The sequence below is a fragment of the Xylanibacter brevis ATCC 19188 genome (assembly GCF_000621725.1).
Taxonomy (GTDB): domain Bacteria; phylum Bacteroidota; class Bacteroidia; order Bacteroidales; family Bacteroidaceae; genus Prevotella; species Prevotella brevis.
In genome coordinates this window covers 57,672-115,342 of record NZ_JHXM01000013.1, presented here as the reverse complement: position 1 = coordinate 115,342, position 57,671 = coordinate 57,672, and the positions used below count along the sequence as shown (strand labels likewise).

General features: G+C 51.3%; 49 protein-coding genes and 5 tRNA genes (1 of these 54 only partly in view). 26 read left to right on the top strand and 28 right to left on the bottom strand.

Features of this window, described 5'->3' with window-relative positions; genetic code table 11:
* From T433_RS0108870 to T433_RS0108815, 12 genes are all read right to left on the bottom strand, one after another.
* Window positions 1–322, bottom strand: partial view of an HAD family hydrolase gene (locus tag T433_RS0108870; protein ID WP_027455549.1) — the 5' end (the start) only. It extends 329 nt beyond the left edge of the window; only the first 322 of its 651 coding nucleotides appear in the window; its start codon is at window positions 320–322; its stop codon lies beyond the left edge, outside the window.
* A gap of 69 nt (window positions 323–391) precedes the next feature.
* Complete coding sequence (locus tag T433_RS0108865) at window positions 392–955, bottom strand: manganese efflux pump MntP (RefSeq protein ID WP_027455548.1); 564 nt, start codon at window positions 953–955, stop codon at window positions 392–394.
* Window positions 956–957: 2 nt separating this feature from the next.
* Window positions 958–2,397: an NADH-quinone oxidoreductase subunit N gene (locus tag T433_RS0108860; RefSeq protein WP_027450011.1), complete on the bottom strand. Its 1,440-nt coding sequence runs from the start codon at window positions 2,395–2,397 to the stop codon at window positions 958–960.
* A gap of 13 nt (window positions 2,398–2,410) precedes the next feature.
* Window positions 2,411–3,919 (bottom strand): complex I subunit 4 family protein, encoded by a 1,509-nt coding sequence (locus tag T433_RS0108855; protein ID WP_027455547.1) that lies wholly within the window; start codon window positions 3,917–3,919, stop codon window positions 2,411–2,413.
* A gap of 6 nt (window positions 3,920–3,925) precedes the next feature.
* Window positions 3,926–5,914, bottom strand: a complete 1,989-nt coding sequence (gene nuoL, locus T433_RS0108850; RefSeq protein ID WP_027455546.1) for an NADH-quinone oxidoreductase subunit L — start codon at window positions 5,912–5,914, stop codon at window positions 3,926–3,928.
* 6 nt (window positions 5,915–5,920) lie between these two features.
* Window positions 5,921–6,229, bottom strand: a complete 309-nt coding sequence (gene nuoK / locus T433_RS0108845) for an NADH-quinone oxidoreductase subunit NuoK (protein WP_027450014.1) — start codon at window positions 6,227–6,229, stop codon at window positions 5,921–5,923.
* 3 nt (window positions 6,230–6,232) lie between these two features.
* Window positions 6,233–6,751 (bottom strand): NADH-quinone oxidoreductase subunit J family protein, encoded by a 519-nt coding sequence (locus tag T433_RS0108840; RefSeq protein WP_027455545.1) that lies wholly within the window; start codon window positions 6,749–6,751, stop codon window positions 6,233–6,235.
* A gap of 9 nt (window positions 6,752–6,760) precedes the next feature.
* Complete coding sequence (locus T433_RS0108835; RefSeq protein WP_027450016.1) at window positions 6,761–7,306, bottom strand: NuoI/complex I 23 kDa subunit family protein; 546 nt, start codon at window positions 7,304–7,306, stop codon at window positions 6,761–6,763.
* 11 nt (window positions 7,307–7,317) lie between these two features.
* Complete coding sequence (nuoH, locus tag T433_RS0108830; protein WP_027450017.1) at window positions 7,318–8,406, bottom strand: NADH-quinone oxidoreductase subunit NuoH; 1,089 nt, start codon at window positions 8,404–8,406, stop codon at window positions 7,318–7,320.
* 10 nt (window positions 8,407–8,416) lie between these two features.
* A complete protein-coding gene (locus T433_RS0108825) occupies window positions 8,417–9,979 on the bottom strand; it encodes an NADH-quinone oxidoreductase subunit D-related protein (protein WP_027455544.1) in 1,563 nt (520 codons plus the stop codon).
* On the bottom strand, window positions 9,976–10,689 hold the full coding sequence (locus tag T433_RS0108820; protein ID WP_027455543.1) for an NADH-quinone oxidoreductase subunit B: 714 nt from the start codon (window positions 10,687–10,689) through the stop codon (window positions 9,976–9,978). Before T433_RS0108820 ends, T433_RS0108825 begins: the two co-directional genes overlap by 4 nt.
* Complete coding sequence (locus T433_RS0108815; RefSeq protein WP_027455542.1) at window positions 10,680–11,030, bottom strand: NADH-quinone oxidoreductase subunit A; 351 nt, start codon at window positions 11,028–11,030, stop codon at window positions 10,680–10,682. The genes T433_RS0108820 and T433_RS0108815 overlap by 10 nt, the downstream gene beginning before the upstream one ends.
* 263 nt (window positions 11,031–11,293) lie before the next feature.
* Between T433_RS0108815 and T433_RS0108810 the strand changes: the two genes are divergently transcribed.
* From T433_RS0108810 to T433_RS0108800, 3 genes are all read left to right on the top strand, one after another.
* Window positions 11,294–11,380, top strand: a tRNA-Ser gene (locus T433_RS0108810).
* A gap of 10 nt (window positions 11,381–11,390) precedes the next feature.
* Window positions 11,391–11,465: transfer RNA gene (locus tag T433_RS0108805), tRNA-Glu, on the top strand.
* 18 nt (window positions 11,466–11,483) lie between these two features.
* Window positions 11,484–11,555: transfer RNA gene (locus T433_RS0108800), tRNA-Glu, on the top strand.
* Window positions 11,556–11,708: 153 nt separating this feature from the next.
* On the opposite strand, the gene T433_RS0108795 is transcribed toward T433_RS0108800, so the two are convergent.
* The 3 genes from T433_RS0108795 to T433_RS0108785 all read right to left on the bottom strand — a co-directional run bounded on the left by T433_RS0108795 (window position 11,709) and on the right by T433_RS0108785 (window position 14,907).
* On the bottom strand, window positions 11,709–13,454 hold the full coding sequence (locus tag T433_RS0108795; RefSeq protein WP_027455541.1) for a phospho-sugar mutase: 1,746 nt from the start codon (window positions 13,452–13,454) through the stop codon (window positions 11,709–11,711).
* Window positions 13,455–13,544: 90 nt separating this feature from the next.
* A complete protein-coding gene (gene mtgA, locus T433_RS15030) occupies window positions 13,545–14,201 on the bottom strand; it encodes a monofunctional biosynthetic peptidoglycan transglycosylase (protein ID WP_211249747.1) in 657 nt (218 codons plus the stop codon).
* A gap of 31 nt (window positions 14,202–14,232) precedes the next feature.
* Window positions 14,233–14,907, bottom strand: a complete 675-nt coding sequence (locus T433_RS0108785; RefSeq protein ID WP_027455540.1) for a YiaD family glycine zipper/OmpA-like lipoprotein — start codon at window positions 14,905–14,907, stop codon at window positions 14,233–14,235.
* A 141-nt stretch (window positions 14,908–15,048) separates the two neighbouring features.
* Between T433_RS0108785 and proS the strand changes: the two genes are divergently transcribed.
* On the top strand, window positions 15,049–16,530 hold the full coding sequence (proS, locus tag T433_RS0108780) for a proline--tRNA ligase (RefSeq protein WP_027455539.1): 1,482 nt from the start codon (window positions 15,049–15,051) through the stop codon (window positions 16,528–16,530).
* Between the two features lie 52 nt (window positions 16,531–16,582).
* Here the strand turns inward: proS and T433_RS0108775 are convergent, their stop codons facing one another.
* The 5 genes from T433_RS0108775 to menA form a co-directional block, all read right to left on the bottom strand.
* Complete coding sequence (locus T433_RS0108775) at window positions 16,583–17,035, bottom strand: HU family DNA-binding protein (RefSeq protein WP_027455538.1); 453 nt, start codon at window positions 17,033–17,035, stop codon at window positions 16,583–16,585.
* A gap of 258 nt (window positions 17,036–17,293) precedes the next feature.
* Complete coding sequence (locus tag T433_RS0108770; RefSeq protein ID WP_027455537.1) at window positions 17,294–19,249, bottom strand: DUF3987 domain-containing protein; 1,956 nt, start codon at window positions 19,247–19,249, stop codon at window positions 17,294–17,296.
* Between the two features lie 2 nt (window positions 19,250–19,251).
* Window positions 19,252–19,857, bottom strand: coding sequence for a BT4734/BF3469 family protein (locus T433_RS0108765; RefSeq protein WP_081778430.1), 606 nt, complete (start codon window positions 19,855–19,857; stop codon window positions 19,252–19,254).
* A 283-nt stretch (window positions 19,858–20,140) separates the two neighbouring features.
* Entirely contained in the window at window positions 20,141–21,223 is a 1,083-nt protein-coding gene (locus tag T433_RS0108760; protein WP_027455535.1) for a hypothetical protein, read from the bottom strand.
* A 17-nt stretch (window positions 21,224–21,240) separates the two neighbouring features.
* Window positions 21,241–22,170 carry a 1,4-dihydroxy-2-naphthoate octaprenyltransferase gene (gene menA / locus T433_RS0108755; RefSeq protein ID WP_027455534.1) on the bottom strand — a complete coding sequence of 310 codons (930 nt, stop codon included), beginning with the start codon at window positions 22,168–22,170 and terminating at the stop codon, window positions 21,241–21,243.
* 80 nt (window positions 22,171–22,250) lie between these two features.
* Between menA and T433_RS0108750 the strand changes: the two genes are divergently transcribed.
* Window positions 22,251–22,889, top strand: a complete 639-nt coding sequence (locus tag T433_RS0108750) for an HD domain-containing protein (protein WP_027455533.1) — start codon at window positions 22,251–22,253, stop codon at window positions 22,887–22,889.
* 147 nt (window positions 22,890–23,036) lie between these two features.
* Here T433_RS0108750 and T433_RS0108740 read toward each other — a convergent pair whose 3' ends face one another.
* Window positions 23,037–23,933 carry an RluA family pseudouridine synthase gene (locus T433_RS0108740; RefSeq protein WP_027455532.1) on the bottom strand — a complete coding sequence of 299 codons (897 nt, stop codon included), beginning with the start codon at window positions 23,931–23,933 and terminating at the stop codon, window positions 23,037–23,039.
* 157 nt (window positions 23,934–24,090) lie between these two features.
* Between T433_RS0108740 and T433_RS0108735 the strand changes: the two genes are divergently transcribed.
* From T433_RS0108735 to rlmH, 10 genes are all read left to right on the top strand, one after another.
* A complete protein-coding gene (locus tag T433_RS0108735; protein ID WP_027450031.1) occupies window positions 24,091–25,707 on the top strand; it encodes an ABC-F family ATP-binding cassette domain-containing protein in 1,617 nt (538 codons plus the stop codon).
* 56 nt (window positions 25,708–25,763) lie between these two features.
* A complete protein-coding gene (locus tag T433_RS0108730; protein WP_027450032.1) occupies window positions 25,764–26,342 on the top strand; it encodes a nucleotide exchange factor GrpE in 579 nt (192 codons plus the stop codon).
* Between the two features lie 4 nt (window positions 26,343–26,346).
* Window positions 26,347–27,522, top strand: coding sequence for a molecular chaperone DnaJ (dnaJ, locus tag T433_RS0108725; RefSeq protein WP_027455531.1), 1,176 nt, complete (start codon window positions 26,347–26,349; stop codon window positions 27,520–27,522).
* 9 nt (window positions 27,523–27,531) lie between these two features.
* The gene (locus T433_RS0108720; protein WP_027455530.1) at window positions 27,532–28,848 is read left to right on the top strand and encodes a bifunctional folylpolyglutamate synthase/dihydrofolate synthase; all 1,317 of its coding nucleotides are present in this window, start codon (window positions 27,532–27,534) and stop codon (window positions 28,846–28,848) included.
* A gap of 96 nt (window positions 28,849–28,944) precedes the next feature.
* Complete coding sequence (locus T433_RS0108715; RefSeq protein WP_027455529.1) at window positions 28,945–30,036, top strand: aldose epimerase family protein; 1,092 nt, start codon at window positions 28,945–28,947, stop codon at window positions 30,034–30,036.
* A 23-nt stretch (window positions 30,037–30,059) separates the two neighbouring features.
* Window positions 30,060–31,337, top strand: a complete 1,278-nt coding sequence (locus T433_RS0108710) for an MFS transporter (protein ID WP_027455528.1) — start codon at window positions 30,060–30,062, stop codon at window positions 31,335–31,337.
* Between the two features lie 38 nt (window positions 31,338–31,375).
* Window positions 31,376–32,539, top strand: coding sequence for a galactokinase (gene galK, locus T433_RS0108705; protein WP_027450037.1), 1,164 nt, complete (start codon window positions 31,376–31,378; stop codon window positions 32,537–32,539).
* 86 nt (window positions 32,540–32,625) lie between these two features.
* Window positions 32,626–33,933: a GH25 family lysozyme gene (locus T433_RS15025; RefSeq protein WP_162164190.1), complete on the top strand. Its 1,308-nt coding sequence runs from the start codon at window positions 32,626–32,628 to the stop codon at window positions 33,931–33,933.
* A 42-nt stretch (window positions 33,934–33,975) separates the two neighbouring features.
* The gene (locus tag T433_RS0108695) at window positions 33,976–34,275 is read left to right on the top strand and encodes a DUF4491 family protein (RefSeq protein ID WP_027455527.1); all 300 of its coding nucleotides are present in this window, start codon (window positions 33,976–33,978) and stop codon (window positions 34,273–34,275) included.
* The gene (rlmH, locus tag T433_RS0108690; protein WP_027450039.1) at window positions 34,265–34,735 is read left to right on the top strand and encodes a 23S rRNA (pseudouridine(1915)-N(3))-methyltransferase RlmH; all 471 of its coding nucleotides are present in this window, start codon (window positions 34,265–34,267) and stop codon (window positions 34,733–34,735) included. The genes T433_RS0108695 and rlmH overlap by 11 nt, the downstream gene beginning before the upstream one ends.
* 99 nt (window positions 34,736–34,834) lie before the next feature.
* On the opposite strand, the gene T433_RS0108685 is transcribed toward rlmH, so the two are convergent.
* From T433_RS0108685 to T433_RS0108665, 5 genes are all read right to left on the bottom strand, one after another.
* Window positions 34,835–34,921, bottom strand: a tRNA-Ser gene (locus T433_RS0108685).
* A 180-nt stretch (window positions 34,922–35,101) separates the two neighbouring features.
* Complete coding sequence (locus tag T433_RS0108680) at window positions 35,102–36,742, bottom strand: dipeptidase (protein WP_027455526.1); 1,641 nt, start codon at window positions 36,740–36,742, stop codon at window positions 35,102–35,104.
* A 97-nt stretch (window positions 36,743–36,839) separates the two neighbouring features.
* Entirely contained in the window at window positions 36,840–37,715 is an 876-nt protein-coding gene (nadC, locus tag T433_RS0108675) for a carboxylating nicotinate-nucleotide diphosphorylase (protein ID WP_027450041.1), read from the bottom strand.
* A gap of 24 nt (window positions 37,716–37,739) precedes the next feature.
* Window positions 37,740–38,240 (bottom strand): outer membrane beta-barrel protein, encoded by a 501-nt coding sequence (locus T433_RS0108670; RefSeq protein ID WP_027455525.1) that lies wholly within the window; start codon window positions 38,238–38,240, stop codon window positions 37,740–37,742.
* Between the two features lie 7 nt (window positions 38,241–38,247).
* Window positions 38,248–39,717 carry a carbon starvation CstA family protein gene (locus tag T433_RS0108665; RefSeq protein WP_027450043.1) on the bottom strand — a complete coding sequence of 490 codons (1,470 nt, stop codon included), beginning with the start codon at window positions 39,715–39,717 and terminating at the stop codon, window positions 38,248–38,250.
* Between the two features lie 198 nt (window positions 39,718–39,915).
* Here T433_RS0108665 and T433_RS0108660 point away from each other — a divergent pair, with 198 nt between their 5' ends.
* Both T433_RS0108660 and carB read left to right on the top strand, forming a co-directional pair.
* Entirely contained in the window at window positions 39,916–41,466 is a 1,551-nt protein-coding gene (locus T433_RS0108660; protein ID WP_248616505.1) for a glycoside hydrolase family 10-like protein, read from the top strand.
* A 114-nt stretch (window positions 41,467–41,580) separates the two neighbouring features.
* The gene (gene carB / locus T433_RS0108655; protein ID WP_027455523.1) at window positions 41,581–44,814 is read left to right on the top strand and encodes a carbamoyl-phosphate synthase (glutamine-hydrolyzing) large subunit; all 3,234 of its coding nucleotides are present in this window, start codon (window positions 41,581–41,583) and stop codon (window positions 44,812–44,814) included.
* A 540-nt stretch (window positions 44,815–45,354) separates the two neighbouring features.
* On the opposite strand, the gene T433_RS0108650 is transcribed toward carB, so the two are convergent.
* Complete coding sequence (locus T433_RS0108650) at window positions 45,355–45,774, bottom strand: rhodanese-like domain-containing protein (RefSeq protein ID WP_027455522.1); 420 nt, start codon at window positions 45,772–45,774, stop codon at window positions 45,355–45,357.
* Between the two features lie 141 nt (window positions 45,775–45,915).
* Here T433_RS0108650 and T433_RS0108645 point away from each other — a divergent pair, with 141 nt between their 5' ends.
* The 4 genes from T433_RS0108645 to T433_RS0108630 are packed head-to-tail and all read left to right on the top strand — an operon-like array spanning window position 45,916 to window position 51,210.
* The gene (locus tag T433_RS0108645) at window positions 45,916–46,377 is read left to right on the top strand and encodes a low molecular weight protein-tyrosine-phosphatase (RefSeq protein WP_044109547.1); all 462 of its coding nucleotides are present in this window, start codon (window positions 45,916–45,918) and stop codon (window positions 46,375–46,377) included.
* Between the two features lie 48 nt (window positions 46,378–46,425).
* Entirely contained in the window at window positions 46,426–48,642 is a 2,217-nt protein-coding gene (locus T433_RS0108640; protein WP_027450048.1) for a RelA/SpoT family protein, read from the top strand.
* A 13-nt stretch (window positions 48,643–48,655) separates the two neighbouring features.
* Window positions 48,656–49,669 carry a sugar kinase gene (locus T433_RS0108635; RefSeq protein WP_027455520.1) on the top strand — a complete coding sequence of 338 codons (1,014 nt, stop codon included), beginning with the start codon at window positions 48,656–48,658 and terminating at the stop codon, window positions 49,667–49,669.
* A 41-nt stretch (window positions 49,670–49,710) separates the two neighbouring features.
* Entirely contained in the window at window positions 49,711–51,210 is a 1,500-nt protein-coding gene (locus T433_RS0108630) for a DUF4301 family protein (protein ID WP_027450050.1), read from the top strand.
* Between the two features lie 8 nt (window positions 51,211–51,218).
* On the opposite strand, the gene T433_RS0108625 is transcribed toward T433_RS0108630, so the two are convergent.
* Window positions 51,219–51,872: an HAD family hydrolase gene (locus tag T433_RS0108625; RefSeq protein WP_044109545.1), complete on the bottom strand. Its 654-nt coding sequence runs from the start codon at window positions 51,870–51,872 to the stop codon at window positions 51,219–51,221.
* Between the two features lie 440 nt (window positions 51,873–52,312).
* Here T433_RS0108625 and T433_RS0108620 point away from each other — a divergent pair.
* The 5 genes from T433_RS0108620 (at window position 52,313) to T433_RS0108600 (ending at window position 57,650) form a co-directional block, all read left to right on the top strand.
* A tRNA-Tyr gene (locus tag T433_RS0108620) sits at window positions 52,313–52,395 on the top strand.
* Window positions 52,396–52,535: 140 nt separating this feature from the next.
* The gene (gene mltG / locus T433_RS0108615) at window positions 52,536–53,567 is read left to right on the top strand and encodes an endolytic transglycosylase MltG (protein WP_027455518.1); all 1,032 of its coding nucleotides are present in this window, start codon (window positions 52,536–52,538) and stop codon (window positions 53,565–53,567) included.
* 267 nt (window positions 53,568–53,834) lie between these two features.
* Entirely contained in the window at window positions 53,835–55,577 is a 1,743-nt protein-coding gene (locus T433_RS0108610; RefSeq protein WP_027450053.1) for a glutamine--tRNA ligase/YqeY domain fusion protein, read from the top strand.
* 4 nt (window positions 55,578–55,581) lie between these two features.
* Complete coding sequence (locus T433_RS0108605) at window positions 55,582–57,012, top strand: tetratricopeptide repeat protein (RefSeq protein WP_027455517.1); 1,431 nt, start codon at window positions 55,582–55,584, stop codon at window positions 57,010–57,012.
* Window positions 57,009–57,650, top strand: coding sequence for a DedA family protein (locus T433_RS0108600; RefSeq protein WP_027455516.1), 642 nt, complete (start codon window positions 57,009–57,011; stop codon window positions 57,648–57,650). The genes T433_RS0108605 and T433_RS0108600 overlap by 4 nt, the downstream gene beginning before the upstream one ends.
* Window positions 57,651–57,671: the final 21 nt, after the last annotated feature.

Here is a 57,671-nt window from a genome sequence, read left to right as displayed (position 1 = left end):
TAGAACTTGTCACCACGGCTGTCTTTACACCATGAGCACGCAAGTCGGCCACAAAATGTTCGAAGCCTTCTACATACTCGAAAGCCATCTGTGCCTCGAAATCATTGAGGCGTTGAGTAATAACCGCACGCTCTTTCTTCAAGTCCCCACTCCACCAATGCTCGTATATCTGATCCAGTGTCTGACCCTTTATCTCGTGTTCCAATCCTGAATGTTCGGGATGATACAGACGGCACTGTTCTCCCCAGAAAACAGTGTACTGTTTCTCGGTATCAAAAACAACGCCATCAAGGTCAAACAAAGCTGCTTTAATTGCTTTCATCTTAAATTATTTCTTAATCGACTGCAAAATTACAAATAATTAGCGAGATAAAAGCCATATTTGAGAAGATTAACTCAACAACACCTTTACACCAATAGCAATAAGAATAATGCCACCTAACAACTCGGGACGTAAGAAACGGTTTGCTAAATTTCCAAAACGCAAGCCCAATAAATGGCCTACTACGCCAAAAAGGAAAGAGCCAAGACCTATCCAAACCAATGGCACTACTAATGATGTAAGGCTCGTATAGCCCGTTACAGCCAACGAGATGCCAACGGCTAAGGCATCGATACTGGTGGCTACTGCCAGTAGCAACTGGGTGCGAAGCCTGCGGGGATTGAATGTCTGATGCTCCTCAGGCAAGAACGATTCGCGAATCATCTTTCCACCAAGAAAGGCCAATAAGCCAAAGGCAAGCCAATGACCAAAGCTTTCTACATAGCGAGTAAAATGCCCCATCGAAAGCCAGCCAATCAGCGGCATCATAGCTTGGAAGAAGCCGAATAGGAAGCTGATCTGCAAAATCACGCGCCATGACTTGACGCGAAGAATAAAGCCGCTTGCGATGGATACCGTGAAGCAGTCCATCGCAAGCGCTATTGAAAGTAGTATAATATCTAGTAAACTCATCATTACAAAGCTACTGCAGCCTTGTCAATCCACTCATAGATGCATGAGCAAACGCCAAACAACAGGATGCCAATTGTACAGATCGCAAGGCTCCAATTGATAGCTGCACCATTCTTAAAGGTTGGCAGTGGCTCTTCGGTCTTGGTGATATACATTGCTTTTACAATCAGCAGATAGTAGTAGAGCGACACTACCGTATTAATCAAGGCTATAAACACCACAAAGTATGGCCAGAAGGGCGCACTCTCATGACCTCCTACTGCAGCCATGAACACAAAGAACTTTGAGAACATACCTGCAAAAGGAGGAATACCAGCCAATGAGAACAGAGCCAGCGTCATCAGTAGCGACAACTTAGGATTGGTGGCATAGAGTCCATTGTATGCAGCCATATCGGTGCGACCTCCATTACTCTCCTCTACTGCGCTGATAACAGTGAACACAGCCATATTGGCTGCCACATAAACCAGCACGTAGAAGGTCAGGGCGGTCAGGCTCTGTGCAGAGTTGCCAATCACAGCCAACATGATATAACCGGCCTGAGAGATTGACGAGAAGGCCATGAAGCGCTTCAACTCAGTCTGACGGATGGCGAACAGGTTACCCACGGTAATGGTCAGCATGATGACAATCCAAAGCAGAGGCTCCCAATACTCTACCAGACGACCGAACACGTGCATCAAAATGATTGCCAGCGTCAGCGTGGCAGCACCCTTTGATACAACACTCAGATAACCGGTGATTGGGGTTGGTGCACCTTCATAGGTGTCTGCTGTCCAGAAGTGGAACGGAACCAAGGAAATCTTAAAGCCCAAGCCACTGAAGAAGAATACCATACCCATAATAGTGAGTGGTGTCAGCTCAATTGAAGCAGCCATATCGTCGAAGTACAACGTACCCACAGCACCATAGAGGAACGAGATGCCATAGAGCATCACACCGCTCGAGAAGGTTGCTGTGAGGATATACTTGGCTGCAGCCTCGGCCGACTTCTTCTTGTAACGGTCGAAAGCCACCAGACATGCCATAGGCACAGAGGCCATCTCCAGACCCAGGAAAAAGAGCAGGAAATGACCTGCAGACATCATCATGTACATGCCCAACAGCGTAGAAAGCACCAGCATATAGAACTCACCAGAGAGTTTCGTGTTGGAGGCCATCCACTTCTGCGACATAACAACCACGATAAAGGTACCCAGTGTCAGAATGGTCTTCATCACATTAACGATAGGAGAAGACACATACATTCCTCCAAAAGCCGTAGCAGGCTCTGCCAGGAAGCAAGGCACCAGCTGGCACAACAGCAGTGCACCAGTCAGCACGCCAAGCACAAACGTCTTGCGCTCGCTCTTATACAGTGCAAAGTCGGCAAAGAATACCAGCACCAAGGCCAGCATCAGGGTGGCCTCAGGAATCATATTTAAGAATTGTGAATAGTTCATCTTTACTACAGTATTACATTACACCAATTGAACGAAGTATGTTGCCTGCTGCTGGCGAGATCATGTCACTAAACAGGAAGGGGCATACACCCAGACCTGCCACACAGAAGATCAGGCAAACCACTGCAAAACGCTCATCCCATGTAGCATCTGTCAGTTCGAGGTAGTGCTTGTTCTCAACCTCACCATAGAGGATCTTACCTACTACACGCAGGATATAGACTGCTGTCACCACAATAGACATACATGCAATGATAGTAGCAACCATACGGAACGAGGTATCTGGGTCGCCAGCCAAAGGCTTAGCGCCAAACGAACCCACGAAGATGGTCATCTCGGCAATGAAGCCTGAGAAGCCAGGCAGACCCAAGTTGGCCAAACCAGCAATCACATAACCTACAGCCAGGAAAGGCATAATCTTCATCAAACCGGCCAACTCGCGAATGTCACGTGTGTGTGTACGTCCGTAGATCATACCAATCAGCGCAAAGAAGAGGGCTGTCATCAGACCGTGAGACAACATCTGCAGGATAGCACCGGTAACAGCTGTCTGCGACATCATCAGTAGTGCAAAGAGCACCAGTCCACAGTGAGATACTGAAGAATAGGCATTGATGTACTTCAGGTCGGTCTGAACACATGCTGAAAGGGCACCGTAAACCACAGAGATAGTGGTCAAAATCAGGAATATCCATGACAAATCCTGCGCAGCATCAGGCAACAGGTACATGGCGATACGGAAACAGCCATAGCCTCCTAACTTCATCAGCACGCCTGCGTGCAACATGGATACTGCGGTAGGCGCAGAGGCATGACCGTCGGGAGACCATGTGTGGAAGGGGAACAGAGCGCCCAGCACACCGAAACCAATGAAGATGAAGGGGAAGAACACATTCTGAATATCTGGATCGATGTTGTGCATAGCAGCAATCTCGTTGACATTCATTGTGGTATGACCACTGAAGTAGTAAATACCCAGGATGCCAAGGATGAGCAGCGCAGAACCACCCATCAGCATCAAGGTGAGTTTCATAGCTGAGTACTCCTTGCGACCGCTACCCCACACACCAATCAGCAGATACATAGGAATCAGAGCTACCTCGTAGAACATGAACATGGTGAACATGTCTGTGCAGATAAAGAAGCCATACACACCCGTAGAAAGAAGGGTGAACCACAGGAAATACTCCTTGGTCATGGGCTTCAACTGCCAAGAGGCAAAAGTACCGGTGAACACGATGATGCTTGACAAGAGCAGCATAACGACAGAGATGCCGTCCACACCGACGCTATAAGCGATGTTCAGAGGCTCGAACCAAGGTGTCGATGCCACCAGCAACATCTCGTCGGTATTGCCTGCACTACGCTCGCTTACGAAAAAGTAGCAAAGCCATATTGACAGGACCAGCAGAAGTGACGAACCGGTCACCATCACACCACGCACCTGATTGACATTGCGGGCTACCCACAATCCCAAAAGCATCAGGGCTGGAATCAGTACAAATAAACTAAGTATATTCATATCGCTTTAGATGCATAAAAGGATTAATGTTAATGCAACGGTGCCAGTCAGGAACCATACTGCATACTTACGTACGTCACCGCTTTGCCAGCTACGAAGGCTCTCGCCTCCCTCATTGGCACCCCATGCCAGGAAGTTGAACGTACCATCCACAACATGACGGTCGAACCAAGCAATTGGTGTAGAGACACAACGGAAGATAATACGATGAGTCACATACTGCCAAATCTCGTCCTGATAAAAACGCTTATAGGCTGCACGGTGCAACTTGGGGAACGTCTTGTACAGGCGGTCGGCTATAGGCTGACTCTCACCCTTATAAATATAGGTGGCCAGACAAATGCTCAGAATAGCAATCACGGTAGAGGTGGCTGCAATCTGTGTGTTGAAGTGGATGGTGTAGTCGGTACCAGCTGCAGAAACGAAGCTGCCGAACGAACCGCCCCAACCAGCAAAACCAGCGATGGTGGTGTAAACGCCCACACCGACGGTGATCACGCAGAGCACGATCAGAGGCAACGTCATGGTGAGAGGAGCCTCGTGTGGCGTGTGATGCGCATGGGCCTCCTTGTTCTCAGTACCCCAGAAGATGCCATAGTACAGACGGAACATATAGAACGCTGTCATGGCGGCGATACCAGTCATAATCCAACCTACCACGGGGCTGTACTCCATGCAAGCGGTGATAATCTCATCCTTCGAACTGAAGCCTGAGAAGAATGGAATACCGGCGATGGCCAGACAAGAAATCAGGAATGTGATGTGGGTGATAGGCATATACTTACGCAGACCGCCCATCAGCGCCATCTCGTTGCTATGAACAGCATGGATGATGCAACCTGCTCCCAGGAACAAGCAAGCCTTGAACATGGCGTGGGTGAACAGGTGGAACATACCTGCCATGTAACCCAGCTGAGCATGGTTGTCGAGCACTGCACCATGATGACCTGGCAGCGAAACTCCCAGTGCCACCATCATAAAGGCAATCTGAGAAATCGTAGAGAAGGCCAGCACACGCTTGATGTCGCTCTGGGCACAAGCCACAGCAGCTGCATAGAAAGCGGTGATCACGCCCACCCATACCACGATACTCATGGCCTGAGGTGCATATTCAATCCAGAGGGGGAACATACGTGCAATCTGGAACACACCGGCCACAACCATGGTGGCTGCGTGAATCAGGGCAGATACAGGTGTTGGTCCTTCCATGGCGTCTGGCAACCAGATGTGCAGTGGGAACATAGCACTCTTACCAGCACCACCAATAAACATCAATACCAGGGCTGTAGGAATGATGAAACCACCAGCAGCCACGGCCTTAGCAATGTTACCCTCGATGAAGGGAGTTGTGCCCTGCCCCATCACGATATCGCCAGCAAACGAGAAGCTGAACGAATCAGTGAAGTAACCAAAGGTCAGGATACCCACGAGGAAGAACATATCGGCAAAGCGGGTCACGATGAATGCCTTCTTACTGGCAGCAATAGCTGGCTTCAAAGGATAGTAGAAGCCAATGAGCAGGTAAGAAGAAACACCCACCAACTCCCAGAACATATACATCTGGAAGATGTTGGTGGCCAACACAAGACCCAGCATAGACATGGTAAACAGGCTCAGGAATGCGTAGTAGCGCTGAAAGCCTTTCTCGCCATGCATATAGCCAAACGAATAGATGTGAACCATCAACGACACCGTAGAGATAACCACAAGCATCATCACCGAGATAGGATCCAGAAGGATACCCATATCAAAGTGCAGATTACCGAGTGGCAACCAGGTGAAGTTATAAGGTACGATAGTCTGGTAGATACCATTTACACGGTCGGCCGTGAAGTAAGCAAAGGCCGTCCAGTAAGACAGGAGTGTAACCAGCGACAGCGAACAAGTGCCAATCAGTCCGGCAGTCTTGTGCTGCATCTTCATGCCAGCCAGTCCTAACACAAGGAAGGACAGCAGCGGCAGAAGCAGAATCAAATAAGATAATTCGTAGATCATAGCGTTTTATCCTTTCATGTTAGTTATACTTTCCACGCTATCGCTCTTGAAGTTACGATAGACGTTGATAATAATTGCAATTGCCACAGCACTCTCAGCCGCACTGACACCAATCGAGAACAGGGTCATAAAGAAGCCCTCGAACTCGCCAGGGAACAGCAGACGGTTGAATGCAGCAAAGTTGATATCTACGGCATTCAGCACCAGCTCAATAGAAATGAGCATGGCAATCAGGTTGCGACGGGTGACGAAGCCAAACACACCAATAAAGAACAAGAGTGCACTCAGCACAAAATAACATTCTACAGGTACCATAGCTTAATCCTCCTTTTTACGTGAAACAACCAAACCGCCGATGATACATGCCAGCAGGAACACTGAGATAAACTCGAAAGGCAGTACATATTGATACTTATCGCTACCCACCAGTGCATGACCTATCTCTTTCATAGGCACCTCTGTATCGGGCATCATGCCTCCCCACAGAATGAAGTTGTTCTTCAAGAACACCATGACAACGGTGACCAGACTGACCAGCGACACAAGACCGCCCCACAGCATGCGTGAGCACTTGACGCGCTCAACAAGTCCCTGCAGCGTTCTCTTGCTAACCAATTGAATAGCAAACACATATATCATGGTTACGCCACCAGCATAGACAGCTATCTGGGCTGCACCAAGATAAGTATAGTCAAGCAGGAAGTAAAGACCTGCTACGCCAAAGAGCACAAACAACATGAATGTTGCAGCTCGCATGATTCGCTTCGTCATCACGCACAGCAAAGCTGAACCCAAGATGACTACTGCAAGAATGCAAAATACTACTAAATTTGCCATAGTCTTTCTTTACTTCTTTTTCGTGTTAAACTTACCAACCTGCCATTCGGCACCACCATCCTGGATGTTGGGCAGCGAACCGCCCTGATACACTTCCTTGTCCAGGTGGAGCACCAATGCACCTCTGTCGAACGTAGCGTTCTCAAAGTCGTTCGTAAACTCGATAGCATCAAAGTTGCAGGCGTTGGTGCACAACTGACAGAACATACAGTCGCCCAGGTCGTACTGATAGTCGTCGAGCACCTTTTTCTTCTTGCCCGTCTCAGGGTCTTCAGCCATGTGGGCCGTTATCTTGATGGTACCATTAGGGCAAGCCTTCTCACACAGTGTGCAGGCCGTGCATTTGTAGGCACCGTCTTCATTACGTTTAAAGACCAGGCGTCCACGATGACGCTTAGACACGTGGAGCGTTGTCTTACGGTTCTCTGGGTACTGCTCTGTTGACTTGTTGGTCCAGTAGTCCTTGAAGTATTCACCGAGGGTGACCTTCATACCGGTGGCCAACGTCTTGATGCCGTGTCCCAGCTCTCCGAAATATGATTTATTGTTTTCCATTTTGCTACACCTTATTTAATATAAAGACCTAAAGCCACTACGACTGTCATCAGCACCAGGTTGATGAGTGCCATAGGCATCAGATACTTCCACTCCAGCTTCAGTATCTGGTCGATACGCAGACGTGGGAAAGTCCACTTAATCCACATCAGCAGCCATACCAGCAGGAAGGCCTTACCCATGAACCACACGATACCGGGGATGTACTGCATCACCTCGTCGAAGGCCTCTACACCAATCTGGATAGGAGCCCATCCACCCAGGAACACAGTAGCAGCGATACCTGCAATGATAAACAGGTTCAGGAACTCTGCCAGATAGAAGAAGCCGAAGCCCATACCGCTGTATTCGGTGTGGTGACCGGCTGTCAGCTCACTCTCAGCCTCTGCCATGTCGAAGGGGCCACGGTTGGCCTCAGCATTACCAGCAATGAGGAACACCACGAAGGCAATCAGTGCGGGCACATGTCCCTGCACGATGAGCCATCCCCAAGGACCGCTCTGTGCCTCCACGATACCACTCACCTGCATCGTACCTGTCAGGATGACTGCCGTGATCAGACACAGACAGAGTGACATCTCGTAAGAGATCATCTGCACAGCCGAACGCATGGCCGATACCACCGAGTACTTGTTGTTAGAACCCCAACCTGCCAGGAAGATGCCTACCACGCCAATCGAAGAGATGGCTGTGAGCAGGAACACGCCTACGTTGAAGTCCAGGATATGAGCACCGCGGTTCCAGGGCAGGAAGCAGAAAGCACCTACCGAACCGAAGATGACCAGGAAGGGAGCTACGATGTAGAGCAACTTGTCGGCCTTGTCAACGAAGAAAATTTCCTTGATGAGCATCTTCAGTACGTCGGCAACAACCTGCAGCAAGCCCCAAGGACCTACGCGCACCGGACCAATACGGCACTGGAAGTAGGCGCAGACCTTACGCTCCATGAAAATCAGAATCATAGCGATGACCGAGTAGGCACCCAGCACAGCTGCGCCCACGAGCACACACTCAATGAGTATGGCCCAAAAGTCGCCCAGTCCCAACGTCAGCGTCAGCAGGTCGTGGAACCAGGTGGTCACCTGTGAAAAATCGAATATATGTTCCATACTATCTATCAATATCAGGTATAACAATGTCGATGGCAGCGCCAGTGGTCACCAGGTCGGCAATCTTCTGTCCGCGCAGCATCGGATCGAGTGCTCCAACGAGCGAGAGACCCATAGGACGCATCTTCATGCGGTAAGGGCTCTTGTCGCCCTTTGAGTCGAGATAAACACCAAACTCACCGGCAGCACCCTCCACAGAGAAGTACCACTGTCCCTCGGGCACCTTGATGATAGGCTTCTGCTTCACGTAGAAGTCGCCCTCAGGAATATTGTCGATGAGCTGTTCGATGATGTTCAAGCTCTGATACATCTCGTTGATGTGCACCATATAACGACCCATAGAGTCGTTGCTGGTCTCCAGACACTGTTCGAAGTCCACCTTGCCATACATATCGTAGGGGTGGTTCTTGCGCACGTCGTTCTTCCAGCCAGAAGCACGTCCGGCAGGACCTGTCACACCATAGTTGATACAATCCTCTAGCGACATTGGACCCACGTTCTCCAAGCGGTTGTGTGTGATGATGTTATTACCAAACACATCCATATACTCCTGAATCATGGGGCGCAGATACTTAATCAGGTCCTTCACGTTCTTCACGAAGTTAGGATCGATATCGTCTTGCAGACCGCCAATGCGATAGTAGTTCTGAATCAGGCGTCCACCGGTGGTCTCCTCCATCACGTTCAGCACGTGTTCACGGTCGCGCATGCCATAGAGGAAGGCTGTGAGTGCACCCAGGTCCTGAGCACAGCATGAGGTGAACAGCAGGTGGCTGTCCAGTCGCTGCAGCTCGTCCATGATCGTACGGATATAGTGAATACGGTCGGTCAGCTCCACTTCCATGGCCTCTTCGATGACGCCCACCAGAGCGTGGCGCTGCATCATGGCGCAGAGGTAGTTCAGACGGTCGGTCAGGGCCAGTGTCTGTGGGTAGGTCATAGACTCCCACATCTTCTCAATACCACGATGGATATACCCCAAGTGAGGATATACGCGCTTCACGGTCTCACCCTCCAGCACGGTCTGCAGACGCAGCACGCCGTGGGTTGAGGGGTGCTGAGGACCGATGTTCACCACGTAGTCGTCGTTCGTAAACAGGCGGTTCTCCTTCACGTGCAGTTTGCCGTCCTTGTCAAGACTGTACTCCAGTCCGTAGTCGGGCTCCTGGTCGTCCTCCAAGGTGTATTCGTTAGTAGCCTTGAAGTCCTTACGCAGGGGGTAGCCCTGGAAGTCGTTACGCAGGAAGAGGCGACGCATGTCGGGGTGTCCCAGGAACTTAACGCCCAGGAAGTCGAACACCTCGCGCTCCAGCAGGTCAGCACCTTTCCACAGGTTTGTCACCGTGGGAATCACGCTCTCACCATCCACTACCTTGGCAATGGTCTTCACGCTCGTGCGCTCATGCGTGTTCGTATTCTCTAATATATAGACACAGCCCAGGCCTTCCTCGCCAAAGTCTTCGCCGACGATGGTCACCAGGAAGTCGAAGCCCTTCTGGTCTTTCAAGTTCTGCATTTCCTTAGCGAACTTCTCAAAGTCAAATGATAAGAACTCTAATTTCATGCCTGCTCCTCCTTCTTTTCTTTTAATTCTTCTACAAAATCCTGGGGCACATCGGTCACCACGATAGTCTCACGACGATGGTCGCCTAAGCGACGTGCCACGAGCTCCTCATTAGATACGCCCAACTCACGTTCGTCCTTGTTCTGCTTGTGGTTGGCACCGCCAAAGAACTTCTCCACCTTCACCTTACGCTGCAACTGCATCATACCGTAAAGGATAGCCTCTGGACGTGGAGGACAACCTGGGATGAACACATCCACGGGGATGATCTCCTCGATGCCCTTCACTACGTGATAACTGCCTTTGAAGGGACCGCCGCTGATAGCGCAGCCACCTACGGCCACCACATACTTTGGCTCGGCCATCTCGTCGTACAGACGCTTCAGCGCAGGAGCCATCTTATGGGTTATCGTACCAGCACACATGATCAGGTCGGCCTGACGTGGAGAGTTACGCGTCACCTCGAAGCCAAAGCGTGAGAAGTCGTAACGCGAACAACCGCAAGCCATAAACTCGATACCACAGCATGATGTGGCAAAGGTCAGCGACCACAGGGAGTTAGAACGGCCCCAGTTGATCATCTGGTCCAGTGTACCTGTCACCACGTTGACACCGCCCTCATGGAGCTCGTCAACCAGCTTCTCCAGCGACGCGTTGTCTTTGAACTCGTCATAGGGAACAGCCTTGATCTTCGGTTTTCTTACTTCCATTCCAGTGCTCCTTTCCGCCATGCGTATGCCAGGCCTAATACCAATACCAACAGGAAAAAGCCGATAGACAGCAATGCCATCGTACCAAACTCTTTCACCACAACTGCCCATGGATAGAGGAAAATAGTTTCCACATCGAACATGAGGAATAAGATGGCAAACAAATAGTAGCCCACGGTGATGGGAATCCAGCTACTGCCACGCGTAGGAATACCGCACTCAAACGGCTCTCCTTTCACCTTATTATAGGAACGTGGTCCCAATAGCTTTGCCACCACATAGGCGCCTGCCACCAGAGTAATAGCTGTCAAAACGACAGTGATTAACAAAGTGAAATTCATAAAGATATTTTTGTAATAACAATATTGTTCTTTTTCGTTAGCGAGTGCAAAAGTAACAAATAAAACTCAAACAACAACACAATTCAGTAAAAAAGTAAAAATAAAAATAAACGCGCACGCATAAGGAGGGTGACAAAGGGCATAAAACGAAACTTTTTTTGAAAATTATTCGCAGAAAATTTGCAGGTTCAGAAAATTATGCTTACCTTTGCACCCGCATTTGAGCGAGAATGCTTTTCGGAGACCCACAAGGGAACAACCGAGGAAGTTTGGGTGAGTGGCTGAAACCAGCAGTTTGCTAAACTGCCGTACGGGTTCCCGTACCGGGGGTTCGAATCCCCCAGCTTCCGCTCCGAGTCTGGTCGATTCATCTAATGGTTAGGATACAAGATTCTCAATCTTGGCATAGGGGTTCGATTCCCCTATCGACTACCACTTTTTATCAACAACCATGGTCGATTCATCTAATGGTTAGGATACAAGATTCTCAATCTTGGCATAGGGGTTCGATTCCCCTATCGACTACTAAAGACTTCTTTTCGCAAGAAAGGGAGTCTTTTTTTGTTTTGGGACTTTTTCTAGCTTCATTTACTAAAAAGCCCCTAAAGCCATTGACGACCTTAGGGGCTATATGCTTAGAGGGATGAGCTACAATGGTTGCCCTACCCTTTTTGCGTCTTAGAGGTTCAGATCCTTCTTGATGCGCTCTACCTTCTCGTTGGCAGCCTTGGTGCAACGCTCGTAGCAACCGGCACACTTGAAGCTGGGATCCTTGATTTCCAAATAGAACTTAATCTTAGGCTCTGTACCAGAAGGACGCACGCTCACCTTAGTACCATCCTCGCAGAACCACTGCAGCACGTTAGAGGTGTCAGGCATGTCGAGCTTCTCCACGCTGCCGTCGGCCTTCTTAGCCTCCAGCGACTGATAGTCCTTCCACAGACAAACCTTGCTGCCGCCCAACTCCTTGGGAGGATTAGCACGGAAGTCGCTCATCATCTGCTTAATCTCGTCGGCACCGGTCTTACCAGGACGAACCACGTTGATGGTCACCTCACGAGAGAAACCATACTCGGCATAGATGTCCATCAGCAGGTCGTAGAGGGTTTTGCCGTTGTCGCGTGCCCATGCTGCGATCTCGCAGATCAGACAGATAGATGCTGGAGAGTCCTTATCGCGCACCTTGTCGAATGGCAGGAAGCCGAACGACTCTTCACCGCCACCGATGTACTTCTTCTTGCCCTCGTTGACGCGAATCTCGTTGGCAATCCATTTAAAGCCTGTGTAGCAGTCCTTATACTCCACGCCGTTCTTCTTGGCAATCTCAGCAATCACCTCGGTAGTAACGATGGTCTTCACCAGGAACTCGTTGCCCTTCAGCTGACCCAGTTTCTTCTTGTTGGCAATGATATACCAGCAGAACATCATGCAGGTCTGGTTACCGTTCAGAATTTCCCACTCGCCCTTCGCGTTGCGACAAACGATGGCCAGACGGTCGGCATCGGGGTCAGAGGCAATCACCAGGTCGGCATTCAGCTTCGTACCCAGTTTCATACCCAGGGTCATAGCCTCGGCATTCTCGGGGTTAGGCGAAACCACCGTGGGGAAGTTGCCATCGATGACCATCTGCTCGGGCACCACGTGGATGTTCTGGAAGCCCCATGAGCGCAGAGCCATAGGAATGATCACACGACCTGTGCCGTGCATGGGTGAATAGACGATGTTCAGGTCCTTCTGACGCAGGATGACGTTCTGATCTACCATTGCCTCTTTGACAGCCTGGATGTAGTCCCAGTCCATCTCACCGCCGATGGGCACGATGAGGTCCTTGTTACCCTCGAACTTCACGTCCTGGATCTTCACCTTGTTCACCTCGTCGATGATACCCTTATCGTGTGGAGCCAGCACCTGTGCACCGTCGTCCCAGTAGGCCTTGTAGCCGTTGTACTCGCGTGGGTTGTGAGAGGCTGTCACGTTGACACCTGCCTGACATCCCAGCTGACGGATGGCGAAAGAGATCTCGGGTGTAGGACGCAGGCTCTCGAACAGATACACCTTGATGCCATTGGCCGAGAAGATGTCTGCCACGGTCTCTGCGAAGAGGCGACCGTTGTTACGACAGTCGTGACCCACCACCACGGCGCTCTGCTTGCCGGGGAAAGCCTTGTTGATGTAGTTGGCAAAGCCCTGTGTGGCCATGCCTACGATATATTTGTTCATGCGGTTGGTACCTGCACCCATGATGCCGCGCAGGCCGCCCGTACCGAACTCCAGGTTCTGGTAGAACGCATCTATCAAGGCAGACTTATCCTCGGCATCGAGCATAGCCTGTACTTCCTTACGTGTGTCCTCGTCGAAAGCGGGCGACAACCATTCCTTAGCAACTGCCTCGCACTGGGCAATAAGCTGAGCATTATTTTCCATAATTACTATATTTTAGTTGTTGTTGTTAGAATTACATATATATCTGACGGCAAAGATACGAAGATTTCTTCTAACAGCCAAGTCATTCCGTCACTTTTTTCGTCCCAGCGGCTCCACGAACTTCATATTATGCCTGATGGCACGCTGGCGCTTCTTCATGTACTTGCTGGGGTTCTGCGAACTGTACTTACGGGGATTGGGCAGCGTGGCTGCTATCAGCGCACACTGGTTCACGGTGAGGTCTTTGGCGCTACAGCCAAAATGCTCTCTGGCCACGGCTTCTACGCCATAGATGCCATCGCCCGTCTCGATGGAGTTCAGATACACCTCCATGATGCGCTCCTTCGACCAGCACAGCTCTATCAGCACCGTGAAGTAGGTCTCCAGTCCTTTTCTCAGCCACGAGCGTCCGGGCCACAGAAAGACGTTCTTGGCCGTCTGCTGCGAGATGGTCGATGCGCCCAGCTTGTTCTTCTCCGGGTGCTCCATGTTGCGCTTGGCAGCATACTCGATGGCCTTGAAGTCGAAGCCATGATGCTTCAGGAAGTTGGCATCCTCACTGCCCATCACGGCCTGTGACATGTGGGGCGACATCTCCTCCAGCGGCACCCAGTGGTGCTTCAGCTTCAAGTGGTCCTGCTGCGTGAGCCTCAGAACCATCAGCGGGGTGTAGTACACGGGGACAAACCTGAATACTATTACAGCAAGAATCGTGGAGGCAAAGAATGCCACCACGACTCTTATCAATGTTTTTCTTAAGAATTTCAAACCTTCCGGATTACTTCAGTGTTCCTGCCTCGGCAGCCTTGATCATGGCCTCAGAAGCATACATATAGATCTCTACACGACGGTTCTGCTGACGACCTGCAGCTGTTGAGTTGTCGGCAACGGGGTTGGTAGAACCCTGACCGTCAGCTACGCGGATCTGTGAAGCGGCAACGCCCTGTGCGAGCAGGTAGCTCTGCACGGCCTTAGCGCGGTTTACAGACAGAGGATTGTTGACAGCGTCAGAACCAGTGCTGTCGGTGTGGCCATAGATGGCGATATCGCAGTCTGTGTTGTTCTTCAGCAGTGTAGCGCACTGGTTCAGGGCAGCCTTTGAGTTAGCGTTCAGGGCATACTTACCAGTAGCGAACAGGATACCAGAGTCGAAGGTCAGCTTCACGGCCTGCAGACCGTTAGCGTCTGTTACAGACTCTACCTGTGCATTCTTCACAGCCTCAGCCTGAGCCTTTACTTTGTCCATGTGCTTGCCGATGAGGGCACCAGTACCGGCACCTACAGCGGTACCTACAGCAGCACCTACAGCGGTGTTACCAGCAATCTTACCAACTACTGCACCCAGCACTGCACCACCGGCTGCACCAATTGCTGTACCCTTGGCCAGATTGTTACAACCTGCCATCACCATTCCTGCGCAAAGAGTCAGGATAACAACTTTCATTTTCTTCATAACTTTAGATTATTTATTATTAATAAAAATGTTAAACGCTTACGATTTCGGTGCAAAGATAGAAAAAATTCCTAATTCGCAATAACTTATTCTCAATTATTTTGTACCTTTGCACCAAAATTTTTAAAATTTCGAAGAAAAATGGCAAAAGAACTAAAAGAATTAACAAAACGTGCCGACAACTATAGCCAATGGTACAACGACCTTGTGGTCAAGGCCGACCTGGCCGAGCAGTCGGCCGTGCGTGGATGTATGGTCATCAAGCCCTATGGCTATGCCATCTGGGAGAAGATGCAGCACGAGTTGGACCGCATGTTCAAGGAGACTGGTGCGCAGAATGCCTATTTCCCCTTGCTCATCCCTAAGTCGTTTCTCAGCCGCGAAGCCGAGCACGTAGAGGGTTTTGCCAAGGAGTGCGCCGTGGTTACCCACTACCGTCTGAAGGCCACCGAGGACAAGAGTGGCGTGGTGGTTGACCCCGCCGCCAAGCTGGAAGAGGAGCTCATCATCCGCCCCACCAGCGAGACCATCATCTGGAATACCTATAAGAACTGGATTCAGTCTTGGCGCGACCTGCCTCTGATGTGCAACCAGTGGTGCAACGTGATGCGCTGGGAGATGCGCACACGCCCCTTCCTGCGCACCTCTGAGTTCTTGTGGCAAGAGGGCCACACGGCTCATGCCACCCGTGAGGAGGCCGAAGAGGAAGCTAAGAAGATGCTGCACGTCTATGCCAAGTTTGCCGAAGAATGGATGGCCGTGCCCGTGGTACAGGGCGTCAAGAGCGAGACCGAGCGCTTTGCCGGTGCACTCGACACCTACACCATCGAGGCTATGATGCAGGATGGTAAGGCTCTGCAGAGCGGTACCTCGCACTTCCTGGGTCAGAACTTTGCCAAGGCTTTCGACGTGACCTATTTAAATAAGGAGAACAAGCCCGAGTATGTATGGGCTACCTCATGGGGTGTCAGCACCCGTCTGATTGGTGCGCTCATCATGACCCACTCTGACGACAACGGTCTGGTTCTGCCTCCACGCCTGGCTCCTATCCAGGTGGTTATCATCCCCATTGCCAACAAGCCTGAGCAGATGGAGATTGTCAACAAGGAGGTGCAGCCAATCATCGACGAGCTGCGCCAGAAGGGTATCAGCGTGAAGTTCGACGATGCCGACAACAAGCGTCCTGGCTTCAAGTTTGCCGACTACGAGCTGAAGGGTGTGCCCGTGCGCTTGGTACTGGGTGCGCGCGACCTGGAGAACGGCACCATCGAGGTGATGCGCCGCGACACACTCGAAAAGGAGACACGTCCTATCGAGGGCATCGCACAGTATGTTGAGCAACTGCTGGAAGACATCCAGAAGAACATCTTCGAGAAGGCTAAGGCCTATCGCGACAGCCGCATCTACGAGTGTGACAACTACGAGGAGTTCAAGGAGAAGGTAAAGGAGGGCGGTTTCTTCCTCTGCCACTGGGACGGCACTGCCGAGACCGAGGCTAAGATCAAGGAAGAGACTCAGGCCACCATTCGCTGTGTGCCTTTCGGCGTAGAACAGACACCTGGTGTGGACATGGTGAGCGGCAAGCCTTCTAAGGCACGTGTGATCATTGCTCGCAGCTACTAAGCCACATCAAGGCTATGAAAATAAGAAAGGGACTCTCACGAGCCCCTTTTTTTTAGTCTTCATTCTCTGTGGTAGAGGTGCTGACTGGGAAGCGGCGCTTCAACACGCACTTCGACATAAACTTACGACTGGTCAGCTCTTCGTCCTTGGCATTCTCTGGCAGGAAACGAATGTGGATGCCTTTCACAAAGGTGTTGACGTCGTAATCCTCGAGCGTCATGGAACCGGTGCCCTCGAAGGTGGGATAGAAGGTGCCCAGTCCGTCGAGCTTCACGCCAACGCCCTGCATCACCATCTCGCCGAGACACTCCACCATCTCTTCAATCACGCCCTTGATGGTTGAGGTCTTGTAGGTGCCGTTGTGCGAGGCAATGTGCTGGGCAAAGCCCTTCAGGTTGAGGGTGTTGTTGATCACGGGTTGTGCATACCATTTGCCAAACATTTTTGAGTTCTTGACCAGGTTCTGCTTCACGTCGTACTGCATAGCAATTCTCTTGTTTGCCATAGTTTTTAAATGTGTTTTTAATGGTTAATAAAATAGATTTTTTATCTCGCATCTTATGTTCTTTAAGATGCTACAAAGATACAAAATAATTTTCAAATAACCAAATATTTACACAACTTTTTCTAAAGAAATATTTTAAGTTTTTCAAGCCCAAGTTTTGAATACCGGAAAAGCGAGGTTTTGGCTACGGGAAAGCGTCGCTTTGGTTACGGAAAAGTGGGGGTAGGGTTACGGGAAAAGCACCCCACCCCCGCCTGCCTACAGTTTGCGATAGTGACCCTGCGACACACGCTCCACCACGCCACACTCGGTGATGAAACTACCCACGTAGCGCTCGGCCGTGCGACTGGATATGTTCAGTGCGGCCGCCACTTCGACATACTGCTTGTGGGTGAACTCGCCAGGCAGTGAGGTCAGCAACTGATACTCCTGCGCACCCATGGCGCGCCCGTTGGTGCCCATGGGCGTGCGGTCGTGGGGCAACAGGCGGCTATAGACATAGGCCGTATGGTTAATCAGACACGAAGCGATGGCAATGGCCGTCTGATAGTCGGCCTCACAGCACACCAGCGGTTCCTGGCGCTCATAGTGCTCCGTGAGCCGCCCCTCGTGGCGCAGCACGGTGAGCACCATGGCGATGCGATAGGTCACCAGTCCCAGTCGCTTGACGAAGGCCTCGAGGTCGTCGCCATAGAGCCCTATCTGCTCGTCGTAGAGCGGACGGAAGTAGCGGTTGAAAGCACCCTTCTGTTCGGCATTGAGCGTGAACACCAGTGGGTGGTCGGCAAACGAGGCCAGCTCGTCATAGATGCGCTTAAACCTGCTGCCGAAGCCCTTCATTCGGTCGTAGAGCGTCTCTTCGCAGTCCTCGAACACGTCGCGCCAGCCGCGGCCCTTTTTCAGCAGGTAGAACACGAAGCGGTTGGCCAGTCCGTTCTCCACCTTTTGGGGCGAGAGCAACGTGGGCAACTGCCCAGGTGTGCAGGTGATGAAAGCCGACAGGCGTGGTTCGGCTATATAGACATGCTCGTCGTCCTTGCGCCGGCTGTAGTCGATGACCTCGTGGTGGAAGGCCTTGCGCAGCCCACTGCTATAGTCGCCATAGTCCTGCTTGATGGCCGTGGCCATGGTGTCGGCCTCGGTCTCGAACACGGCGCCCCACCCCTCGTTGGCGGCCAGGTCCTGATAGAAAGCCGTGGCCGAGGCGTTGACCGAGATCAACGGTGTGCGGTAGGGCGGTTCCTCGGGTTCGGTGGCGTTCTGGCGCTCGCGCTTGTTCAGTGCGTCATACTGCGCCTTGCGCTGGCGATAGTCGCGTCGCAGCGCCTCGCTTTGGTTTCTCACCTGGTTCACCACAGGCGACACCACCGACAGGCAGGCCGGCAGCACACCCTTGTCCGAACCCGAGGGGGCCACCACGAAGGCATAGAAGGGCGGGTACACCCTGCGACGGTCGTACACGCCGAAGACATTGGGTGTGAAGCCCGACATCAGGTTGAGCGTACAAAGCAACATCTTGTCGCGATCTTCAGCCGTTTCCTGCATGCGCACCAGGTCGGCCAAAAACGAAGGCAGCGCCTCCATGTCCAGCCCGTCGCTGAAGGTCTGCCTGAACGGCAACTCTTCCGCCAGTTTCGCCATTCCGCCAAGCTCCTGCGAAACGACGTTTTGCATGGCAATACCTCCAATAGTTCCATACATACCACACTTATTATCAGTTGTTTTCATTCGCTCGTTGCCATTTTGCTTTAACGCGTCCCATTGTTCCGCATAGGTGTGGCGAAGTGGCGAAACTGACGGAAACTGGCGGCTCACTGCGCTGAGATCTACCCCCGCCTGCTGCGCCATCTGGAAGAAGCTGGCGATGGTGGTTCGGCCGTCATGTTTCCTCAGGCATTCCTGCCACTTGCGTTCACACGCCTCGGCATCATACTTGGTGCTCTGTGCCGAGAGCTGATGAAACAACTCGCCACCCTCGCTGCCCAGCCCGTCGGCCAGCGCAAAGCCCAGGCGCAGCCAGTCGTCGTACGTATCTGCCACGTTGGCTCCGCGCTCCAGCAAGAGCTGGCCCACGGCCTTCACCTTGGCCACCGCGTCGGTGGGGGTCATGCTGCTCTGGGGAGTGGCAGCCACTGCTGCGGCAGCTACACTGTCAGTGTTTGCACCCGAGGCCGCTGCCCATGCCAGGGGATCAAAAGTAGATAGATTTTCCATGATTAAAAATGTTTGATTAAGTCAGTTCGTAAATACGCCTCGGGGTCGTGAGGCAGAAAACAAGCGCGCGACACGTTGGCACACGCGGCATCCACCTGCTTCTCGGTGAGGTGGTAGGAGGCCATCAGGTAGTTGCGCAGCGCCTTGAACCACGTCTTGTGGTCGCAGCGCTCCAGGTCGATATGCACAAACCACTTCAGCCCGTCGCCCGAGGGCGAGCGGAAGAGCAGCAGCGTCTCCATCTGCTTGTCGTCCACCAACAGCCGAAACAGTTCCTCGCAGCGCTCGCCCAGCCCGTCGAGGTCTATGCACATCAGTCCCGAGTGGCGTAACAGCGACTGGTCGTTGCAATAGGCAAACACGCCCGAGGGCGTCACATAGTCGAAGTGCTCGGCCTTATACTTTCGCGCCTCGTCGTGGTCGTCAAAGTGGCGCAGCGCCTCAGTCTCGAGCCGTGCCCATCCATTTCTGACGTAGTCATAGACCTCAAACAGCGTCATCGCCTTTGCTTCCGGTCTTTTGTTTGTGATCGGCTTCCTAAAGAAGCTCATCCGTGCCTCGGCAGCATTCCATGTGCTCCGAGGCGTTTGAAAAGAAGTTTCCATCATACAATACCTAGATTTTGGTGTATGAGGTTTACTCTTCTCGCACCAACGGACTTCGGCATAGAAGAACTTTCACCTTGTCCGTCCCCATGGCCCGTGCTCGGTTAGCGCCACAGGTGTCGAATTCTGGGCGCAAAGATAGAAAAACGCCTCAAAATACGAAAAGACATAAAATTTGTTAAAGAAAAGAGGCACTTTTAGCCAAAAAAAGACACCTAAAAGCACAAAAAAAGACCTGACTCCACAAAAGAACCAAGCCTACATAGGGGAAAAGACGGGAAAGGGGCTACATCTCGCAGATCACTCGGGCCATGTCGTTGAGCGCCAGGCACTGGTCGCGGCGGATGGTGAGGCGCTCGTTGTGGTGGGCCCATGGAGCAAGCAGGAGCAGTTGACCGCGGGCACAGGCCTCCATGCGCTGTCCTCCGGGCTTCGCGAGGTCTGTGAAGCCATTCTCCTGAAGCACTATCAGCGGCAGGCCAGCCTCAAAGGCAGCACGCATCACGGCCTTCTCGCCCCGAGAGATGCAGGGCGACACCAGCACAGCCCCTGCGCGAGCCTGCTCCAGCCACCACGCCTGCTTCTGGGCTATCTCCTCGTCGGTGAGGCGGCGCGAACACTGCACCTGCAGGCGCACAGGGCGCTGCAGCAGGAAGCGGTTGCCGATGGCGGAGTACTGCTGGTCGCCCACCACCAGTCCGCGCTGCACGCGGAAGAGGTCGGGTCGCTCGCGCTTCATCAGCAGTCGTCGGGGGTTATCGCGGAGGTAGTCGAGCCAGCGTTGTAGCTGCCCCTCGCGCAGCAGCAGCTTGTCGTTATAGCCGCGACTGAAGAGGAGCCCATGCGTGCGGTCCTCGCCGCGGCGGTCTTTCTTTGGCGGTAGGTTTTGTTGCGTTGGTGGTTCTGTTTGTTGCGTTGGTGGTTTTGTTTGTTGCGTTGTCAACGCAACAGACGGGACGCCAAGGATGAGCTCGCGGTAGTGCTGGTTGCACTTCTGCTTGAAGCCGCGGAGGGCCATGCCTAGCGGCTGCTCCATCTGGCTCCGCACGAAGAGCACCACATGGAGGTGGTCGGGCATCATCTGCAGCGCCACCACCGATATTTCTGGATGATGGGCGGACGTGGCCATACACTCGTCATAGACGCGCTGCCCCAACGGCGAGAGCACCATCCGCGGCGCATCGCCGCTGTCGGCAGGCGCCTCGCTCCTGCCCGTCACCACACCCAAAAGCGGACGACGGCCCTCCACCGTCATCGTCACCATATAGATCATACGGCCGGTGTAATCGTGCCCCACACAGCGGCGCTGCATGGAGGGCTTCTTAGGCCCCGCAAAGGCCTTCTGACTCTCGTAAACTTCGTGCTTCATGGTACGGGGGGAAAGGCCTATCCCAGCAGGATGCCCAAGCTGACTAGCAGGCCATAGATAAAGATGTTGCGAGCCGTCAAACCGAGCACTGCATTGAGCTCACGACCTTGCCATATCTCCTTCATCTTCAGATAGGCCAGGTAGTGAAGAAACAGATAGACGAACGAGAGGTCGTAGGCCATGCGGTGGTTGGTGCTTGTGTAGAGCATGCCCAACAAACAGGCTATCACGCCTACACCCAAATAGAGCCGCAAGGCTGCCTTAGCCCCAATGCGCACCACCAGCGTGTTCTTGCCCGCGAGGCGGTCGGTGTCGCGGTCGCGGAAGTTATTGACCAGCAGCAGCGCATCAATCACCAAGCCACAGGCCACCGAGTCTACGATGACCTCAGGGGTGAAGGTATGGAGCTGGATGTAATAGGTGATGCTGACGGGCACAATGCCAAAGAACACCAGCACCAGCACATCGCCCAGACCAAGGTACGACAGGTGGGTGGTATAGAGGAAACAGAACACCACGCAGAGCGCGCCAATGAGAATCATCTCGAGGCCTCCGTAGAACACCAATGGCAGTCCTACAAGACAGCCCACAATAGTGGTCATGGCAATGGCATGACGCATGCGACCGATGCTCACCCACCCCTGCGTACAGGCACGTTCAGGCCCCAGACGAGTCTCGCGATCGTCGGTACCCTTGGCATAGTCTATGTAGTCGTTGATAAAGTTGGCATCTATCTGCATGATAAAGGCAAACAACAGACAGAGCACAGCTGCCGTCCAGCTGAACACGCTGCCGTCATACTGCTGGGCATCACTCCATGCCAGCGAGAGACCAATCATCACAGGCACGGCTGCACCTGTCAACGTCTTCGGACGGGCAGCCAGCAGCCAGGCCATGGGGGAATCTTTCTGCACTTTCTGCCTTTTCTTCCATTTCTTCCATTCCATTTTTTTGGCTATTTTCTCGTTAAACGCTTGCAAAAGTAGATAATTATTCGTATATTTGCAAACATAAACCCCAAAATATTATGCTAAAGAACACAGCAAGTCTCGACCTGGTGGAATTTGTTGAGACCCAGATACTGCCACAATATGCCCAGTTTGACAAGGCGCACAACATGGAGCACGCGACCCGCGTGATACGCCGTTCGCTGGAGTTGGCACGCTCTACCGGTGCCGACATCAACATGGTGTATGTCATCGCCGCCTACCACGATCTGGGACTGACCGGCCCACGCGCCATACACCACATCACCAGCGGAAAGATACTGGCCAGCGACGCCCGACTGAAACGCTGGTTCTCGGCCGACCAGATCAGCATCATGCGCGAGGCCGTGGAGGACCATCGCGCCTCGGCATCGCGGGCACCGCGCAGCATGTATGGCAAGATTGTGGCCGAGGCCGACCGCGACCTGTCGCCCGAGGTGGTATTCCGCCGCACGGTGCAGTTTGGACTGTCCAACTACCCCGAGCTGAACAAGGAGCAGCAGTGGCAGCGCTTTGCCGAACACATGGAGAGCAAATACTCGGTGCGCGGCTACATACGCCTCTGGATACCAGGTTCGCAGAACGAGCAGAACCTGAACCAGCTACGCAACATCATAGCCAACCCCCGACTGCTGAAGGAGGCATTCGAAAAATACTTTAGCGAAGAGGTTAACGCGTAAGGAAATAGAAAACGCATAAAGCGACCAGCAGCACGAAGAAGACAGAGAGCTTCAACATGCAGCTGGTCACTTTCTTTACTACCAAAACCGCCACCATGATAAAAAGCAATATGGCAGCGTAGTACATCCAACTATCCATAGAGAGAATTAATGATGCTTAAACAATAGACGGAAGGCCGTGGGTACGGGGGTCTCAAACTCCATGCGCTCGCCCGTGATGGGGTGCGTGAAGCACAACAGCCAGGCATGCAGACAGAGACGATGCAGGGGATCGTCGCCATTGCCGTACTTAGGGTCGCCACACACGGGATGGCCCATATCGGCAGCATGCACACGGATCTGGTTCTTACGTCCGGTCTCGAGCTTGAACTCCACCAGCGAGTGATCGGTGGTGCGGTCCATCACAAAGAAATGGGTGATGGCCAGCTTGCCGCCATTATCCACAGGCGATGAGTAGGTGACGTAGGCCTTGTTATCCTTCAACCAGTTCTGAATGGTGCCTTCGTTCTGCTCCATCTCACCACTGAGCACAGCCACATAACGGCGGTCATAGACAATCTGGTGCCAGTTGTGCTCCAATATCTGTTCGGTCTGTATATCCTTGGCATAGACCATCAGGCCACTAGTGTCGCGGTCCAGACGGTGCACCACATGCGCCGTGCAGCGCTGATGCGTCTTCTTGAAATAGTCGTCGAGCACGCTCTTGACGTTCAACGACGAATGGCCGGCAGCCATCGACAGGATGCCGATATTTTTCTCTACCACCACCAGCCAGCGGTCCTCATAGACAATCTTCACATAGCGGCTCTTGAAGCCTCGCTGATTGCGCTTGGTCTTGCTCACAGCCACCTTCATGCCGGGCTGCAGCTGATAGTCGAACTGAGTGACCGTCTTGCCATTCACCTTGACGCCCTGTCCCTGGAGCGTGGCCTTCACCTTGGTGCGACTCTGCGACACGTTGGCCAACAGAAACTCGAGCAACGGCTGAGCCTCGCTGACGGTGAAGTGATCGTACTGTCCCTCTGAATTATTTCCAGTATTCATTCTCATACGGGGTGCAAAGTTAGTGGAAACCAAGCGAAAAGCAAAATAAAATACGATTTATTTTCACTTTACGGCGGTAGAGCGGGAAATAATTTGGTAGAGTGGAAAATTATTAGTAACTTTGCAGCCAAAATAAAATTAATAAGGTAAAGAGAAGATGATTACAGTCACCAATTTGGCAATTCAATTTGGAAAAAAGGTTCTCTACAAGGACGTGAACCTGAAGTTTACAAACAACAATATCTACGGCGTTATCGGTGCCAACGGCGCCGGTAAGTCAACACTGCTCAGAGCCATCAGCGGCGAGCTGGAGCCCAACAAGGGTACCGTGGAGCTGGGCCCGGGCGAGCGCCTCTCGGTGCTGGAGCAGGACCACTTTAAATACGACGAATTCACGGTGATGGACACCGTGCTGATGGGACACCAGCCCCTGTGGCAGAACATGAAGGAGCGCGAAGCCCTGTATGCCAAAGAGGAGATGACCGAGGAAGACGGTGTGAAGGCTGCCGAACTGGAGATGGCCTTTGCCGAGATGAACGGTTGGGAGGCCGAGAGCGAGGCCGCACAGCTGCTGCAGAACCTGGGCATCAAGGAGGATATTCACTATGCACAGATGGCCACCATCTCTAACAACGAGAAGGTGCGCGTGATGCTGGCAAAGGCGCTGTTTGGCCACCCCGACAACCTGTTGCTCGACGAGCCTACCAACGACCTCGACCTGGACACCGTGCAGTGGCTGGAGGAATACCTCGCAGGACTGGAGCAGTGTGTCATGGTGGTGAGCCACGACCGTCACTTCCTGGATGCCGTTTCTACTCAGACGGTGGATATCGACTTCGGTAAGGTGACGCTGTTCTCGGGTAACTACTCTTTCTGGTACGAGTCTTCTCAGTTGGCACTGCGCCAGGCTCAGAACCAGAAGCTGAAGGCCGAGGAGAAGAAGAAGCAGCTGGAGGAGTTCATCCGTCGATTCTCTGCCAACGTGGCAAAGAGTAAGCAGACCACCTCACGCAAGAAGATGCTGGAGAAGCTGAACGTAGAGCAGATCACACCTTCTACACGTAAATACCCCGGCATCATCTTCCAGATGGAGCGCGAGCCTGGTACACAGATTCTGGAGGTAGAAGGACTGAAGGCTTTGGACAGCGACGGATCAGTGCTGTTCGACAACGTGAACTTCACCATCGAGAAGGGACAGAAGACCGTATTCCTGAGCCACAACCCCAAGGCTATGACGGCGCTCTTCGAGATTATCAATGGCAACCGCCAGGCTGACGCCGGTACCTATAAGTGGGGCGTAACGATTACAACGGCCTACCTGCCTCTGGACAACACCGAGTTCTTCCAGTCGGAACTGAACCTGGTGGACTGGCTGAGCCAGTTTGGCAAGGGCAACGAGGTGATGATGAAGTCGTTCTTGGGACGCATGCTGTTCAAGGAGGAAGATGTGCTGAAGCACGTGAACGTGCTCTCGGGTGGTGAGAAGATGCGCTGTATGATTGCACGTATGCAGCTGAAGAACGCCAACTGTCTGATTCTGGACACACCTACCAACCACCTCGACCTGGAGTCTATTCAGGCCTTCAACAACAACCTGGTGGGCTTCAAGGGCAACATCCTCTTTGCCTCACACGACCATGAGTTCATCCAGACCGTGGCCGACCGCATCATCGAGCTCACGCCAAAGGGCACCATCGACAAGCTGATGCAGTATGACGACTATATCTACGACGAGGCCATCAAGGAGCAGAAGGCTAAGATGTATGACATCTAATCAACGTGGCATGCTTTTTGCATGAACATGATTGAAACGTAAAAACATAAGCAATTATGACAGAAAAAGACATAAACATCGAAGAGCAGGAGCAGACCACTGACCAAGTGGCAGCCGAGCAGGAGAACACCGAGAATACGGAGAACACCGAGAAGGCTGAGAATGCTGACGCTGCCGAGAACGCTGAAAAGCAAGACGAGGCCGAGCAGATCATTGCCGACCTGAAAGATAAGTATCTGCGCACCATGGCCGAGTTTGACAACTTCCGCAAGCGCACCATCAAGGAGCGTCAGGAGCTGATACTGAACGGTGGCAAGAAGACCATCACCGCCCTACTCCCCGTCATCGACGACATGGAGCGCGCCATGGAGAACGGCAAGAAGACCGACGACATCGAGGTGCTGCGCGAAGGCATGCAACTGATCTACCAAAAGCTGATGAAGACTCTGGAGGCTCAGGGCGTGACAAAGATTGAGACCGAGAATGCCGACTTCGACACCAACCTGCACGAGGCCGTGGCACTGGTTCCCGGCATGGGCGACGACAAGAAAGGCAAGGTCATCGACTGCATGGCCACCGGCTATAAACTGAACGATGAAGTAATCCGCTACGCAAAGGTAGCTGTAGGACAATAAACCAATGGCACAGAAACGAGACTACTACGAGGTGCTGGGCGTCGAAAAGACGGCTTCAGAGGCAGAGATTAAGAAGGCATATAGAAAGATTGCCATCAAATATCACCCAGACCGTAACCCCGGCGACAAAGAGGCCGAGGAGAAGTTCAAGGAGGCCGCAGAGGCCTACAATGTGCTGCACGACACACAGAAGCGCCAGCAATACGACCAGTTTGGCTTCGCCGGACTGAACGGTGGTGCCGGTGATGGCTTCGGTGGCTTCGGCGGTGGCGCATCCATGAACATGGACGACATCTTCTCGATGTTTGGCGACATCTTCGGCGGTCATGGCTTCGGCGGTTTCGGCGGTGGCTTTGGCGGCGGAAAGGCTCGTCCACAGAAGCATCGTGGCGGCGACCTGCGCCTGAAGGTGAGACTGACACTGGAGGAGATCAACCAGGGTGTCACCAAGAAATTCAAGGTGCGCAAGGATGTGCCCTGCGAGCACTGTCATGGTACTGGCGCCGAGGGCGGCAGCGGCATGGAGACCTGTCCCACCTGTCATGGCTCAGGCGTGGTGACCCACACCACACAGAGCATCTTCGGTATGATGCAGAGCCAGGGCGTCTGCCCCACCTGTCACGGTCAGGGTCAGGTCATCAAGAACAAGTGTAAGCACTGCGGTGGCACTGGAGTCACCAAGGGCGAAGAGGTGGTAGAGGTGAACATCCCCGCTGGCGTAGCCGAAGGTATGGTGGTGAACATCTCGGGCAAGGGTAATGCCGGTATGAACAACGGCATCCCCGGCGACATACAGGTATTTATCGCAGAAGAGCCTCACGACACCTTTATCCGTGACGACAACGACCTGATATACAACCTGCTGCTGGACTTCCCCACAGCGACCCTGGGCGGCGAGGTAGAGATACCTACCATCGAAGGCAAGGTGCTGAAGGTGAAGATAGAACCCGGCACACAGCCCGGCAAGACCATGCGCCTGAGAGGCAAAGGACTGCCCGCTGTGAAGGGCTATGGCACAGGCCGTGGCGACCTAGTGGTGAACATTAGCATCTACGTGCCTAAGACCCTGTCGCGCGACGAGAAGAAGGCCATCGAGGCATTCAAGGAGAGCGACAACTTCAAGGGCGACAAGGAGACACGCGACAGCATCTTCCAGAAGTTCAAGAACTATTTCAACTAAAAGGGACCTATGACCTACGAAGAAGTAACCGAATACCTGTTCAGCCAGACCGCTAACTACGAAAGTCAGGGAGCTACTGGCTACAAAGAAGGACTGGAGACCACCATGGCTCTGGACGAACACTTCGGTCATCCACACAAGACGTTCCGTAGCATACACATTGCGGGAACCAACGGCAAGGGATCGGTGTCGCACACCATCGCAGCTTTCCTGCAGATCTGCGGCTACCGCGTAGGACTGTACACCTCGCCACATCTGGTGGACTTCAGCGAGCGCATCCGCGTGAACGGCACGCCTATACCCAAGGATTATGTGGTCAACTTTGTAGAAAGCGAGAAAGCATTCTTTGAACCTCTGCATCCCTCTTTCTTTGAAATCACAACGGCTATGGCGTTCAAGTACTTCAGCGACATGAACGTTGACATCGCTGTCGTAGAGGTGGGACTGGGCGGCCGACTGGACTGCACCAACATCATCACCCCTATACTTAGCACCATCACCAACATCTCGCTGGATCACACCAAACTGCTGGGTTCTACGCTCGAGCAGATTGCCTTTGAGAAGGGCGGCATCATCAAGCCTGGTGTCCCCGTGATTATCGGTGAGGCTACTCCTGAGACACGCAAGGTATTTGAGGAACTGGCCAAGGTGGCCGGTGCCCCTATCACCTTTGCCGAAGACGAACCCGCCATTGTCGAGTATAAGGCTCTGCCCGGTGGCATCATGCACTACAAGACAAACCGCAACGTAGAGTTTGATGGTGAGTTGTCTGGCACCTATCAGGTCAAAAATGCGAACACCATCATCAAGATGTTAGACAGCCTGATGGACAGTGGCTATCTGTCGTCATCCAACATCGAAGACAACATGACCAAAGGGGTGAAGGAGATGAACCAGGCCTTCATGAACGTAATGAGCATCACCGGACTGAAAGGCAGATGGCAGGTGGTCAGAAAGAAGCCCATGGTCATATGCGACACTGGTCACAATGCAGGCGCATGGGAATACCTGTCGAAACAACTGGAGGAACTGCCCTGTCATCAGTTGCGCATCGTGTTTGGCATGGTCGAAGACAAAGACATCTACAGCGTGATGAACATGCTGCCGAAGAATGCCACCTATTATTATACTAAAGGAAGCACCAAAAGAGCCTTCCCAGAGACCTCGCTGAAGGTATTTGGAGAGCAATTTGGACTGAAAGGCGAATGCTACCCCACAGTGGATAAAGCCTACGAGGCTGCACTTCAAAATGCTACAAGTGAAGATGTTATCTTTATAGGCGGTAGCACTTATGTTGTAGCCGACTTCCTGAAATCTCGAATTTAGGTGTTTTTAACAACATTTTTTTGCCGATATGTTTGCTCATATCGGCTTTTTTTTGTTCCTTTGCAACAAAGTTACAGTAACTAAAAACTTTTGATTATGGCGAACACAACAGAAAATGTGAATCTGTGTGGTCTGAAAAGAGAGGACTTTCAGACCACAGTCAACGGTAAGAAAACCGATCTTTACATCCTCCGTAACCGCAAGGGATACGAAGTAGCCATCACAAATTACGGTGGCGCCATTTGTGCCATCATGGTACCAGACAAAGACGGTAACGTTGCTAACGTGATTCAAGGTCACGACAATATCCAATCAGTTATTAATTCCCCAGAGCCCTTTCTTTCAACCCTTATCGGCCGATTTGGTAACCGAATCTGCAAGGGACAGTTCACACTGAACGGTAAGGAATATCAGTTGGCCATCAACAATGGTCCTAACGCCCTTCACGGCGGTCCTCGCGGTTTCCATGCCCGCGTATGGGATGCCAAGCAGATGGGCCCTCGCGCACTGGCTTTGCACCGCGTGTCGAGCTATGGTGAAGAGGGGTTCACCGGCGAAGTTGACATCACAGTAGAGATCACCTTCACCGACCAGAACGAGTTGGTGCTGGAATATCTGGCCACAACCAATAAGAAGACCATCATCAACCTGACACACCACGGTTTCTTCTCTCTGGCAGGTACGGCTGATCCCACACCTACTATCGACGATCAGATACTGGAGCTGAATGCCGACTTCTACGTGCCCATCGACGACACATCCATTCCTACAGGCGAGATTCTGAAGGTGGCAGGCACTCCCTTCGATTTCCGCACGCCAAAGGCTGTGGGCAAGGATATCGATGCTGACGACATCCAGATCAAGCACGGCGCTGGCTACGACCACTGCTTCGTGCTGAACAAGAAAGAAGAGGGCGAACTGAGCTTCGCTGCACGACTGACCGAGCCCAAGAGCGGACGCACCATGGAGGTTTACACCACCGAGCCTGGCGTACAAGTATATAGCGACAACTGGGCAGACGGTTATAAGGGTATCCACGGTGCCACATTCGGACGCCGCTCGGCTATCTGCTTCGAGTGCCAGCACTTCCCCGACAGTCCCAACCGTCCTTACTTCCCATCTGTCGTATTGAATCCCGGTCAGCGCTACAAGCAGAAGACCATCTATAAATTCGGAGTAACTGAATAGTAATCATAAACTAAAAACAAAAAATGACTTCAACAAACAACAACAGCAAAGTAATTGCCATCATCACGATGTGCTTCATCTTCGCGATGATCTCTTTTGTAACAAACATGGGTGCGCCCTTTGGCAACATTTGGGGCTTCACATATCCATTTGCTAAGGCGTGGGGTAACATGATGAACTTCGCCGCTTATCTGTTTATGGGTATTCCCGCAGGTAAGATGCTGATCAAGTACGGCTATAAGAAGACCGCACTGATTGCACTGGCCGTAGGTCTGATTGGTCTGGCTCTGCAGTATCTGTCGAGCATCGCTGGCGACGCCACCTATGTATTCACATATCAGGAGATTCCCGTTGCACTGAACCTGATCATCTATCTGCTGGGCGCCTTCGTTTGCGGTTTCTGCGTATGTATGCTGAACACCGTGGTGAACCCCATGCTGAACCTGCTCGGTGGCGGTGGCAACAAGGGTAACCAGCTCATCCAGGTTGGTGGCACACTGAACTCACTGACTGCAACGCTGACACCTATGCTCACAGGTATCCTCGTAGGTACGGTGACAGCTGAGACCAGCATGAGCAACGTGGCTCCATTGCTGTTCATCGGTATGGCCGTATTCGCCATCTCTTTCATCATCATCAGCCGCGTATCTATCCCCGAGCCTACTCTGGGCAAGGAGCAGCCACAGTATGAACACAGCCCATTGGCATTCCGCCACACACTGCTGGGTGTCATCGCTATCTTCTTCTATGTAGGTATCGAGATTGGTATCCCCATGCACCTGCAGTTCTACGTCACTGACCTGGGCTTCGAAGGCTCTGCAGCCGTTGGTGGTGTGATTGCCGGCATCTACTGGATCCTGATGATGGTTGGTCGTGCTACATCAAGTGTGATCTCTGGTAAGGTTTCTACCTCACTCCAGATGATTGTGGTATCAAGCTTGGCTATCGCCCTGCTGCTGATTGCCATCTTCATGCCCGAGAGCAGCACCGTGGTATATGATGGTCACGACATTCCCGTGAAGGCCTTCTTCATTGCAGCCTGCGGTCTCTGCACCTCTATCATGTGGGCCGGTATCTTCAACCTCTCTGTTGAGGGTCTGGGCAAGTACACCGAGGCAGCTTCTGGTATCTTCATGACCATGGTTGTAGGTGGTGGCATCATGCCTCTCATCCAGCAGAGCATTGCAAGCAGCACTGGCAACATCACCAGCTACTGGCTCGTCATCGCCATGTTGGCCTACATTCTGTTCTATGCTACCGTTGGTTGCAAGAACGTGAACAAGGACATCAACGTAGATTAATACTCTAATACAAACCTAATAAACTTAAAAACATTATGATTGATATCGAATTTGTAAGACAGCGCTTCATCAAGCACTTCGACGGAAAGACAGGTAACGTATATACCTCTCCCGGTCGTATCAACTTGATTGGTGAGCACACAGACTATAACGGCGGATTCGTATTCCCCGGTGCAGTGGACAAAGGTGTTACAGCTGAGATGCGCGCCAACGGTACTGAAGATACCGTTATGGCATACGCTATCGACCTGAAAGACCGTGTAGATTTCAAGCTCTCTGACCCCGCAGGTCCTAAGGCTTCATGGGCACGCTACATCTATGGTATCGCCCTGGAGATGAAGAAGCTGGGTGTACCCGTAAAGGGTTTCAACATTGCCTTTGCAGGTGATGTGCCCCTCGGTGCAGGTATGTCTTCTTCCGCCGCTATGGAGAGCTGCTTCGCTTGCGGTCTGAACGACATCTTCGGCGAGAACAAGGTTAGCCAGTGGGATATGGTACTGGCTGGTCAGGCTACTGAGCACAACTACTGCGGTGTAAACTGCGGTATCATGGACCAGTTTGCTTCTGTATTCGGTAAGGCAGGTTGCCTGATGCGTCTGGACTGCCGCAGCCGTGAGTTCGAATACTTCCCATTCAAGCCCGATGGCTATCGTCTGGTATTGCTCGACTCAGTGGTTAAGCACCAGTTGGCTGGTTCTCCCTACAACGACCGTCGCAACAGCTGCGAGAACGTAGTGAAGCACATCCAGGCTAAGCACCCAGAGGGTAAGTTTGAGACCCTGCGCGACTGCACATGGGAGCAGCTGGAAGAGGTGAAGGCTGAAGTAGGTGAAGAAGACTACAAGCGCGCTAAGTTCGTGCTGGGCGAGAAGGACCGCGTATTGGCAGTCTGCGACGCCTTGAACGAGGGCGACTACGAGAAGGTTGGTGAGATGATGTACAAGACTCACGAGGGTCTGTCAAAGGACTACGAGGTGTCTTGCGAGGAGCTCGACTTCCTGAACGACATTGCCAAGGAGAACGGCGTTACTGGTAGCCGTATCATGGGTGGTGGCTTCGGTGGTTGCACCATCAACCTGGTTCGCAACGACCTGTACAAGCAGTTCGTTGAGGATGCCAAGAAGAAGTTTAACGCTAAATATGGTCATGAGCCCAAGGTTTACGATGTTGTCATCGGCGACGGCTCACGCAAGCTCTGCTAATCATTAAGCAGCATAACACACGTTACGCAGATTGCGCAGGTCACACCCTGTGTAATCTGCGTAATTCAATTAATTATATGGAAGTCATGAATCGTCTTTTTCTAATTATCAGTCCCCTACTCTTCCTTTGTGGATGCACCCAGCGACAAGAGACAACACCAACCTATTTTGACGATATAGACACAGAAGGTCTGGTGACACAAGACACGGTCGGCACCAAGGAGCGCGATGAACAAATAGCCAAAGAACTGGAATACTATCTGGATCGTCACAACGTGCGTGACGAGGGCTTCGACATGGTGATACGATATGCAGAGGACGGTGATTCTACACAAGCTATCTATCTGCCTAAAGGGAGGGCGATGGCACGCAACCTGATGCATTGGCAGCACGGCAGGCGCCAAGGCAAGGGCGTAACCACCGACAGACAGGGCCGACTGATCATTGGCATGTTCAATGCCGACACACTGGTCAGCGGTATACGCATGGACGAGAAAGGCATCTATGCAGGCATGATGAACAGTGCCATGGAGGCCTGCGGACACGGCTCATACCGTTCGGTGGACGGCTCTTTCTACGAGGGACACTGGCAACATGACCAGCGCGAAGGCTTTGGCTTTAGTGTCAGCACCGCCCACCTGAAAGCAGGCCAGTGGAGCCGAGATGCCTTTCGTGGTGAGCGCATGCACTACACCAGCGAACGCATCTATGGCATCGACATCTCTCGCTATCAGCACGAGATTGGTCGCCGACGCTTCCCTATCGACTGGGCCCACCTGCGCATCACGAACATGGGCAGACGCATCAGCAGTCAGCGGGTGGACGGCGATGCCAACTACCCCGTCAGCTTCGTTTATATCAAGTCCACACAGGGAGCCACCATCACCAACCGCTATTTCGCCACCGACTATCAGAATGCACGCAAACATAACATACGTGTGGGTGCATACCATTTCTTCACGGTGGGAAAGGATGCCAGAGAGCAGGCCCACTACTTCCTGAAGAACACACAGTTTAAGAAGGGCGACCTGCCCCCCATGCTCGACATTGAACCCACAGACGCCATGATACGCAAGGGAGGCGGCCCGAAGAAGATGTTCAGCGACATACGCACCTGGATCAACATTGTAGAGCGCGCAACCCACACGCGCCCACTGCTCTACGTCAACCAGCGATTCATCAACATGTATCTGGACATGGCACCCGACCTGAAAGAGAAATACCTGTTCTGGATAGCCCGCTACGGCGAGTATAAGCCCGACGTCAGACTGGCCCTGTGGCAACTAAGTGACTGCGGGCGCGTGAAGGGCATTCAAGGCGATGTTGACCTGAACGTGTTCAATGGTTATCAGATACACTGGGACGATTTCCTGAGCGAGGAGACCATCAAATAGAAAAAAAATGCGTACCTTTGCATGCACAATAAATAATAAGACATGTATTTCACAGGAATTATCATTGCCTTCTGCACATTTCTCGCCATCGGCATATGGCATCCCATCGTCATTAAGACAGAATATCACTGGGGCACAGGACCTTGGAAGATATACCTGCTCATCGGCATCGTATGTCTGATAGCAGCACTGTTCATCGAGAATGCCATCATCTCGGCCAGCATCGGCGTGTTTGGTGCATCAGCATTGTGGGGCATCGGCGAACTCTTCGCTCAGAAAAGACGCGTACAAAAGGGCTGGTTCCCAATGAACCCTAAGCGTAAGCACGAATATGAAAACTGAGCTCATCCTGGTAGGTAAGACGGTGAACAAGCACTTCGTGGCTGGCATCAACGACTATGCAGAGCGTATAGGACACTATATGCCCTTCAACATCACGGTCATCCCTGAACTGAAGAACACCAAGAACCTCTCTGAGGAACAGCAGAAGACCGCTGAGGGTGAACTGATCCTGAAGCAGATACAGCCATCAGACACCGTGGTGCTGCTGGACGAACATGGCAAGGAGTTACGCAGCATCGAGCTGGCCGCCTGGCTGGAACAGAAGAGGAACACCGTCCGCCGATTGGTGTTTGTCATTGGTGGCCCCTACGGTTTCTCACCTGCCGTCTATGCACGTGCCAACGAGAAACTGTCACTCTCTAAGCTCACCTTCTCTCACCAGATGGTGCGACTGGTTTTCACCGAACAGATCTATCGTGCCTGCACCATCATCAAGGGCGAACCCTATCACCACGAATAGCAAGAGGATAAGGCTGGGTCTCCCACCCCGTCGATACACATTATAATAAATATAGGAACAACAAAAAAAGAGGACTCAAAGGTCCTCTTTTTTTCTTTGCGGAGAGTGAGGGATTCAAACCCCCGATACCCATAAGGGTATACCGGATTTCGAGTCCAGCGCGATCGATCACTCTGCCAACTCTCCGATTAAGTGAGTGCCATGCAAGCGTGCTTGCTAATGGCCGAGCGTGAGGAGAGAAAAAATTTCATTTTAGTTCTCCCTTTAAGTGCATGCAAAGGTAATACATTTTTCCGAACCAACCAAATGTTTATCGGGAAAACTTAAGAAGAAAGGCCAGAAACTGAGTTCTGGCCTTTCGAGGTATTATTTCTGTGGTTCTTCAAGTCTGCTACCAACCTCCTTAGCTAAACCACGAGCATATCTTGCGGGATAGCCAGGACGCACCGGTGTAGAACCGAGACCATACTTTGTACGTGTGAAACGACCGTTCTGTTCAGGCTTGATGGTCATATCATTGTACTTCACAATCAGATAGGTAGCCAACTGGCACCAGCGAGCCAGCATCTGGTCGGCCTTCTCTGCAGTATATCCAGTGAGATACTTCACACGAGCAGCCTCGTCGAGCGTCAGCGCCTTGTCCTCTACCTCTTTCTGAGCACAGAAGTATGAGTTGTCGAGCGAGTCACGTACCTGCTTCAGGCTGGGGAACATCATTGAGTAGCGGGGATAAACCATGTTAGACACCCAGTTCTGAACCCAGAACGCATTATCCATAGAGAAGTTCAACTCGTCAACACCAGGTGTGTTGTAAGGACGTGGCGACTCTGTAGCACAGCAATAGACGGGAGTGAATGGAGCCATGTTGCCATCATCGTTGGCAAACCAGAAGCAACCACCCACCTCACGGGGCATCCATGAACGCATCTGACTAACAAACACGAAGCCTGCCTGCTGAGTAGAAACAGGACGCTCATTGAAATACTTCTTGCCATCTACCTCGAAGAAAAGCGGTGTAGGACGATAAGGCATATCCCAGATACCGCCACCCATGTCCTGATCGAGAGAGAAAGGAGTGTTCTCGTAGTGGTCGCGCATAGCCTCCTCTACATCGTGAACAGTCAGTTTCTTGTTAGGCTTCACCCAGAGCGGCATCACCTCGGCATTGGCATCCTTACCCTCTGCCCAGGGGATATAGCGGTCCATACCATCAGCATAACGATTGAAGAAGGTCCACACGCGTGCATCACAGATACGACGACCAGAGAAGTCGGGAGCAGCATAAGCAGCGTTGTAGCTAAACTCAGCATCCTTACCGCTGAACCAGCCCATCTTACGAGCATAAGACACCACATTCTTTGAGTAGCGCACGTTCTCCTTATCCTTCATATTAAAAGTGGTGATACGACTCTGGTTAGCGTGTCCGCAGATCATGTCATCGGGAATACGCACAGCCACCCATACGGTGCGAGCCTTCTCCACCTTACGGTCGCTACCAGTACCCATCATCTCCATAATCCAAGCCTCGTTAGGGTCGCAGATGGTGAAGGTCTCACCACTTGAGTAGTAGCCATACTTCTCAACCAGTGAAGTCATCACATCAATAGCCTGACGGGCATTCTTAGAACGCTGTAGGGCGATATAAATCAGCGAACCATAGTCGATAACACCCGTGGTGTCGATCATCTCCTCGCGACCACCAAAGGTTGTCTCACCGATGGTCACCTGCCACTCGTTGATATTACCAATCACGTTGTAGGTCTCCTCGGCCTCGGCAATCTCGCCCAGGTACTTGTTGGTGTCCCACTCATACACTTTGCGCAGTTCGCCCTTAGCATGCTTAGCAGCAGGATAGTGTACCAATCCCTGGAACATGCCATAACTATCAGCACTATACGAGCAGATGACTGAACCATCGGCAGAAGCCTTCTTACCAACGATATAGTTGGTGCAGGCAAAAGAAGTTGTTGCCATCAAGGCAAAAAGAGGTAAAAATAACTTTTTCATTTTACGTTGTTTGTACTAACCTATCAGCTCTCTCCCAGATGGTGTACATCCCAAGAGCAAGCTGATAGGCTGTTCTATCATCAAAAGAAATTAGCTTTTACTTAATTATCAATTTATCACTTCCAGCAGCTTTGAAGCTCATGTCCAGACCTTTCACGCTGTGAGTAAGAGCACCAAAGGAGATAAAGTCCACACCAGCCTTGGCATAGGGGATCATCGTGTCGTAGGTGATGCCACCCGACGACTCTGTCTCGGCACGTCCGTTGACAATCTTCACAGCCTTTGCAGTGTCTTCGGGTGTGAAGTTGTCGAACATGATACGGTCGCAACCCTCGGCCAAAGCCTCGTCAAGTTCCTTGAAGTTGCGCACCTCACATTCGATCTTCAAATCCTTACCATGATCCTTGCAATACTGTTTGGCACGGCTGATGGCATTGTGCACGCCACCACAGAAGTCGATATGGTTGTCCTTCAGCAGGATCATATCGAACAAACCGATACGGTGGTTCATGCCACCACCAATCTTCACGGCCTCCTTCTCCAGCATACGCATGCCGGGAGTCGTCTTACGTGTGTCGAGCACACGTGTCTTGGTGCCAGCATCGATCAGGGCCTGCTGATAGCGGTGGGTCATGGTGGCAATGCCACTCATGCGCTGCAGGATGTTCAGCATCAGGCGCTCTGTCTGCAACAGGCTCTGCTCACGTCCTTTAACGCTCATGACGATATCGCCAGGCTTCACATGCGCGCCATCCTCTACATATACCTCTACTTGCAGTTCGGGGTCGAAACGACGGAACACCTCCTTGGCAATCTCTACACCAGCAAAGATACCCTCCTCCTTAATCAGCAACTTCGACTCACCCATGGCATCTGCAGGAATGCAGCACAACGTGGTGTGGTCGCCATCACCGATATCCTCGGCAAAAGCCAGGTCTATCAGTTTGTCGTTCAGTTCTTCTACACTTAACATGACTTTCAGATATTGAAACAACAATTATTCAAAATAGATACCAAGACCGATACGGATACCAAAACCGCTGTACTCCACATGATCCTTCAGGCTCAGGTTGTAGTACACCTCTGGCTCCAGCGTTACGGTGCGGTTCAGGAAGTAAGCATAGCCCAACTGGACCGTAGGCAGGAAATCATCAAACTTATGACGGTGAACATAGTTGGCACCAGCACCCAGATAGAGTCCGTTCTGCTCGATATAGTAACGAATACCGGCACCTGCTGAGAGAGCATTGGGGCCCACCTTATGCCAGTCATAACCCAAGTTGGCTGTTACCATCCAGTCGTCCTCGAACAGATAACCACCTTTGGCATTAAAACCCATCTTCAGGCTCTCTGCTTTAGTATAGTCAAGATTAAAATTAGAAAGACTTGCAGATGCATAATACTTGTCCATGCCAAATGGCGGACGATCCTGTATCTGTGCATTACCAGTCAATGAGAAGACAAAACCACAAAGGGTCATTAAAAAGAATCTTTTCATAAGTAATTTATTTTAGGGTTTTACGATAATTTGCTAACCAGATAATGAACCATGCGGCAGAGAGTATCGCCGTTAATGCAGCAATAACTCCAGCATATTCAGTTTCCAAATGGAATGCCTGCTCTGAAAGCAGATAAGTTACACATACCGTAGTCATAAATACGGCTGGGATAAAAGTAACCAAACAATTTCTCTTCTCACGAACCAAATAGACCGTGATAGCCCACAATGTAAAGACAGACAATGTCTGGTTGCTCCAACCAAACCAACTCCAGATCACATCGAATCCATCTGGATTAGCCATCTGCCAGATGAGTAAAGCTATAACTGCCAAGAACATAGGTATACATACATAGAGACGCTTACGTATGCTTCTCTGTTCCAGACGGATGAAGTCAGCAATAATCAGACGAGCAGAACGTAGAGCCGTATCACCACTGGTGATGGGTGCTGCCACCACACCAAGGATAGCCAAGACACTACCAAACACGCCTAACCAGTTCTCGCTCACCATATTTACAATAGCAGGAGCCTTACTGATAATAGCCTCACCGCCCTCCATTTGCTGATAACCTGCAACAGGTTCATTATAGAAGAAATACATGGCCACCGTAGCCCAAATGAGCGCTACGAAGCCTTCTGTAATCATGGAACCATAGAAAATAGGACGTCCCATTTTCTCATGTTTCACACAACGAGCCATCAACGGACTCTGTGTTGCATGGAAGCCACTGATAGCGCCGCAAGCAATTGTAATAAATAAACATGGGAATATATTCTTTGTGGTCAGCGAAGCTTCGCCTACCCCTTCCCACAGTTCTGGAATGTCGGGCTGCTTGATGAATAGCATCACCAGGAATGCCACTGCCATAAACAGCAAGGAGAAGGCAAAGAGTGGATACACTTTTCCAATAATCTTATCAATTGGCATCATCGTAGCAATCAGGTAATAGAGGAATATTACCACAATCCAGAAAGTACTATTACTGAGGAAAGCAAGTTGTGTGCCCTCTGTATGGAACAAATTCTGAAGCAGAGAAGCCGGACTGTAAACAAACACTGCGCCTACCATCATAAGTAAGAACACAGAGAAAATAAGCATCACTTGCTTAGGTACATTACCCAAATAACGTCCGATAATCTCAGGCAAGTTGGCACCGCCATTACGAATAGAGAGCATACCACTCAAGTAATCATGCGTAGCACCAGCAAAAATACATCCTAATACAATCCATAAGTAAGCCGCAGGACCAAACTTAGCACCCATGATAGCTCCGAAGATAGGTCCGGTACCCGCAATATTCAGAAACTGAATCATGAAGATCTTCCAACCCGGTAAAACCATAAAATCTACGCCATCTGCCTTTGCCACTGCAGGCGTTTGACGATCATCTGGACCAAAGATACGCTCCACAAAGCGACCATAAATAAAATAGCCCAAAACAAGAGCCACGAGGCTCACAACAAACGTAATCATTTTGCTTATTTTTGTGAATTAGCAATGCAAAAGTACTATTTTTATTTGAAATATGAAAAAAAAAGCCTAACTTTGCACGAAATTTTAATAATAATAATGAGATATCGTTTCATTCTATTCATACTACTTGTTGGTTTGCTTACTATCCAACCAACAAAAGCCCAATTTTCCTCTTCTCCCAAACACGAAGTCCGCGCTATGTGGCTGACCACCATTGGTGGCATCGACTGGCCCAGATCTTCCGGACAGAAGGCCCAGAAACTTGAGATGATCAGTATTCTCGACCAACTGAAAGCGGCTGGCATCAACACGGTCTTATTTCAAGCTCGTGTCAGGGGCACCACCATGTACCCATCGAAGTATGAGCCTTGGGAGACCTGCCTGACAGGCACCCCCGGCAAGAATCCCGGCTATGACCCTCTGAAGCTCTGCATCGACCTTTGTCACGAGCGAGGCATGGAATGCCACGCATGGGTAGTCACCATCCCCATGGGCAACTGGAACAAGATTGGCTGTAAGACCATGCGTCAGAAACACCCCAACCTGGTCAAGCGCATTGGCGACGATGGTTTCATGGACCCCGAAAACACCCTGACGGGTGATTATCTGGTGAAGATATGCCGCGAGATTGTGGACAACTACGACGTTGACGGCATCCACCTGGACTACATCCGTTATCCTGAGACGTGGCCTACCAAACTGAAGGCCAAGAAGACCATTCAGCAGCGACGCAACTACATCACAGACATCGTGAGAAAGATTAGCCATAGCATCAAGCCCCGCAAGCCATGGATCAAGTTCTCGTGCTCGCCAATAGGCAAATACGACAATCTGAGACGCTACTCTGCCGGTGGCTGGAATGCCCATACTGCCGTATCGCAAGATGCACAACTATGGCTGAAGGAAGGTCTGATGGACGAGCTCTTCCCCATGATGTACTTCCGCGACAACAACTTCTTCCCCTTTGCCATCGACTGGAAAGAGAACAGCAACGGCCGACTCATCGTGCCGGGCTTGGGCATCTATTTCCTGGATCCTAAAGAGGGCAAATGGGAACTGGATCAGGTGGCACGCCAGATGAACGTGTGCCGACAGATTGGTGTGGGCCACTGCTACTTCCGCTCAAAGTTCTTCACCGACAACACGAAGGGCATCTACGATTACGCCCGTGCTTTTGATGCCACACCGGCATTGGTACCACCTATGACATGGGCCACAAAGTCGGTGCCCAGCGCCCCTAAATCGCTATCGCTCGAAGGCACTCGACTGCACTGGGGAGCTGCTCACGACGACAGTGGTGCTCCATATTTATTATACAATGTCTATGCCTCCGACACCTATCCAGTAGATATCACCAAGGCAGAAAACCTGGTAGCCGTGCGACAGACCAAAACATCCATTCAGGTGCCAGCCCATAAGTACTATGCCGTCACGGCCATGAACCGCTTTGGCATCGAGAGTAAGTCCATACAATTACATCACGGAAAGGCTACTCAGACACCACGTCAATCCACAGGTCCAGACCAGTTCTTCTCCGAAGGAAATGTATTCGTACTTCCTACAAAAGAGAACACACTGGACGCTAAGTATATCATTATAGAAACACTTCAAGGTCAGACGATTACGATTATTCCTTACACCAGGACTTTAGACGTAAAGAAGATTCCTAACGGCATCTATCAATTGCGCTCTTTAGGTCGCAACGGACGTAATCATCGCATTGGTTTCTTAACCATTAAAAGACCTTAAGAAAAGGGAACGGAAAATAATATTATATTTTTTCGTTCCCCTTTTTCTTATAATTCGGAAGAATTAAGTAACTTTGCACACGGAATCGTAAACCCAAAGGATAATAAAGAAATTATGGCAATTAAAAAACTCAAAAAGGTACTAGTGCTCGGTTCAGGTGCACTAAAGATTGGACAAGCAGGTGAGTTCGACTACTCTGGTTCGCAGGCATTGAAAGCCCTGCGCGAGGAAGGTATCAAGAGCGTGTTGGTAAACCCCAACATCGCCACCATCCAGACCTCAGAAGGCATCGCCGACAAGGTCTATTTCCAGCCCGTCAACACTCATTTCGTCACCGAGATCATCAAGAAGGAACGCCCCGATGGTATCCTCTTGGCATTTGGTGGACAGACAGCTCTGAACTGCGGTACTGAGCTGTATCAGAATGGCACACTGAAGGAATACGGCGTCGAGGTGCTTGGCACCAGTGTTGAAGCGATCATGAACACTGAGGACCGTGACCTTTTTGTGAAGAAGCTCGATGAGATTGAGCTGAAGACGCCCGTCAGCCATGCTGTAGAGAACATGGACGACGCGCTGAAGGCAGCCCACGAGATTGGCTTCCCCATCATGATTCGTTCTGCCTATGCACTGGGTGGTCTTGGCTCGGGTATCTGTCCTGACGAAGCCGCCTTCAAGGAGTTGGCAGAGAGTGCTTTCACCTTTGCACCACAGATCTTGGTAGAGGAGTCTCTGAAAGGCTGGAAGGAAATTGAGTTTGAGTGCATCCGTGATGCCAACGACCGTTGCTTCACCGTGGCCTCAATGGAGAACTTCGATCCCCTGGGCATCCACACCGGTGAGTCTATCGTGGTAGCACCCACCTGTTCGCTGACTGAAGAGCAGGTCAAGATGCTGCAGGACATCACCATCCGTTGCGTACGCCACCTGAACATCATTGGCGAGTGCAACATCCAGTTTGCCTTCAATGCCACGACCAACGACTATCGCATCATTGAGATCAATGCTCGTCTGTCTCGTTCTTCTGCTCTGGCATCAAAGGCTACAGGTTATCCTCTGGCTTTCGTAGCAGCAAAGATTGCATTGGGCTACACCCTCGACCAGATTGGCGAGATGGGCACCACCAGCAGTGCTTATGTAGCTCCCTCACTCGACTATATGATTTGTAAGATTCCTCGTTGGGACCTTACCAAGTTTGCTGGTGTAAGCCGTCAGATCGGTTCTTCGATGAAGTCTGTGGGCGAGATCATGTCTATCGGCCGCAGCTTTGAAGAGATGATTCAGAAGGGCTTGCGCATGATTGGTCAGGGCATGCACGGATTCGTGGGCAACGACCACACCAAGTTCGAAGACCTCGACGACGCACTCCAGAACCCCACCGACCTGCGTATCTTTGCCATTGCACAGGCACTGGAAGAGGGTTACACCATTGAGCGCATCGAAGAGCTTACCAAGATTGACCCCTGGTTCCTGGAGCGCCTGAAGCACATCGTGGACCTGAAGCACCAGTTGCAGACCTACAACAAGATGGAAGACTTGCCCGATGCCCTGCTGCTCGAAGTGAAGCAGGCCGGCTTCAGCGACTTCCAGATTGCCCGCTTCGTCCTGAAGCCCGAGACTGGCAACATGGAGAAGGAGAACCTGGAGGTGCGCAGCTATCGCCAGAGCCGTGGCATCCAGCCCTCTGTGAAGCGCATCCCAACGGTTGCTTCTGAGCATCCCGAACTGACCAACTATCTGTACTTCACCTACCTGCCCACCGTACAGCACGACATCGCCTACTATCACAACGAGAAGTCGGTGATCGTACTGGGTTCTGGTGCCTATCGCATCGGTTCGTCGGTAGAGTTTGACTGGTGTTCTGTCAACGCCATCAACACCGCTCGCAAACTGGGCTACAAGTCTATCATGGTGAACTACAACCCCGAGACCGTATCTACCGACTATGATATGTGCGACCGCCTCTACTTCGACGAGTTGTCATTGGAGCGCGTGCTCGACGTCATCGAACTGGAGTCGCCTCGCGGCGTCATCGTCAGCGTGGGCGGACAGATTCCTAACAACCTCGCCATGAAGTTGCACCGCCGTGGTGTTCCCGTGCTGGGCACCTCGCCAGTGGACATCGACCGTGCAGAGAACCGCGACAAGTTCTCAGCTATGCTCGACAAGCTGGGCATCGACCAGCCTGCATGGCGTGCGCTGACTTCGTTCGACGATATCAAGGAGTTCGTAGCAGAGGTAGGCTACCCCGTACTGGTGCGTCCTTCTTACGTACTCTCTGGTGCTGCCATGAACGTCTGCTACGACGAGGAGGAGCTGCACCGCTTCCTCAACATGGCTACCGAGGTGTCTAAGGAGTTCCCCGTTGTAGTGTCTAAGTTCATGACCGAGACCAAGGAGATTGAGTTCGACGCCGTAGCCGACAAGGGTGAGGTCATCGAGTATGCCATCTCTGAACACGTAGAGTATGCCGGTGTTCACTCGGGCGATGCCACCATGGTGTTCCCCGCTCAGCACATCTACTTCTCTACCATCCGTCAGATCAAGAAGATCGCTCGTCGCATTGCTGCCGAGCTGAACATCAGCGGACCATTCAACATTCAGTTCCTGGCCAAGAACCGCGAGGTGAAGGTTATCGAGTGTAACCTCCGTGCTTCTCGTTCGTTCCCCTTCGTTTCAAAGATTCTGAAGCGCAACTTCATCGAGACAGCCACCAAGATCATGCTGGATGCCCCCTACTCTCGTCCCGACAAGTCAGAGTTCGACATCGACCGCATCGGCGTGAAGGCCTCTCAGTTCTCGTTTGCCCGTCTGCAGAATGCCGACCCCGTACTGGGTGTTGACATGTCGTCAACCGGTGAGGTGGGCTGTCTGGGCGACGACCTCAACGAGGCATTGCTCAACGCCCTGATTGCCACTGGCTATCGTGTACCTAAGAAGGGTGGCGCCATCCTCATCTCTAGCGGTGCTGCTAAGGGCAAGGTGAGCCTGTTGGAGCCTGCCAAGCAGTTGGTAAAGCAGGGCTTCGAGGTTTATGCCACACCAGGTACTGCTCGTTTCTTCAACGACAATGGCATTGCTGCCAAGTCAGTGGCATGGCCTGATGAAGAGGGCGACAACAACGTGATGAAGATGATTGCCGATCATAAGTTCGACTTGATTGTCAACGTACCCAAAAACCACTCTAAGCGTGAGCTGACTAATGGCTACCGCATTCGTCGCGGTGCCATCGACCACAACACGCCCTTGATGACCAATGTTCGTCTGGCCAAGGCCTTCATCGAGGCCTTCACAGCCATCGACGAGAGCGACATCAAGATTAAGAGTTGGCAAGAATATAACAACTAAACTCTAGACCATCTAAAGCAAAGCGGATGTGTTCATTACTGAGCACATCCGCTTTTTGTTTTTTCCCGCTTTATCTTTTATATTGAAACCGCCTGTCTGATATACACTCCCCCAGACAGAACAGTTGGAATAATGGGCCTATTCCGAATCGACACCAGCACTTTTGCACATCAATACTGGCGCTTTCAGGTATCAATACCAATGCCTTTAAACACTAAGAGTGGCAGTATGCTGTCGGTTCTAGCCCCTGGAACACATAATTCTAGACCCTAGAATCGGTCGTTCTAGACTCTAGAATCAGTCGATCTAGCCCCTAGAATGGAGTATTCTAGACTCTAGATCGGGATCAAAAGTGCCACTATTGCAAGACAAAAGTGCCACTATTGCAAGACAATAGCGTAACTATTGGAATAGAACAGTTACGCTTTTCATCAGGAATAGTGCCACTATCCTCTTAGAGAAGTGCTGCTATTCTCATAGAAAAGTGCCACTATTCTCGGAGAAAAGTGGCACTAAAATGGGGGTATTATATGAGGGAATTTAATTCTTACTGAGCACGGGCTTGCCTGCTTCTATCCAGGCATCGGTGCCGCCTTCCATGTTTACAACCTTGTAGCCTTCCTTAGACAGGAACTCTGCAGCAGAGGCACTTCTGATACCGCTGCGACAATAAACAGCGATGGTCTTGTTTTTGGGCAACCGACTGAGGGCTGCAGACTTAAAGGAATCGGCTTTGTAGTCGATGAGCAACGAGCCTTTCAGATAGGCATCCTCATATTCAGAGGCAGTACAGACATCGAGCAGCACCACACTGTCGGAACCCGAAATGAGGCGATGAAAGGCTTCCACATCAACGGTTTTGTAGTCCTTGCAGGGAGTGTTATGACCACGGAGCACCCATGCCACCCCAAGGACAATGGTCAGCAGTAGAACAAGTGTCAACTTATTAGATCGATTCATAGGTTTTAAACATCAAAAGATTATGGTGCAAAAGTAAGCATTTTCGGTCAAAAGCCAAAACATTCTGCGAAAAAAGCGCATTATTAGACCAAAATACGCTATCTTTGCATGTAAAAAACGAAGAAACACGCAATATTAGATATGAAACAAACCAAGATACTCTTTGTCTGCCACGGTAATATCTGCCGCAGTCCTATGGCCGAATTTGTGATGAAGAAAATCGTTGCCGATGCCGGTCTTGAGGATTCGTTCTACATCGAGTCGGCAGCTACCTCGACCGAGGAGATTGGCAACGAGGTCTATCCACCGGCCAAGCGGAAGCTGGCCGAGCACGGCATCTCGTGCAAGGGAAAGACGGCACGACAGATGACCCGACAGGACTATATGCGCTTTGACCTGCTGGTGGGCATGGACGACTGGAACATACGCAACATGAAGCGCATCTGTGGCGACGACCCCGACGAGAAGATTCACCGCCTGATGGATTTCACGGTGCGTCCCGGCGAGGTAGCCGACCCTTGGTACACCGGCAACTTTGAGGCCACGTGGAATGATGTGCTGGAGGGATGCACCGATCTGCTGAGGAGTATCGTTAAAAATTAGCTAAAAGCTAACGCATTATACTATTTTTTTCCTACCTTTGTGGCGGATATGACAGAACTATTAGAATTTACAGCACCCGAACGCGAGCTTGCCCTGCAGCTCTATGCTGAGCTGAAGGACAAAATCATATCGACACTGGAACCTGCCGATGAGGAGAAGTTACGCAGTCACCTGATGGAGCTCATCAGTCAGAACATCGTGCATCGCAACGTATTCGGGCTGAACCCCATCATCACTGCTGTCCAGACAGCCCTGCTTGTGGTCGACGAGATAGGACTGCGCAGGGATGCGGTCATCGCCGTCCTGCTCTATCCCAGCATCGAGGCCGAGTACACCACCATCGACGAGGTGAGCGAGAACTACGGTGAGTCCGTGGGACGCATCCTGCACGGCTTGCTGCGCATACAGGAGCTCTACAAGAAGAACCCCGTCATTGAAAGCGAGAATTTCCGCAATCTGCTGCTCTCGTTTGCCGAGGACATGCGTGTGATTCTGATCATGATTGCCGACCGCGTGAACCTGATGCGACAGATACGCGACTCAGACAACGAAGCCGGCAAACGCGAGGTCTCGGAAGAGGCAGCCTACCTCTATGCCCCACTGGCCCACAAGCTGGGTCTATACAAGTTGAAGAGCGAACTGGAGGACCTGTCACTGAAGTACCTGGAGCACGACGCCTACTACATGATTCGCGAGAAGCTGAACGCCACCAAAAGTGCGCGTGATGCTTATATCAAAAACTTCATTGCGCCTATCGAGAAGAAGCTCATCGAGGCCGGTCTGAAGTTCCACATGAAGGGACGCACCAAGTCCATCCATTCCATCTGGCAGAAGATGAAGAAGCAGAAGTGTGCCTTCGAGGGCGTCTATGACCTCTTTGCCATCCGCATCATCATCGACTGTCCGATAGAGAAAGAGAAACAGCAATGCTGGCAGACGTTTGCACTGATCACCGATATGTACACCTCTAACCCCAAGCGCATGCGCGACTGGCTCACCGTGCCAAAGACCAACGGCTACGAGAGTCTGCACATCACCGTGCTGGGACCCGAGCAGAAATGGGTAGAGGTGCAGATACGCACCGAGCGCATGGACGACATCGCCGAGCGCGGTGTGGCTGCCCACTGGCGCTACAAGGGCGTGAAGGCCGAAGGCGGCATGGACGAGTGGCTCAACGGCATCCGCCAGATGCTGGAGGAGTCGAGCGGCATAGAGGCCATGGATCAGTTTAAGATGGACCTCTACGACGATGAGATCTATGTGTTCACACCCAAGGGCGACCTGCTGAAATTCCCCAAAGGTGCCACCGTGCTCGACATGGCCTACCACATCCACTCGAAGGTGGGATCGGCTTGCACGGGCGCGCGCATTAATAATAAGGTGGTGACATTCCGCCAGGAACTGCACTCGGGCGACCAGGTGGAGATCATCACTTCCTCTACGCAGTATCCTAAACAGGAATGGCTCAACATCGTCAAGACCTCGAGAGCCAAGGCCAAAATTAGACTGGCCCTGAAGGAGACCCAACAGAAAGAGGCGCTGCTGGTGAAGGAAATGCTAGAACGTAAGTTCCGCAACCGCAAGATAGAACAGGACGAGAGCCTGATGATGCGCACGATGAAGAAGTTGGGCTACAAAGAGGCCAGCGACTTCTATCGCGACATTGCCCGCGAGACACTGGAAGTGCAGACCGTGTTCGACAAATACCTGGAACTGCAGCAAGGCGAGAAGGTCATCACGGGCGACAACATCGCGCGTTCGGCCGAGGAGTTCACACTGGAAGACTCGAAGTTTGCCAACCCCAACACGCAGGTTGCCGACGACGTGCTCGTCATCGGCAAAGACCTGAAGGGCGTTGACTACCAGTTGGCCCACTGCTGCAATCCCATCTATGGCGACGAGGTGTTTGGCTTTGTCACCGTGAACGGCGGTATCAAGATTCACCGTTGCGACTGTCCGAATGCGCCCGAGATGCGCCGCCGCTTTGGCTATCGCGTGGTCAGGGCAAGATGGAGCGGCAAGGGCTCGAGCCAGTATGCCATCACGCTACGCATCATCGGCAACGACGACCTGGGCATTGTCAACAACCTCACGTCGATTATCTCGAAAGACGAGCGACTGGTGCTGCGCAGCATCAACATCGACTCTAACGACGGACTGTTCCGTGGCAACCTGGTCATCATGATCAACGACAACACCCGCCTGGAAGCGCTCATCAAAAAGCTGCGCACCGTGAAAGGCGTGAAACAGGTTGAAAGAATATAACCCACACACAACAATGAAAACTAAATTCGTGACTTTTGGAGAACTGCTGCTGCGATTCTCAAAACAAGATCACCAACGACTGTCGCAAGGCGACTACTTCACCAGTAAATACGGGGGTAGCGAGGCTAATGTGGCTGTGTCGCTGGCGATGCTAGGCAACGACGTGCAATACGTCACTCGCCTGCCCGACACACCTGTTGGACATACCGGCATACAGAACCTGATGCAACTGGGTGTTGACTGCCGACACATCCTCTTTGGTGGTCAGCGCATAGGCACATACTACATGGAACCGGCTGCAGGCATGCGCTCGGCTAAAGTGATCTACGACCGTGCCGGTTCGGCCTGCTCGGAGATAAAGCCCGGCATGATTCCCTGGCGCGAGATCCTGAAAGATGCCGCCGTGCTGCATATATCGGGCATCACGGCTGCCATCTCGCAGAGTTCGGCCGACGCCACCTTCGAAGCCCTCGACATTGCCGACGAACTGGGTGTCAAGGTGGCCTTCGACATCAACTACCGCAAGAACCTATGGCAGTATGGTGCCGACCCACGCCAGACGCTGAGGCGCATCCTCTCGCGCTGCGACCTGATGTTTGGAGATGCCATCGAATTTGAGTTTCTCTGTCAGCGCAAGCAACCTCCCTTCACGGCCACGGACTCCAGTTTTCAGATGCAAATGGACGAATATCGCGCCTGGTTCGACGACCTTCACAAGGAGTTTCCACGCTGTAAGAAATGGCTGATGGGCATGCGAAACATCGTGGCCTCCAACCACCACCTGCTCACGGCGCTGCTGTGGACCGACGGTGAACTGCTCAAGGCGCCTATCAACGACATCAACGGTGTGGTGGATGCCTCGGGCGTAGGCGACGCCTTCATGGCTGGCATGCTGCATGCCCTCAGGGCCTACCCCGACGACAGTCAGATGCAGCTCAACTACTCGCTGGCAGCCTCGACACTCAAGAACACCATTCCCGGTGACTTCAACCTGGCCACCGACGAGGAAATCACTGCGCTGCTATAGGCAAAGAATATTTTTAACCCGCTTATATATAATAAGAAACTATGCTATCAGAAAAAGACTTGCAACAGATTGCTCAACGTGGCATCAGCCAGGAGCAGATTGAAACCCAACTAAAAGAATTTGAAACAGGCTTCCCCTTCCTGCGTCTGGAGGCTGCCGCTGCCGTGGGCAATGGCATTCTGGCCCCCTCAGCAGATGAGCGTCAGTCGTATGTAAAAGCTTGGGAAGACTATAAGGCAGAAGGACACCGCGTGGTGAAGTTCGTACCCGCTAGTGGTGCTGCCAGCCGCATGTTCAAGAACATGTTTGCATTTGTGGATGCCGACTACGACGTGCCTACCACCGATTTCGAGAAGAAATACTTCAACGACATTGAGAAGTTTGCCTTCTATGAAGCCCTGAACCAGGTCTGCATAGAAAACGAAGGCAAGGACATCAAGACACTGATGGCCGAGGGCAACTACAAGGCAGTGGCTGCCAACATGCTGAAGAAAGAAGGTCTGAACTACGGTCAACTGCCAAAGGGCATGCTGCTGTTCCACAAATATGCTGAAGGTGCTCGCACACCTATGGAGGAACATCTGGTAGAGGGGGCACTCTATGCAGCCTCTAATGGTGAGGCCCATGTGCACTTCACCGTGAGCCACGACCACCTGGAGTTCTTCAAGCAGAAAGTGGCAGAGAAGGCCGACGGCTTTGCCAAGAAATATGGCATCAAATACGACATCACCTTCTCGGAGCAGAAGCCTTCTACAGATACCGTTGCAGCTAATCCTGACAACACACCTTTCCGCGAGGCCGACGGCTCACTGCTGTTCCGTCCCGGTGGTCATGGTGCGCTGATCGAGAACCTCAACGAGATCGAGGCTGACGTCATCTTTGTGAAGAACATCGACAACGTGGTGCCCGACCGCCTGAAGCCCGAGACCGTAGAGTGGAAGCAGGTCATCGCTGGTGTGCTGGTAACGCTGCAGAAAAAGGCATTCGAGTATCTGCGCCAGTTGGACAGCAACCCAACAGACGCACAGATCGCCGAGATTGCACAGTTTGTAGAGAAGTGCCTTTGCACCAATCCTAAGAACAACAAGGTGGACGCTGCCTACCTGAGAAGCAAACTCAACCGCCCCATGCGCGTGTGCGGCGTGGTGAAGAACGTGGGCGAGCCTGGCGGTGGTCCATTCCTCACCTACAATCAGGATGGCACCGTGTCTCTGCAGATTCTGGAGAGTTCACAGATTGACACCAACAATGCTGAGTACATGAAGATGTTCACCCAGGGCACACACTTCAACCCCGTTGACCTGGTTTGCGCTGTCAAGGACTATCAGGGCAAGCCATTCAACCTGCCCGACTTCGTTGACAAGACCACTGGTTTCATCTCTAGCAAGTCAAAGAGCGGCAAAGAGCTGAAAGCACTTGAGTTGCCTGGCCTCTGGAATGGTGCCATGAGCAACTGGTCAACCGTCTTCGTGGAAGTACCTCTGGGTACGTTCAACCCCGTGAAAACGGTCAACGACCTGCTGCGCGAACAGCATCAGTAATCGTTGCGTTATAAAGACAAGATATCCAATGGAGCAGCTACAAAGGTGGTTGCTCCATTTTCTTTCAGAAGGTCACGATCGCGGAAACCCCAAAGCACACTGATACAGGGCAGACCAGCATTGCGAGCTGTCTGCAGATCGACCTCGCTGTCGCCCACATACACAGCATTCTCTTTTCCCACACCCAGTTGTTTGAGGGCTTCTATCACGGTGTCGGGGGCAGGTTTCTTGCGGATGCCTTCTGATTCGTGTTCACCAATGGCCACCTCGACGGTGTCGGGGAAGAAATGACGACAGAGCGACTGCGTAGCAGCACAGAACTTATTGCTGACCACAGCTATACGCTTGCCCCTACTCTTCAACTCTGCCAACAACTCTGGAATGCCGGCATAGGGACGCGTCGTATCAAGAGAATGATCCATATAGTAGGCACGAAACGTGGCAAAGGCAGCCTCAAACTGAGGGTTAGCCTCACCAGAAGGTACTGCACGAACCATCAGCATCTTCACGCCATTACCTACAAAGCGGCGCACATCTGCCAAAGAATGTTCGGGCATGCCATGCGTTCTCATGGCATAGTTCACGGCGGCAGTCAAGTCCTCTAACGTCTCCAGCAAGGTGCCGTCAAGATCAAAAATGTATGTATCGTAGCTTTTCGTCATCTGAACCAATGATTAGATTTGAGGTGCAAAGTTATAAATATTTAGTCGATTAACGGCACTAGCTGCCGAATTAATTTGAAAATCTGGATAAAAAGAACCACCATCCATCACGGATGGTGGAAACTAACACAAAAACTAAGATTTTTCCACAGCCCTCTTCACAGATGGCCTGTGGTTGGGAATAATGGTTATATACACCTTTTGAGTCGTTATATAAATAACTTCTTCAAAAGCGATGCGAAATTACAAAAAAAAATTGAGGTAACAAGCATTTCACTGCATAAATCTGCTAAATGGGCAGTTAAATGGATAATAATTGCAATAATATAAGGTGGAAAAGCTACAATTTGCACATTATTGGAGGAAAAACAAAACTTTATTTCCAAAACATTTGCTAATATCAAAAAAAATGTATACCTTTGCACTCGCTTTTGAAAAACGGGTGTTTTCCAGAGTGGCCAAATGGGGCAGACTGTAAATCTGCTGTCTTTCGACTTCGGTGGTTCGAATCCATCAGCACCCACTTAGCTTTCACACTTATTTTGGTATTTTTACAGAAAGCATACAAATCCATTTTTTATTAGAAAATTCCTCAAAAAGTATTCGTAATTACAGAAAAAGCTGTAACTTTGCATTGCAAAACTTTAAAAGGGATACACACACATGCAAGACCATAAGAAAAAAGCCAAATATTACCTTTGGCCAGCAGCTATCTCGATGCTGATCATCGTAAGTATCATTTTTTACTATTTCTTTTGTACTTTCTCTAAAAGCAACGAAGATCAATTCGTCTATATCGATGGTGACGACACGCCCGATTCCGTTTACACGAAACTTGCAGATATTGCCAACAGTTGTCAGTTAGCGGGTTTCCGCACGCTGGCCCGACACTATGGATACGAAAAAAACATACGAACAGGACGATATCTCATCACACCAGGAATGAACACCTTCACCGTGTTCCGCCACATGAAAAACGGACATCAGCAGCCTATGATGCTGACCATCCCCGAAGCCAGAACCACTGAGCTTCTCGCTGGCAGACTTTCGCAGAAGCTGATGGTGGACAGCACAGAGCTGGTGCAAGCATTGACTTCAGAAGAGATTTGCGAGAAATACGGCTACGACACGGCCACCATCGTGGCTATGTTCGTGCCAAACACATACGAGGTTTACTGGGATATGACACTCGAGAAACTGATGCAGCGCATGCAGAAAGAGCACGATGCCTTTTGGACCGACGAACGACAGGAAAAAGCACAAAAGTTGGGACTGACTCCTAATGAAGTAGCAACGCTAGCAAGTATTGTGGACGAGGAAACGGCAAACACAGCGGAAAAGCCAATGATAGCAGGGATGTACCTGAACAGACTGAAGACCGGTATGCCCTTGCAGGCCGATCCCACGGTGAAGTTTGCCTTGAAGGACTTCAACCTGAAGCGCATCTACCACAACCATCTCAGCGTTGAGAGCCCCTACAACACCTATGCACACATCGGACTGCCTCCTGGCCCAATCAAAGTGGCAAGCATCAAAGGCATCGACGCGGTGCTCAACCGCCAAGCGCACGACTATCTGTACATGTGCGCCAACAGCGATTTTTCGGGCACACACGTTTTTGCCCGCAACTATCAGGAGCACCTACACAACGCAGCACTCTATGCTAAAGCACTCAACGAAAGAGGCATCAAATAAAGGCATCGTATAAAAAGCGAAATGCCCATCGTTTCGCAACGAAGGGCATATCTCAATAGGTATTAGTCTTTTTAAGGTAAAAAGATTGTATTCAGGATAACGAGTGCAAAGATAATTGATATAAGTCAACCATGCAAACTTTTTGATATGTTATTCAACATATGCCCGTTTTTTAGCCTGTTTTATATAAATAAATAAGGTGAAGAAATCGAATATTCTGATTTATTTTGTACCTTTGCAATCAAAATCAAAAAACAACTTACGGAAATGGAAGAAAAGACACTGAACGAAAACGAAGAGAAGAAAAGTCTTAGCTTCGTGGAACAAATGGTAAAGGATGATCTGGCAGCAGGCAAGAACGGTGGACGACTGCAAACACGCTTCCCACCAGAGCCAAACGGCTACCTGCACATCGGCCATGCGAAAGCCATTGCCATTGACTTCGGACTTGCAAAAAAATATGGCGGCACATGCAACCTGCGCTTCGATGATACAAACCCCGTAAAGGAAGACACAGAATACATTGAGAGCATCGAGCACGACATCAAATGGATGGGCTTCCAGTGGGCTAATGTTTATTATGCATCTGACTATTTCCAGCAACTGTGGGACTTTGCCGTATGGCTTATCAAACAGGGAAGAGCATATGTTGACGAGCAGAGCTCTGAAGCTATTGCACAACAGAAGGGCACCACAACAAGTCCCGGTACAAACTCACCATTCCGCGATCGCCCCATTGAAGAGAACCTTCGTTTGTTCGACTTCATGAACAGCGGAAAATGCGAGCCAGGTAGCATGGTGCTGCGCGCCAAGATTGACATGGCACATCCTAACATGCTGTTCCGTGACCCATTAATCTACCGCGTGCTGAACATTCCACACGTGAAGACTGGCGACAAATGGAACGCCTACCCCATGTACGACTTCACCCATGGTCAGTGTGACTACCTGGAGGGCGTGACTCACTCATGGTGTACGCTGGAGTTTGTGGAGCACCGCCCCTTGTACGACCTGTTCGTGACATGGATGAAGGAATGGAAGGGCGAAACCGATAATATTGAAGACAACCGTCCACGACAGACTGAGTTCAACAAGCTGAACCTGAGCTACACGCTGATGTCAAAGCGCAACTTGCTGGCGCTGGTCAACGAACACCTGGTGAACGGTTGGGACGATCCTCGCATGCCAACCATCTGCGGCTTGCGTCGTCGTGGCTACTCACCCGAGAGTCTAAGAAAGTTCATTGACAAGATTGGCTATACGAAACTGGATGGTCTGAACGACATTGCACTTTTGGAGAGTGTGGTTCGCGATGACCTGAACAGCAGAGCTCAGCGCGTCAGCGCAGTCCTGGACCCTGTTAAGGTTGTGATCACCAACTATCCTGAAGGTCAGACCGAACAACTGACAGCCATCAATAACCCCGAAAACGAGGCAGACGGCACACACACCGTGGAATTCAGCCGTGAACTGTGGATTGAGCGCGATGACTTTATGGAGGTAGCAGAAAAGAAATTCATGCGCCTGGCTCCTGGTAAAGAGGTGCGCTTGAAGAATGCATACATCATTAAGTGCGACGAGGAGCATGCCTGCGACAAGGATGCTGAGGGACGTGTGACCACCATCTACTGCACCTACGACCCTGAGACGAAGAGTGGTATGCCCGGTGCCGATCGTAAGATTAAAGGCAAGACACTGCACTGGGTGAGCTGCCACAACGCGATGAAGGCAGAGGTTCGTTTGTACGACCGCCTGTGGAAGGTTGAGAATCCACGCGATGAGATGGCTGCTATCCGCGATGCACAGCAGTGTGATGCAGTGACGGCCATGAAGCAGATTATCAACCCCAATTCTCTGAGTGTAAACAAGGAATGCTACATTGAGCCATTTGCAGCTAACATGCAGCCATTGAGCTACTTGCAGTTCCAGCGCATTGGATACTTCAACGTGGATCCCGACTCAACACCAGAGCATCCTGTATTTAACAAGACTGTAGGTCTTAGATCTTAATCAGATGTCAGTAAACGAAGGCTCAAACATTGATTCATACGACAAAGAGTTCACCGAGCGTTTAAACGAATACGAGAAGTCTGTTGAATCTGGACTTCCTGTCTTACTTGACGCCAATGAGCTCGCTGAGATTGCGGACTATTACCATATGCACGAACAGGAGGAAAAGGCTGAGAATGCTTTACAACTAGCACTCAGCCTTTCACCTGGTGCTATCGGTCCGCTGACCTACAGAATACACGAGGCCTTCGAGAGAGACGACATTGAAGCTGCCAAGGAATACTACGCACAGATAACTGAGACGGACAGCCCAGACTACGTCTATGACTGGGTAGAGATCCTATTGGCACAAAACAAAGAGGATGAAGCAGAGAACTATCTCGAAACTGAAATCGAAAAGATACCAACATCTGAGCGACAGGATTTTATCGTTGACATAGCGCATATCTATGAGCAGTGGGGCTACTATGCCCTGGCCATGAAATGGATATGTGGCGCTCAGAAAGAAGATTCACAGGACTTCAAGGAGATCATGGCTCACACCCTGCTGGGCCTTGGGAAATTCGAAGACAGCGAAAAGATGTTCGACGAATTACTAGATAAGTCCCCCTACTCTTCACAATACTGGATTTCACTGTCGAATGCCCAGCTGATGAAAGGCGACATCGCCAAGGCCGTGGAGAGCAGCGAATATGCCCTGGCCATCAACCCTGATGACACGGAGGCCATGCTGGCAAAAGCCAACGGGCTAAGCAACCTTGGCAACTACGAGGAAGCCCTGAAGTTCTACATGCGTGCACTCACAATCGTCCCCGACAACTGTGCTGCCCTTCTATTCACTGGTATTTGTCTTGGCAACTTGAACAGACATCAAGAAGCCATCAAAAAACTATTGCAAGCCAAACAAAAAGCCAAAGAATTCAACGAGGTACTACTACCTGACATCAACCACGAACTGGCTTTAACCTATTGTGCAAACAACGAGATAGATGAGGCGTTGGCATGCATTGATGAATTGGATAAGCTGGGAGAAGACAAGGCACATGTGCTACTGATCAGAGGACACATCCTTTTGAACGGCCGCAGAGTGGAGGAAGCAGAAAAGACCTTTAAGCAGGCCTTGGAAAAGGCGGCTAAACCGGCAGAGATGCTGCTGCACATCGCAGTGTCGTTCTTAGAAAACCAGATGGTGAAGGCTGCCTACGACCTGCTGAGGAGATATTTCCAAGTGGCTCCCACAGACGTCAAAGACGGTTATGCCTATATGGCGATGTGCTGCTACGACCTTAAAGACACCAAGGGCTTCTTAGAAAACCTGGATAAGGCCTGCAAACTGAACCCACAGGAATGTAAGAATGTTTTCTCAAACGTTTTCCCTGAAGAGGTGGCTCCAGAAGAATATTATAATTATGTAATAGGCAAGATTAACCTATGAGTTGGATATCAAGTTTATTAAGCAATCTGAATTATAGCACCATCTTTTTTTTGATGCTATTGGAAAGTACTGTCATTCCCGTTCCCTCTGAATTGGTGGTCGCACCGGCTGCTTATCGTGCTGCCACGGGCGATCTGGACGTTTTCTTAGTGATACTATTTGCCACCATTGGTGCTGACATCGGTGCCTCTATCAACTACTTCGTGGCGCTCTATGTAGGCCGTCCTGTCATCTATAAATTTGCCAATAGCAAATGGGGAAAGATGTGTTTACTCAACCAGAAAAAGGTAGAAAAGAGCGAGTCTTATTTTGACAATCATGGCATCATGGCTACACTGACAGGCAGACTCGTGCCTGGCATCCGCCACCTCATATCCATTCCTGCCGGACTGGCACGGATGAACTACTGGAAGTTCCTGCTCTACACCACCATCGGTGCTGGCGCATGGCACAGCATCCTGGCCGCCATGGGCTGGTATCTGCACACGGCCGTAGGAGATGTGAGCGATGAAGAACTAAAAAACATCATCGGGCAATACAACCACTACATCGTAGGCGGCATACTGGCTATCGTGGCTTTATTAATCGGTTATCTGCTGTTAAAGAGCTATCTAAAGGGAAAGAAGGAAAAATCATAGTCATTTGCTTGCGGATGTCAT

Coding starts and splice junctions, on each gene's coding strand:
- T433_RS0108865 (WP_027455548.1), bottom strand. CDS start 955: ATGAGTTTACTAGATATTATACTACTTTCAATAGCGCTTGCGATGGAC.
- T433_RS0108860 (WP_027450011.1), bottom strand. CDS start 2,397: ATGAACTATTCACAATTCTTAAATATGATTCCTGAGGCCACCCTGATG.
- T433_RS0108855 (WP_027455547.1), bottom strand. CDS start 3,919: ATGAATATACTTAGTTTATTTGTACTGATTCCAGCCCTGATGCTTTTG.
- nuoL (WP_027455546.1), bottom strand. CDS start 5,914: ATGATCTACGAATTATCTTATTTGATTCTGCTTCTGCCGCTGCTGTCC.
- nuoK (WP_027450014.1), bottom strand. CDS start 6,229: ATGGTACCTGTAGAATGTTATTTTGTGCTGAGTGCACTCTTGTTCTTT.
- T433_RS0108840 (WP_027455545.1), bottom strand. CDS start 6,751: ATGGCAAATTTAGTAGTATTTTGCATTCTTGCAGTAGTCATCTTGGGT.
- T433_RS0108835 (WP_027450016.1), bottom strand. CDS start 7,306: ATGGAAAACAATAAATCATATTTCGGAGAGCTGGGACACGGCATCAAG.
- T433_RS0108825 (WP_027455544.1), bottom strand. CDS start 9,979: ATGAAATTAGAGTTCTTATCATTTGACTTTGAGAAGTTCGCTAAGGAA.
- T433_RS0108820 (WP_027455543.1), bottom strand. CDS start 10,689: ATGGAAGTAAGAAAACCGAAGATCAAGGCTGTTCCCTATGACGAGTTC.
- T433_RS0108815 (WP_027455542.1), bottom strand. CDS start 11,030: ATGAATTTCACTTTGTTAATCACTGTCGTTTTGACAGCTATTACTCTG.
- T433_RS0108795 (WP_027455541.1), bottom strand. CDS start 13,454: ATGGAAAATAATGCTCAGCTTATTGCCCAGTGCGAGGCAGTTGCTAAG.
- T433_RS0108785 (WP_027455540.1), bottom strand. CDS start 14,907: ATGAAGAAAATGAAAGTTGTTATCCTGACTCTTTGCGCAGGAATGGTG.
- proS (WP_027455539.1), top strand. CDS start 15,049: ATGGCAAAAGAACTAAAAGAATTAACAAAACGTGCCGACAACTATAGC.
- T433_RS0108775 (WP_027455538.1), bottom strand. CDS start 17,035: ATGGCAAACAAGAGAATTGCTATGCAGTACGACGTGAAGCAGAACCTG.
- T433_RS0108770 (WP_027455537.1), bottom strand. CDS start 19,249: ATGGAAAATCTATCTACTTTTGATCCCCTGGCATGGGCAGCGGCCTCG.
- T433_RS0108765 (WP_081778430.1), bottom strand. CDS start 19,857: ATGATGGAAACTTCTTTTCAAACGCCTCGGAGCACATGGAATGCTGCC.
- T433_RS0108760 (WP_027455535.1), bottom strand. CDS start 21,223: ATGAAGCACGAAGTTTACGAGAGTCAGAAGGCCTTTGCGGGGCCTAAG.
- menA (WP_027455534.1), bottom strand. CDS start 22,170: ATGGAATGGAAGAAATGGAAGAAAAGGCAGAAAGTGCAGAAAGATTCC.
- T433_RS0108750 (WP_027455533.1), top strand. CDS start 22,251: ATGCTAAAGAACACAGCAAGTCTCGACCTGGTGGAATTTGTTGAGACC.
- T433_RS0108740 (WP_027455532.1), bottom strand. CDS start 23,933: ATGAATACTGGAAATAATTCAGAGGGACAGTACGATCACTTCACCGTC.
- T433_RS0108735 (WP_027450031.1), top strand. CDS start 24,091: ATGATTACAGTCACCAATTTGGCAATTCAATTTGGAAAAAAGGTTCTC.
- T433_RS0108730 (WP_027450032.1), top strand. CDS start 25,764: ATGACAGAAAAAGACATAAACATCGAAGAGCAGGAGCAGACCACTGAC.
- dnaJ (WP_027455531.1), top strand. CDS start 26,347: ATGGCACAGAAACGAGACTACTACGAGGTGCTGGGCGTCGAAAAGACG.
- T433_RS0108720 (WP_027455530.1), top strand. CDS start 27,532: ATGACCTACGAAGAAGTAACCGAATACCTGTTCAGCCAGACCGCTAAC.
- T433_RS0108715 (WP_027455529.1), top strand. CDS start 28,945: ATGGCGAACACAACAGAAAATGTGAATCTGTGTGGTCTGAAAAGAGAG.
- T433_RS0108710 (WP_027455528.1), top strand. CDS start 30,060: ATGACTTCAACAAACAACAACAGCAAAGTAATTGCCATCATCACGATG.
- T433_RS15025 (WP_162164190.1), top strand. CDS start 32,626: ATGAATCGTCTTTTTCTAATTATCAGTCCCCTACTCTTCCTTTGTGGA.
- T433_RS0108695 (WP_027455527.1), top strand. CDS start 33,976: ATGTATTTCACAGGAATTATCATTGCCTTCTGCACATTTCTCGCCATC.
- rlmH (WP_027450039.1), top strand. CDS start 34,265: ATGAAAACTGAGCTCATCCTGGTAGGTAAGACGGTGAACAAGCACTTC.
- T433_RS0108680 (WP_027455526.1), bottom strand. CDS start 36,742: ATGAAAAAGTTATTTTTACCTCTTTTTGCCTTGATGGCAACAACTTCT.
- nadC (WP_027450041.1), bottom strand. CDS start 37,715: ATGTTAAGTGTAGAAGAACTGAACGACAAACTGATAGACCTGGCTTTT.
- T433_RS0108670 (WP_027455525.1), bottom strand. CDS start 38,240: ATGAAAAGATTCTTTTTAATGACCCTTTGTGGTTTTGTCTTCTCATTG.
- T433_RS0108665 (WP_027450043.1), bottom strand. CDS start 39,717: ATGATTACGTTTGTTGTGAGCCTCGTGGCTCTTGTTTTGGGCTATTTT.
- T433_RS0108660 (WP_248616505.1), top strand. CDS start 39,916: ATGTGGCTGACCACCATTGGTGGCATCGACTGGCCCAGATCTTCCGGA.
- carB (WP_027455523.1), top strand. CDS start 41,581: ATGGCAATTAAAAAACTCAAAAAGGTACTAGTGCTCGGTTCAGGTGCA.
- T433_RS0108650 (WP_027455522.1), bottom strand. CDS start 45,774: ATGAATCGATCTAATAAGTTGACACTTGTTCTACTGCTGACCATTGTC.
- T433_RS0108645 (WP_044109547.1), top strand. CDS start 45,916: ATGAAACAAACCAAGATACTCTTTGTCTGCCACGGTAATATCTGCCGC.
- T433_RS0108640 (WP_027450048.1), top strand. CDS start 46,426: ATGACAGAACTATTAGAATTTACAGCACCCGAACGCGAGCTTGCCCTG.
- T433_RS0108635 (WP_027455520.1), top strand. CDS start 48,656: ATGAAAACTAAATTCGTGACTTTTGGAGAACTGCTGCTGCGATTCTCA.
- T433_RS0108630 (WP_027450050.1), top strand. CDS start 49,711: ATGCTATCAGAAAAAGACTTGCAACAGATTGCTCAACGTGGCATCAGC.
- T433_RS0108625 (WP_044109545.1), bottom strand. CDS start 51,872: ATGACGAAAAGCTACGATACATACATTTTTGATCTTGACGGCACCTTG.
- mltG (WP_027455518.1), top strand. CDS start 52,536: ATGCAAGACCATAAGAAAAAAGCCAAATATTACCTTTGGCCAGCAGCT.
- T433_RS0108610 (WP_027450053.1), top strand. CDS start 53,835: ATGGAAGAAAAGACACTGAACGAAAACGAAGAGAAGAAAAGTCTTAGC.
- T433_RS0108605 (WP_027455517.1), top strand. CDS start 55,582: ATGTCAGTAAACGAAGGCTCAAACATTGATTCATACGACAAAGAGTTC.
- T433_RS0108600 (WP_027455516.1), top strand. CDS start 57,009: ATGAGTTGGATATCAAGTTTATTAAGCAATCTGAATTATAGCACCATC.